41 protein-coding genes and 1 rRNA gene are annotated in these 44,694 nt (G+C 45.8%); 9 read left to right on the top strand and 33 right to left on the bottom strand.

Annotation, left to right across the window (positions count from 1 at the left end):
- Positions 1–134: 134 nt before the first annotated feature.
- On the bottom strand, positions 135–1,478 hold the full coding sequence (locus tag ACTQ50_RS14060; RefSeq protein ID WP_441484709.1) for an MATE family efflux transporter: 1,344 nt from the start codon (positions 1,476–1,478) through the stop codon (positions 135–137).
- Positions 1,479–1,629: 151 nt separating this feature from the next.
- Here ACTQ50_RS14060 and ACTQ50_RS14055 point away from each other — a divergent pair, with 151 nt between their 5' ends.
- Positions 1,630–2,592: an RluA family pseudouridine synthase gene (locus ACTQ50_RS14055; RefSeq protein ID WP_441484708.1), complete on the top strand. Its 963-nt coding sequence runs from the start codon at positions 1,630–1,632 to the stop codon at positions 2,590–2,592.
- Positions 2,593–2,806: 214 nt separating this feature from the next.
- On the opposite strand, the gene ACTQ50_RS14050 is transcribed toward ACTQ50_RS14055, so the two are convergent.
- The 3 genes from ACTQ50_RS14050 to coaBC form a co-directional block, all read right to left on the bottom strand.
- Positions 2,807–3,580, bottom strand: a complete 774-nt coding sequence (locus tag ACTQ50_RS14050) for a type III pantothenate kinase (RefSeq protein WP_295305560.1) — start codon at positions 3,578–3,580, stop codon at positions 2,807–2,809.
- Positions 3,581–3,714: 134 nt separating this feature from the next.
- Entirely contained in the window at positions 3,715–4,365 is a 651-nt protein-coding gene (locus ACTQ50_RS14045) for an ECF transporter S component (RefSeq protein WP_441484707.1), read from the bottom strand.
- Between the two features lie 195 nt (positions 4,366–4,560).
- Positions 4,561–5,760 (bottom strand): bifunctional phosphopantothenoylcysteine decarboxylase/phosphopantothenate--cysteine ligase CoaBC, encoded by a 1,200-nt coding sequence (gene coaBC / locus ACTQ50_RS14040; protein ID WP_441484706.1) that lies wholly within the window; start codon positions 5,758–5,760, stop codon positions 4,561–4,563.
- A 164-nt stretch (positions 5,761–5,924) separates the two neighbouring features.
- On the opposite strand from coaBC, the gene ACTQ50_RS14035 reads away from it, so the two are divergent.
- Positions 5,925–6,509 carry a class I SAM-dependent methyltransferase gene (locus ACTQ50_RS14035; protein WP_441484712.1) on the top strand — a complete coding sequence of 195 codons (585 nt, stop codon included), beginning with the start codon at positions 5,925–5,927 and terminating at the stop codon, positions 6,507–6,509.
- A 197-nt stretch (positions 6,510–6,706) separates the two neighbouring features.
- Here the strand turns inward: ACTQ50_RS14035 and ACTQ50_RS14030 are convergent, their stop codons facing one another.
- From ACTQ50_RS14030 to ACTQ50_RS14015, 4 genes are all read right to left on the bottom strand, one after another.
- Complete coding sequence (locus tag ACTQ50_RS14030) at positions 6,707–7,483, bottom strand: peptidylprolyl isomerase (RefSeq protein ID WP_441484705.1); 777 nt, start codon at positions 7,481–7,483, stop codon at positions 6,707–6,709.
- Between the two features lie 110 nt (positions 7,484–7,593).
- Positions 7,594–7,935 carry a nitrous oxide-stimulated promoter family protein gene (locus ACTQ50_RS14025; RefSeq protein ID WP_441484704.1) on the bottom strand — a complete coding sequence of 114 codons (342 nt, stop codon included), beginning with the start codon at positions 7,933–7,935 and terminating at the stop codon, positions 7,594–7,596.
- Positions 7,936–7,943: 8 nt separating this feature from the next.
- On the bottom strand, positions 7,944–9,191 hold the full coding sequence (gene codB / locus ACTQ50_RS14020) for a cytosine permease (protein WP_441484703.1): 1,248 nt from the start codon (positions 9,189–9,191) through the stop codon (positions 7,944–7,946).
- Between the two features lie 17 nt (positions 9,192–9,208).
- Positions 9,209–10,246, bottom strand: a complete 1,038-nt coding sequence (locus tag ACTQ50_RS14015; RefSeq protein ID WP_441484702.1) for a hypothetical protein — start codon at positions 10,244–10,246, stop codon at positions 9,209–9,211.
- A 123-nt stretch (positions 10,247–10,369) separates the two neighbouring features.
- On the opposite strand from ACTQ50_RS14015, the gene ACTQ50_RS14010 reads away from it, so the two are divergent.
- Positions 10,370–10,849, top strand: coding sequence for an S-ribosylhomocysteine lyase (locus tag ACTQ50_RS14010; protein ID WP_295305548.1), 480 nt, complete (start codon positions 10,370–10,372; stop codon positions 10,847–10,849).
- Between the two features lie 194 nt (positions 10,850–11,043).
- Here the strand turns inward: ACTQ50_RS14010 and ACTQ50_RS14005 are convergent, their stop codons facing one another.
- Both ACTQ50_RS14005 and ACTQ50_RS14000 read right to left on the bottom strand, forming a co-directional pair.
- Positions 11,044–11,565: an SH3 domain-containing protein gene (locus ACTQ50_RS14005; protein WP_441484701.1), complete on the bottom strand. Its 522-nt coding sequence runs from the start codon at positions 11,563–11,565 to the stop codon at positions 11,044–11,046.
- Positions 11,566–11,807: 242 nt separating this feature from the next.
- Positions 11,808–12,857: an XdhC family protein gene (locus ACTQ50_RS14000; protein ID WP_441484700.1), complete on the bottom strand. Its 1,050-nt coding sequence runs from the start codon at positions 12,855–12,857 to the stop codon at positions 11,808–11,810.
- 88 nt (positions 12,858–12,945) lie between these two features.
- Here ACTQ50_RS14000 and ACTQ50_RS13995 point away from each other — a divergent pair, with 88 nt between their 5' ends.
- A complete protein-coding gene (locus ACTQ50_RS13995; protein ID WP_441484699.1) occupies positions 12,946–14,151 on the top strand; it encodes a cation:dicarboxylate symporter family transporter in 1,206 nt (401 codons plus the stop codon).
- 220 nt (positions 14,152–14,371) lie between these two features.
- Here ACTQ50_RS13995 and hydA read toward each other — a convergent pair whose 3' ends face one another.
- The gene (hydA, locus tag ACTQ50_RS13990; RefSeq protein ID WP_441484711.1) at positions 14,372–15,751 is read right to left on the bottom strand and encodes a dihydropyrimidinase; all 1,380 of its coding nucleotides are present in this window, start codon (positions 15,749–15,751) and stop codon (positions 14,372–14,374) included.
- A gap of 532 nt (positions 15,752–16,283) precedes the next feature.
- Here hydA and ACTQ50_RS13985 point away from each other — a divergent pair.
- A complete protein-coding gene (locus ACTQ50_RS13985) occupies positions 16,284–16,922 on the top strand; it encodes a helix-turn-helix transcriptional regulator (RefSeq protein WP_441484698.1) in 639 nt (212 codons plus the stop codon).
- A gap of 201 nt (positions 16,923–17,123) precedes the next feature.
- On the opposite strand, the gene ACTQ50_RS13980 is transcribed toward ACTQ50_RS13985, so the two are convergent.
- Both ACTQ50_RS13980 and ACTQ50_RS13975 read right to left on the bottom strand, forming a co-directional pair.
- Positions 17,124–17,315, bottom strand: a complete 192-nt coding sequence (locus ACTQ50_RS13980; RefSeq protein ID WP_295277218.1) for a hypothetical protein — start codon at positions 17,313–17,315, stop codon at positions 17,124–17,126.
- A 12-nt stretch (positions 17,316–17,327) separates the two neighbouring features.
- Positions 17,328–18,572: a DUF1015 domain-containing protein gene (locus tag ACTQ50_RS13975; RefSeq protein WP_441484697.1), complete on the bottom strand. Its 1,245-nt coding sequence runs from the start codon at positions 18,570–18,572 to the stop codon at positions 17,328–17,330.
- Between the two features lie 263 nt (positions 18,573–18,835).
- Here ACTQ50_RS13975 and dpaL point away from each other — a divergent pair, with 263 nt between their 5' ends.
- From dpaL to arcC, 4 genes are all read left to right on the top strand, one after another.
- Positions 18,836–20,065, top strand: a complete 1,230-nt coding sequence (dpaL, locus tag ACTQ50_RS13970; RefSeq protein ID WP_441484696.1) for a diaminopropionate ammonia-lyase — start codon at positions 18,836–18,838, stop codon at positions 20,063–20,065.
- 47 nt (positions 20,066–20,112) lie between these two features.
- The gene (locus ACTQ50_RS13965; protein ID WP_441484695.1) at positions 20,113–21,423 is read left to right on the top strand and encodes a YgeY family selenium metabolism-linked hydrolase; all 1,311 of its coding nucleotides are present in this window, start codon (positions 20,113–20,115) and stop codon (positions 21,421–21,423) included.
- A 143-nt stretch (positions 21,424–21,566) separates the two neighbouring features.
- Entirely contained in the window at positions 21,567–22,760 is a 1,194-nt protein-coding gene (gene ygeW / locus ACTQ50_RS13960) for a knotted carbamoyltransferase YgeW (RefSeq protein WP_441484694.1), read from the top strand.
- Positions 22,761–22,995: 235 nt separating this feature from the next.
- Positions 22,996–23,940, top strand: a complete 945-nt coding sequence (gene arcC, locus ACTQ50_RS13955) for a carbamate kinase (RefSeq protein WP_295310185.1) — start codon at positions 22,996–22,998, stop codon at positions 23,938–23,940.
- Between the two features lie 170 nt (positions 23,941–24,110).
- Here arcC and ACTQ50_RS13950 read toward each other — a convergent pair whose 3' ends face one another.
- From ACTQ50_RS13950 to ACTQ50_RS13855, 20 genes are all read right to left on the bottom strand, one after another.
- Positions 24,111–24,398 (bottom strand): BMC domain-containing protein, encoded by a 288-nt coding sequence (locus ACTQ50_RS13950; RefSeq protein ID WP_148463361.1) that lies wholly within the window; start codon positions 24,396–24,398, stop codon positions 24,111–24,113.
- Positions 24,399–24,421: 23 nt separating this feature from the next.
- Positions 24,422–24,721 carry a BMC domain-containing protein gene (locus tag ACTQ50_RS13945; RefSeq protein ID WP_295310173.1) on the bottom strand — a complete coding sequence of 100 codons (300 nt, stop codon included), beginning with the start codon at positions 24,719–24,721 and terminating at the stop codon, positions 24,422–24,424.
- Between the two features lie 255 nt (positions 24,722–24,976).
- Complete coding sequence (locus ACTQ50_RS13940) at positions 24,977–25,645, bottom strand: nucleotidyltransferase family protein (RefSeq protein WP_441484693.1); 669 nt, start codon at positions 25,643–25,645, stop codon at positions 24,977–24,979.
- A complete protein-coding gene (gene yqeC / locus ACTQ50_RS13935; protein WP_441484692.1) occupies positions 25,642–26,367 on the bottom strand; it encodes a selenium cofactor biosynthesis protein YqeC in 726 nt (241 codons plus the stop codon). Before yqeC ends, ACTQ50_RS13940 begins: the two co-directional genes overlap by 4 nt.
- Before the next feature lie 149 nt (positions 26,368–26,516).
- Positions 26,517–27,335 (bottom strand): selenium-dependent molybdenum cofactor biosynthesis protein YqeB, encoded by an 819-nt coding sequence (yqeB, locus tag ACTQ50_RS13930; RefSeq protein ID WP_441484691.1) that lies wholly within the window; start codon positions 27,333–27,335, stop codon positions 26,517–26,519.
- Positions 27,336–27,721: 386 nt separating this feature from the next.
- Positions 27,722–28,213: a xanthine dehydrogenase subunit XdhC gene (gene xdhC / locus ACTQ50_RS13925; protein ID WP_441484690.1), complete on the bottom strand. Its 492-nt coding sequence runs from the start codon at positions 28,211–28,213 to the stop codon at positions 27,722–27,724.
- Positions 28,210–29,241, bottom strand: coding sequence for a xanthine dehydrogenase subunit XdhB (xdhB, locus tag ACTQ50_RS13920; protein ID WP_441484689.1), 1,032 nt, complete (start codon positions 29,239–29,241; stop codon positions 28,210–28,212). The genes xdhC and xdhB overlap by 4 nt, the downstream gene beginning before the upstream one ends.
- Before the next feature lie 17 nt (positions 29,242–29,258).
- Positions 29,259–31,532, bottom strand: coding sequence for a xanthine dehydrogenase subunit XdhA (gene xdhA / locus ACTQ50_RS13915; protein ID WP_441484688.1), 2,274 nt, complete (start codon positions 31,530–31,532; stop codon positions 29,259–29,261).
- 163 nt (positions 31,533–31,695) lie between these two features.
- Positions 31,696–32,187, bottom strand: a complete 492-nt coding sequence (locus tag ACTQ50_RS13910; protein WP_441484687.1) for a 4Fe-4S binding protein — start codon at positions 32,185–32,187, stop codon at positions 31,696–31,698.
- 3 nt (positions 32,188–32,190) lie between these two features.
- Positions 32,191–34,773 carry a selenium-dependent xanthine dehydrogenase gene (gene xdh, locus ACTQ50_RS13905; protein ID WP_441484686.1) on the bottom strand — a complete coding sequence of 861 codons (2,583 nt, stop codon included), beginning with the start codon at positions 34,771–34,773 and terminating at the stop codon, positions 32,191–32,193.
- A gap of 126 nt (positions 34,774–34,899) precedes the next feature.
- The gene (gene ygfK, locus ACTQ50_RS13900) at positions 34,900–37,899 is read right to left on the bottom strand and encodes a putative selenate reductase subunit YgfK (RefSeq protein WP_441484685.1); all 3,000 of its coding nucleotides are present in this window, start codon (positions 37,897–37,899) and stop codon (positions 34,900–34,902) included.
- A gap of 2 nt (positions 37,900–37,901) precedes the next feature.
- Complete coding sequence (gene ssnA / locus ACTQ50_RS13895; RefSeq protein WP_441484684.1) at positions 37,902–39,239, bottom strand: putative aminohydrolase SsnA; 1,338 nt, start codon at positions 39,237–39,239, stop codon at positions 37,902–37,904.
- A gap of 293 nt (positions 39,240–39,532) precedes the next feature.
- Positions 39,533–40,126 carry a histidine phosphatase family protein gene (locus ACTQ50_RS13890; RefSeq protein ID WP_441484683.1) on the bottom strand — a complete coding sequence of 198 codons (594 nt, stop codon included), beginning with the start codon at positions 40,124–40,126 and terminating at the stop codon, positions 39,533–39,535.
- Positions 40,119–40,499, bottom strand: coding sequence for a bifunctional adenosylcobinamide kinase/adenosylcobinamide-phosphate guanylyltransferase (locus tag ACTQ50_RS13885; protein ID WP_441484682.1), 381 nt, complete (start codon positions 40,497–40,499; stop codon positions 40,119–40,121). Before ACTQ50_RS13885 ends, ACTQ50_RS13890 begins: the two co-directional genes overlap by 8 nt.
- A 31-nt stretch (positions 40,500–40,530) precedes the next feature.
- Positions 40,531–41,295 (bottom strand): adenosylcobinamide-GDP ribazoletransferase, encoded by a 765-nt coding sequence (gene cobS / locus ACTQ50_RS13880; protein ID WP_441484710.1) that lies wholly within the window; start codon positions 41,293–41,295, stop codon positions 40,531–40,533.
- On the bottom strand, positions 41,276–41,824 hold the full coding sequence (locus tag ACTQ50_RS13875; protein WP_441484681.1) for a bifunctional adenosylcobinamide kinase/adenosylcobinamide-phosphate guanylyltransferase: 549 nt from the start codon (positions 41,822–41,824) through the stop codon (positions 41,276–41,278). Before ACTQ50_RS13875 ends, cobS begins: the two co-directional genes overlap by 20 nt.
- Position 41,825: 1 nt before the next feature.
- Positions 41,826–42,878, bottom strand: a complete 1,053-nt coding sequence (cobT, locus tag ACTQ50_RS13870) for a nicotinate-nucleotide--dimethylbenzimidazole phosphoribosyltransferase (RefSeq protein WP_441484680.1) — start codon at positions 42,876–42,878, stop codon at positions 41,826–41,828.
- A complete protein-coding gene (locus ACTQ50_RS13865) occupies positions 42,875–43,291 on the bottom strand; it encodes a GtrA family protein (protein ID WP_441484679.1) in 417 nt (138 codons plus the stop codon). The genes cobT and ACTQ50_RS13865 overlap by 4 nt, the downstream gene beginning before the upstream one ends.
- Positions 43,275–44,237 carry a glycosyltransferase family 2 protein gene (locus tag ACTQ50_RS13860; RefSeq protein ID WP_441484678.1) on the bottom strand — a complete coding sequence of 321 codons (963 nt, stop codon included), beginning with the start codon at positions 44,235–44,237 and terminating at the stop codon, positions 43,275–43,277. Before ACTQ50_RS13860 ends, ACTQ50_RS13865 begins: the two co-directional genes overlap by 17 nt.
- Positions 44,238–44,523: 286 nt before the next feature.
- Positions 44,524–44,694: ribosomal RNA gene (locus ACTQ50_RS13855) — 23S ribosomal RNA — on the bottom strand; the annotation flags it as partial.

Raw genomic sequence — 44,694 nt, 5'->3', positions numbered from 1 at the left:
TGGAACACAGCCAGATTTTTGTTGATTTTGAAAAAAATAAAAAGAAAAGAAGTTTTAAAAGAAAAATGGTGCTGGGCATAACACCCAACACCAAGTTTGTCTACAGTCTGAGGTGACCTCCACAGGTCACCTTTTTATACCACTTTATGCTCCATCCATTTCCCACTCTTAAGCCGCAGACTGAACACAATGGCACGGACTGTCCAGTCGGTGAACATTCCGATCCAGACGGCCATGGGACCCATGCCGCAGACGCGGATTAGGTAGACGCACAGACAGAAACGGAACACCCACATGGTGGTGCAGGAAGTGATCATGGAAAATTTTACATCTCCGGCGGCGCGCATGCCGTAGGCTGGAATAAAGGCGAACATCCAGACAATAGGCTTCACAATGGTGATCCAGAACATCATATCCAGACACATGCTGGCACTTTCAGCTTCCATCCCGCCGATCATGGTGATCGGTCTTGCAAGGGCATACACCACTGCACAGCAGGCGATCAAAAAGACCTCGGAAAAGATCATCAGCTTCTTCATATAATAAACGGCCTCGTCTTTTCTTCCCGCTCCAAGGCTCTGTCCAACTACCGTCATAAGTCCGATTCCTACACCGATGACAGCTGTTCCATTTAACATTTCCAGCATATTGGTCATAGCCTGGGCTGCAATCGCAGTAGTGCCCAGTGTGGAAACCGTAGACTGGATTGCCAGCTTTCCAAGCTGGAACATGCTGTTCTCCACTCCCGAAGGAATCCCAAGTGCCAGGATCCGTTTTATCATTTTTCCATCCGGACGGATTTTCAGATAATCTCGCACTACGATCGGCTGTCTGTCCTTACGCAGCTGATACAGCACCACAACTGCACAGAAAATTCTGGACACCAGTGTAGAAATTGCAGCTCCGGCAACTCCCATATGAAATACCCAGATCAAAATTCCATTTCCCACAATATTCATCACATTAGAGATAATGGAAATCACCATTGGTCCCCTGGTATTCTCCTGAGCCCGGAAAATGGAGGCGCCGGCGTCATAAAGAGCGATAAACGGGTAAGACAATACGGTGTAAAAGAAATACACCATGGAATTATCCATAACATCTGCGTCCACTTTTCCGAAAATAAAGCTAAGCAGTGGTGCCCGGAAAACAAGCCCGATAGCCACAATACAGACAGAAATGGCAGTTATGATAAAAAGGGCCTGTCTGGCGGATTTATTTGCCATTTCGTGGTTCTTCTGCCCCAGATACTGGGTACAGATAATGGTGCCTCCTGCCGCCAGTGCAGAAAAGGCCTGAATGATCAGCACATTGATGGAGTCCACAAGAGAGACTGCGGAAATGGCGGCAGAGCCTACATTGCTGACCATCATGGTATCCACCGTACCCATCAGTGCATTTAAAAGCTGCTCCATAATGATCGGCACCAGAAGAGCCCGGAGCATTTTGTTTGTAAAAAGGTGTTGCTGTTGTTCCATATGTTTCCTCTTTTTCCCTAAGTATAAAATATGTATCCCTCATAAAAACAGAGTAACTACTTCCATGGGGATATCTTCTGTGCTATTATACACCTTAAGCGAAAAAAATGCAGTATTTAATTATGCACAATTATTATTCAGGAGGATCACTTTGGATAGAATTCTTACTTACACCGTACAGCCAGAACAGGAAGGAATGCAGCTTCTTGATTTTCTTAGAAGCAAAGGCTTTTCCAGGGGGATTCTGTCTTCTATGAAGCCGGATAAAAGTGCCATCCAGCTAAATGGAGCGCGAGGCTTCGGAAAATCAGTTCTTCGGGCCGGGGATTTTCTTTGCATTCATATTCCTGAAACAGACAGCAGCGAAAATATTCTTCCTGTAAAAATGGACCTTTCCATTCTTTATGAGGATGAAGACATTCTGGTGATCAATAAAAAGGCGGACATGCCAGTTCATCCATCCATTGGAAATTATGATAATACCCTGGCAAATGGCATTGCCTGGTATTTTAAAGAAAAAGGACAAGCTTTTGTCTACCGATGCATCAACCGCCTGGACAGAGACACCACAGGAGCCCTGATCCTGGCGAAAAATCCCTACAGTGCAGCAGTTCTCTCCGCACAGATGAAACAGCGCCAGATCCGGCGGACTTACCTGGCCATCGTACAGGGGATCACGCCAGAACTGGGAACGATTACTGCACCTATTGGCAGAGTGGAAGATTCTACTATTGAAAGACAGGTTGATTTCATAAATGGGGAACGTGCGGTCACCCATTATGAGCGGTTAGCAGCTTATTGTTCCCTGGATGGGCAGACATTTTCCCAGATATCTATGACAGACAGCCAGGAAACTTCCGTTTCTCAGGCGGTGACCTACTCTCTCATCGCACTTCATCTGGAAACCGGACGCACCCATCAGATCCGTGTGCACATGAAGCACATCGGGCATCCGCTGCCTGGAGACTTTCTATACAATCCGGATTACCGGATCATCCATAGACAGCCTTTGCATTCCTTCCAGCTGGAATTTGCCCACCCGGTCACAGGAGAAAATATGTGCATTACCGCCCCTGTTCCCAGGGATTTTGCAAACGCGTTTCATCATCTCTAACATAAGAAACAAGCTTTGCAAGTTTTCAGTGTTTTCCCAGCAGCCGTCAGAATCTCATGCAGACACGTGCTTTCGCTCGTTATCGCGGCAGTCACCAAGTTCCCGTGCAAGCACGGACTTTAGCTTGTTGCTCGCGTAAACGACACAAAACAGGCCAGAATCTTGCACCTGCAAAGTTCTGACCTGCATTTTTATCCCCTATATAAAATAAAACTTAAGCATCCTTTCGGTTCTTCTCATAAATAACCAGCAGACCCTTTAACAGAAGATCCTCATCCAGAATGATCTCTCTTTTACAATGAGGAACCACCTTTCGTGCCAGACCGCCAGTAGCAACCACCGTGATCTTCTGTCCAAGTTCCTCCTCGATCCGGTCGATGCTGCCATCAAGAGCTGCCGCGTTGCTGTAGATCACACCGCTCTTCATACACTCGATGGTGTTTTTCCCAATGATGCGCTTTGGTGCATCGATGCTGATACCGCTAAGCTGGGATGCGTGAGCTGTGAGGGCATCCAGGGACACTCCCATTCCGGGAAAAATCATGCCTCCCACATAATGCTTTTTCTCATCCACAACGCTTATGGTAGTGGCAGTTCCCATGTCGATCAGGGCCAAAGGCACCGGATACTCTGCGATTCCCGCCACTGCATTTGCCACCTGGTCAGCACCTAACTGTCCAGGATTGTCCATCATAATGTTCAGACCGGTCTTTACACCAGGTCCCAGAACCATAGGCTCTTTTTTCAGGACCTTCTCTGCTGCAAGCTTCACTGCATTGGTGATCTGGGGTACTACGGAAGAAATGATACAGCCATCGATCTCTGTTCGCTTCACATGGTAAATGTCCACAACTGTTTTCAAGTCAACTGCATATTCCAGTTCTGTTTTGGTACGGACAGTGGAAAGTCTCTCGATGAAATAGGTTTTTTCCCGGTCGATACATCCCACTACAATGTTAGTATTTCCAATATCAATTGCTAAAATCATATTTTTCCTCCATAGCTTTCTATCATCTGTCAAACAAACTCCAGCCCCGTAAGCATTGCCGTTCACCGTAACATTCTTCCCAGAATGTTATCTGTAAACAGAGACTTACAAAACCGGTTTATATTCAAATTCTCTTAAACCTCTGCTGCCTTAACCGCTTTGTCTGCGTTCTTCTCTGCTCCCGGAAGCAGTCTTGCCTTATAAAGTGCTGCGCCTACTGCACCTGTGATCACAGTAGCAGAAAGCATTTCACACACTGCGTTGATTCCTACAAATGTACAGATAAACAGGATCACATTTTTTCCGCCCATCAGTCCCTGTACATACTCGGTGTTTCCAAAAAGACCAACTAACAGAGTCATGAAGAACAGAGTATTTAAAAATGCGGAGCAGAAACCTGTTACAGCACAGGAAAGGTAAATATTTTTAGATTTCTTGCGGACACCCTGGAAAATATAGCCAAGCAGAAGTCCGTCAACCAGTCTTGGGATAAATCTCTGAATAAATGCAAAAAATGGATTGATTCCGAATAAAGTAGCCCCCATAATGCTGGTACCGCCGATACCGATACACTGTCCAAAGCTGGTAAGTCCGAATACGGCTCCGGCAATGGCTCCGCCTACAGGTCCCATTGTAATTGCACTGATGGCAACCGGAATAATGTTAAAGGTGATGGCAAGAGGCCCGATATTCAGGTAGCCAAGAGGTGTGTAAGCCATAAGAAGCAAAATTGCGATCATAAGGCCAAGTAACGTGATTTGAGATGTTGTAAATTTTTTGTTCATATTGTCCTCCTTGTTATCGTTCCCTATATTAGAGCGTTTATATGCTCAGGGATACAATACGGTATGGAACAGCGGGCATGATCATTTTTATTTACCCGCCACTCTGAAAATAGCGTGTTACTATCTACATTTTATAAAATATAGCCTGCAGACCATAACACAAGTATCACTGCCGATTGCTTCGCACAATAAAAATTATATGCGATTTCGCTCCAGCAGTACTTTATCCAGGATCTTAGCGGCTGCGTCCTCCTTACTCATAAGCGGGAGTGATACTTCCTCATCCTGTGTAATCAGAGTCAGAACATTGGTGTCCCCCTGGAATCCGGCGCCTGCCATCTTTACATTGTTGGCCGCTACCATGTCCAGATTTTTCTTCGTAAATTTGACTCTGGAATTACCGATCATATTCTGTGTTTCCATGGAAAAACCACACAGAAACTGTCCATCTGGTTTGTGCTCCCCAAGATATTTCAGAATATCATCTGTTCTCTCAAGGGCAATGGACATGTCATCGTCTTTCTTTTTGATCTTCTCAGCGCTCACATTGGCAGGACGATAATCTGCCACTGCTGCTGCTTTGATAATAATATCCTGTTCCTGGCTGGCAGAGGTTACGGCTTCATACATATCTCTGGCAGTCACTACAGGAACCACCTTCACAAATGGCGGCGGTGTAAGCGCAGTACGTCCACTTACCAGTGTGACATCTGCTCCACGGAGCATGGCCATCTTTGCAATGGCATAGCCCATTTTGCCGGAAGAATGGTTTGTAATATAACGGACAGGATCGATTGCTTCCTGGGTAGGACCTGCGGTAACCAGCACCTTCAAGCCCTTCATATCCTTCTCACAGGCGCACTCTCTTAAAATGTAATTTAAAAGAGTTTCCGGCTCCGGCATTTTGCCAGCTCCGGTGTCGCCGCATGCAAGGTAACCCACAGCGGGATCGATCACTTCATACCCATAATGTTCCAGGGTCTTCAGATTATCCTGGACAATTGGGTTCTCAAACATATTGGTATTCATAGCCGGAGAGATAAACTTCTTGCATTTACATGCCATAATGGTGGTGGTAAGCATATCATCTGCAATTCCGTGAGCCAGCTTACCGATCACATTGGCACTGGCCGGTGCGATCATCACCACATCTGCTTTCTTTGCAATGGACACGTGCTCCACCTGGAACTGAAAATTCCGGTCAAAGGTATCCACAAGGCATTTATTCCCGGTCAGGGTTTCAAAAGTAATGGGATTAATAAAATTAGTAGCGTTTCTGGTCATCAGCACATGAACATCTGCGTGCTGTTTCTTCAGCGCACTTGCAAGATATGCGATCTTATATGCAGCAATACTTCCTGTGACTCCCAGAAGAACGGTCTTTCCCTCTAACATTATTTTCCCTCATCTCTCTTTGAAATCTTTCGGATAAAATCTGCCATTGGTTTCGCAGCGCTTATCCGTACCGCTTATTATAAAGCAAAAAGATACTGGAATGCAATGTCTTTTTTATATGTTTAACTTTTCATACAAAGTTTGCTATAATAGCGTTAGATTTTATTTACGAAAAAGAAAGGAAAATTATGAACTATCAGATCACACAGTGGTGCGCCCACTTTATCACAGAACATGTAAAAGAAGGGGATCTTTGCATTGACGCTACCATGGGAAACGGAAATGATACCCTGCTTCTCACCCGCCTTTGCGGGGAAAAAGGGCATGTCCTTGCTTTTGACATTCAGGAAATGGCACTTGCCCACACGAAAGAACGCCTGGAAAAAGAACATGCACCCCACAACTATGAGCTGTTTCTGGATTCCCATGTAAATATGGGAAATTACGCAGAGCCCATGAGTGTAAGCTGCATTGTATTTAACTTTGGTTATCTGCCTGGTGGGGATCACAAGCTTGCCACCAGGTCTGAATCCAGCATTCAGGCACTTACCGCATCTCTTTCCCTTTTGAAAAAAGGCGGGATCCTGATGCTGTGCATTTACAGCGGAGGGGATTCCGGGTTCCAGGAGCGGGATGCCTTACTTGCGTGGCTGAAGGAACTGGACCCTAAAAAATATCTGGTTATCAGAACCGAATACTATAACCGCCCGAATAACCCGCCTATGCCGGTACTTGTAGTCAAACTGTAATTATATACAAATTTTTCTCTTGCTTATTTTCTCGTTATTGTTTGCTCCGTCCACACATAATAGCTGACAAATTATTATCAACAACCTACAGTTTCCTATCTATGTACTTACACAAAAATACCCCTAAGACAGACCATAATTATTTTTATCTGTCCAAGGGGTATTAAATTTCTTCCGTATTCTTAAACGATACTTTATCAGTCAATGATCGTAACGCTTGTCATCACTGGCTGCTGGTCTGCAGAAATGGTTCCATTGTTGTCAGTAGGCTTCGCATCCTTGCAGATCTGGTCTACAATATCCATGCCCTCGGTCACATGTCCGAAAGCTGCGTACTGTCCATCCAGATAGGTGCTGTCAGACTGTACGATGAAGAACTGGGAGCTTGCGCTGTCCGGATCTGAGGATCTCGCCATGGAGATAACGCCTCTCTCATGGGAAATGTTATTCTCCACACCATTCTCAGAGAACTCACCCTTAATAGTCTCATCAGAGCCGCCTCTTCCAGTCCCTTCCGGATCTCCGCCCTGGATCATAAAGCCATCAATGATCCGGTGGAAGGTAAGTCCATCATAGAAATGCTCCTGTGCCAGTTTTACAAAATTGGTCACACTGATGGGAGCGGTATCAGCGTCCAGCTCTACCTTAATGGTACCGTAATCCTGCACCTCGATCTCAGCATGGTGAAGTCCGGTAAGAGGCTGTGAAGTATCCAAAACTGCGTCTGCGTATACACTTTCACTGTCCCCGGAGCCGTCTGTAAATCCGGAAACCTCCTCGTCTGTTCCATCTGTCTCATCTGTACTTTCGTCTTTTGTATCTTCTGTCCCTGTATTCTCTTCTGCGTCCGTCTTGGTATCTCCAGTCTCTGTGCTGGTGCTTTCCTCTTTCGTATCATCTGAGCCACAGCCTGCAAGCATTCCCACAGAAAGGGTTGCCACCATCAGCATTGCCAGAATTTTTCTTTTCTTCATAATGTCATGCCTCCAATTTAAAAAGCTTTTATAATATGAAAATAGCGCCAGGCAATTCCTGACGCCATCTTTTTCCATTATAACGAAATTCACACAAAAAACAATTGTTTTCACAGATTGTTCAATTTCTTTTTCTCTTTCTTTGTCTCCGCCACATGCCGGATTGCTGCCACCGGATGGTGAAACAGCATTCTGGGACCGGAAAAACGCATAACTTCCCGGATCTTTTCCCGCATTTCCGGCTTATAGCAGTGCACTTTACAGTTGGAGCAAAAGGTTTTCGTCTCCATGAAAGGGCATTTCTCGCTGCGCATTCTGGCATATGCATCAAGGGCTGCACATTCCTTACAAAGCCCAGATCTGCTGTGATGCTGTTTTTTACAATACAGGGCGATCATCTGGGAAACCATCTGTTTTTCCCGTTCCCGCTTCTTCTCAATCTTACTGCTCATAGTCCACCTTAAGCTTTTTTCTTAAACATCATCTGTCCAATAGCGTAGCACACAGCAGCCACAACCATACCATTAATAGAGGCCACGCCCCATTTCAGTACATTTGCCACAACAGCGCCAAGTACAACACCTGCAACAGAGAACCAGTTTACAGTTTTTAACTGAGGCTTCTCTATTTCGTACTCTTTCTTGTTCATAAAGTAATCAATTACTACGATAATGCCAACTGGCGGAAGGGTACAGTTAAGAATGTTCAGCCAGTCACAGAAGTTATAATAAAGCCATACAGACGCCACGGTTCCGATCACACCGGAGATCAGTACCATCGGTTTCTTTTTCTGATGGAAAATATTGGCAAGACCAAGTCCAGCTGTATACAGGGCGTTGTCGTTGGTTGTCCAGATATTCAGTCCAAGCACCAGAACAGCCAGGTAAAACAGGTTCAGACGGATCATAACTTCGAAAATATCGTTTCCGCCTACGAAAATGGAGGATACCGCACCGAAGAAGAACATCAGGGAGTTTCCAATAAAGAAGGCAACTACAGTTGTAATGGCACCTACTTTCCCATTCTTTGCAAAACGTGCAAAGTTTGGTGTGGCAGTTCCGCCGGATACGAAGGAACCTACTACCAGTCCTGCGCCTCCGATAATGGTCAGGCTTCCACTGGATTTGGCAAACTGGTCGATGATGGTTCCATCTCCCTGATTGACAGCCATGATCATGGCAACGGTTCCAAGAACTGCTACCAGAGGTACTGCAATATAGCTGAAAATGGTCAGGGAATCAATTCCAAAATATGCGGAAGCAGTCATGCACACGCCAGCCAAAATTACCAGTCCCCACATTGCTGCAGCGCTTCCGCCAAGAAGCTCTTTGGATACCGGAATCGCAAACATGGCAAGACCTACCCCAAACCATCCGATCTGGGTAAAACTGATCATAGCAGATGGAAGATAAGATCCCTTTTCACCGAACGCTCTTTTGGCCAGAAGATCCAGGGATAAACCGGTCTTCGCACCTACATAACCCAGAAGGCCTGTGTATGCACCAAGGATCACGCCTCCAAGGATCAGGGATTCCACAAAGCCCCAGAAGTCAAGTCCTTCTGCAAGCTGCTGTCCTACCCACATACTTGCTGAGAAAAATGTAAATCCCAGCATGATCATAAACATAGTAACCAGTCCTTTGCGGCTCTCTGCCGGTACGGCTTTGCCCGCAAAGTCTACGTCTTTTGCCTTTTTCTCTTTTGCCATTTTTTCATCCCCCAATTTTACAGAATATATTTACGCAGTGCAGTTGTGAACTCTTCAATCCTCTGTTCTGCAATTTCCTTCAAGGTTACATTCTCCAGGCAGTCTGCAAAACGCATTTCCATTTCGTAAAGCCATTTCGTCTCCGGGGATTCAATCTCCTGGAAATGGTTGCAGGCCAGCCACTCCTGGTAACTGATCGGAAGACTGTAGCCCAGTTTTTCCTGGATCAGCTGATGCATATCGATCACATCACAGCGCTCTAACATGCCTTTCCAGAAATCCAGAACCTCCTCCACATGCTCATGGATCTCATATCTTCTGGCACCGCCATCGTAAATGATACATTTCTCAAGCAGCGGATTACGCATGGAAAGAGTCTCTCTTCTGAATTCCGGCGCAATAATACCGTCCTTCCAGTAGAAATCCACATCTGGAAGATTGATTCCTGATATGCCCTTATCCTGATAAGTGCTGAAGATTCCCTCGTAATAAACTGTGATAAAGCCTTCAAAATCAGGCCAGTATTCCCGGATCTCTCCGGTCAGCTTCTCCAGAATGTCGATTCCTTTGGTTCCGCCAATGGTGAAGATAATAATATTGCGAAGCTGTGCGTTGTGTGCGCGGTAAAAATCTGTCACATAACAAAGACAATGGATCAGCGTCTCACCGGAAGCGATAATATCCCCGATCATCAGAGTGCTTCCCGGTACCATGGTCAGCTTGCTGTATTTGATCTCAAGTCCTGCGATCTCATCTTCCTTAAAGACACGCTCACTGGATAAAAAGCTGATGTCATGGACACGGATATGCTCTCTGTAGCAGCTCTCCTCCAGAGGATAATTTAATGCGCCTCGAAGAATGGATAAAATATTGGCAGTTGTCACCTTCTTCTGCTCCTTAAAATAGTAGAGCATCTGTGAAGTAGCAGGGATCAGGCAATGATATACCTCATATCCAACCACCTCCGGCGTGTTCATCAGTTTTCTTGTCTCCGCCTCTGATACCACGTAGTATTCGTTCACATAATCTCCGCCTGCCAGCTTGTAACAGTCCACACCCTGCTCAGAAAATTCCCTGACCAGTCTTACATTTTCTTTTTCTTTATCTTGTCACATTGCGCATTGTCTGTTAAAATCAAGAAAGTTAGAAATTATTTTATAGAAAGCGAGGCCTTTTTTATGGAAAAAATCACCAGTTTTACAATAGATCACATCAAGCTGCAGCCAGGTGTTTACGTATCCCGCAAGGATCCGGTTGGGGACAGTGTGATCACCACTTTCGATATCCGTATGACTTCCCCCAACGAGGAACCGGTAATGAATACCGCGGAGCTTCACACTATTGAGCACCTTGCTGCTACCTTTCTTCGCAACCACAAGGAATTCGGTCCGAAAATGATCTACTGGGGACCAATGGGCTGCCGTACCGGCAATTATCTGCTGCTGAATGGGGATTATGAGTCCAAGGACATTGTGCCGCTTATGATCGAGACCTTTGAATTTATCCGTGATTTTGAAGGGGAGGTTCCTGGAGCTTCTCCGAAAGATTGTGGAAACTATCTGGATATGAATCTTGGAATGGCCAAATATCTGGCTAAGAAATTCCTGGATGAAGTGCTGTACGATATCAAACCGGACAGACTGGTTTATCCGGAGTAAGATTAAAAAAATCACCCTCTTGCCATATGGCAGGAGGGATTTTTATTAGCACAAAACTTACATTCCAATAGAGCTTTATAGAGGATCCTAACGAAATTTTCAATTACAAAAAACGCTATGTAAATGTCAAATAATCTCCTTCATTTACACAGCGTTTTCTAATTTTTTATTTCGTTTTCTCAGATTCTGCCCTATCAGCCTGCAACAGACTCATCCGCTGCAGCATCTGTGCTGCCATCTGTGAAGGACTGGTCAGCAGTTCCATCTGTGGCAGTATCTGCTGCCGCACCATCAGCTGCTGTATCCGCAGCTACTGCACTTACATAATCACCAGATACATAAGCGGTCTGGCCTTCATAAGAAACCTCGATCCAGCCATTGTCACAAACACCTGTACTGGTAAGCTGTGTGCCGCTTGCCACGCCAGCAATCCAGGTAGCATCTGCACTTGCATCTGCACGAAGGTTAATATCCGCATTTGCAACATAAGTACCATCCTGCTTGGTAACATTTACGCCGCTTGCAGTCTGTACTACGACAGGCTCCGGTGTAGGAGTTACCTCTGGTGTAGGAGTTACTTCCGGTGTAGGGGTTGGAATCGGTGTAGGGGTTGCCTGTATAACAGTAACGGTTGCTCCTGCGCCTTCCTCAAATCCACATCCTGGAATACAAAGTGCTGCGCCAAGAAGCAAAACGGCTAATGCTGCTTTTTTCATAATATAATTCCTCCTTTACAAAGCACTGGTGCTTTGAATTGATTCATCTTCTCTTAATAAATATTACAAAAACAGACTCATTTCGCGAATCGTTACAATTAATATACAGTATTATTACAAATTATGCAACCCCTAAGTGTGGCTTTGCCTGTGCATTTCCCTACATCTTTGACTGGCGGCAGTCCATACCATCCGTTTTCTCAAGTCTGCTCAGCTTCTGAACAGCAATCTCATATCATATCTTACACCTGCTCAAACACCACCGTCACCTGTCCGCCGCAGATCATGCCAAGGCTGTCCTTGCCGTCTGCAGTTAAGGCATAGTGCTTTACTTCTTTTTCTTTTACTTCTTTGCAGTGATGGATGGCTTCAAACTCTACTTTTCCGCCTCCAATGCTGCCTGTGATATGGCCGGAGGGTTCTACGAACATTTTGCTTCCCACACCTCTTGGCGAGGAACCGGATTTCTCAGCGATGGTGACCATCACACCAGGACGGCCCTCCAGCACTGCTGCCTCTACTTTTTCATCACAATATGCGGAATAATGCTGGTTCTTCACCTTAACGATCTCTGCCATAATACTCACTGCAATCTCCTCTGGGAGCTGACCGCCAAGAGGGATTCCAATGGGGGCATGAACCTCATCCAGCTGTGCCTCTGTGTAGCCCTCCTTCAGAAGATTTTCCCGGGTGACCCGCACTTTGTTTTTGCTGCCGATCATGCCCAGATATTCGTATGGACGGTGAAGAAGCCGGCGAAGGCAGTCTGCATCACCAAGGTGTCCTCTGGTGAGAATTACATAATAGGCATTGTCATAGGGAGCAATGTATTGATCCAAATCCTTAAAATCGCCGTACACCAGCCGGTCTGCTTCCGGGAAACGCTCCTTTGTCACAAAGTCCTCTCTGTCATCCATGATGGTCACATGAAAACCAAGCATTTTCCCAAGATGGGCGGTGGGCTGTGAGACGTGACCGCCGCCAAAGATCACAAGCCGCGGGTTCTTGCGGTAATCTTCTGCAAAAAGGCGGTGGCCGTCCGCCTGGACCACCTTTGTTTCTCTGGTTTCCTTCAAAATATTGAAATATTTATCCCAGACATCCTGGTCTTCCGGATTTCCGGGAATCAGCTGCACATCTGACGCCTGATCAGCGGTTGCACTGCTGTTTTCTTCCCGGATCACGGTCTCTGGTTTCAGGATACACTTTTTCCCCATATATGGACCATCCAGAAAAATTCCGGTTTTCACTCTGCCTTTTTCGTCCAGGATCTGGTAAATTTTATTGTACATGGTACTTCACCTCATTTATAATTGTTTGCATTATTTCATTGCACCTTTTATTCCTATATATTATAATACATTCGGAGGAATTTTCACAATGAAGAAAAAAAGAATTATGGCCAGTTTTCCCATTCGGATTCTGGCAGTCAGTATACCTGGCCTCCTTGCAGGCCTGTTTTTTAATGCCACGAGAACTATGGGGCTGACCTCCGGGGCATTGAATCTGGTTGTCACAGCCCGCTATGTGCTAAGCCAGCTGATCACCTTCCTGGCACCTGTAATCATCATCGGTCTTATGGCATCCTCGATCATTTCCGTAAAAAAGGATCCCACCCCAGTCACGGCACCGGCCATTCGGATCACCTATTTTTCCATGCTTGGAGCCGCCGCTTTCGCGTCAGTCCTTGGCTACCTGATCATTCCAAGGCTTCCGGTATCCACAGACAGCCTGTCTTTCCGGTTTCTGCCAGATACCTTGTTTGAGCTGCCTTTTCCAGCACCGGTTTCTGCCTTAAGTGCATTGGTACTTGCTATTTTACTTGGTTTTGGTGCCTGCTGGACCAATGCCACACGGACAAAGGAACTTTTACAGGAGCTTCGGGGCATCACCCTTTCCCTGATGTCCAGAATCCTTCTTCCCGTATTGCCGGCTTATATCGGGCTTTCCCTTTGTACGCTGGCTTATCAGGGATATTTTATTAAGTATCTGCCACTTTTGCTTCTGGCTCTCATCATTGTAATCCCGTCTTACGTGATCTGGGTACTTGCTCTGTATCATATTGCAGGCTCTTACGCAGGAGAAAAACCATGGGGAATTATGAAAAATTATATGCCTGTCTGTAAAATGGCTCTGAAAACCCATTCTTCCACAGCGGTAGAAAAATATTCCAGAGAAGCGGCGGACAAATGCAGCCAGCTGGATCCAAAGCTTACGAAAGAAACGGTTCCACTGTTTACCCAGATCCACCACTGTGGTTCCGTCCTTGCGGAAGTATTTTTCGCCATGATGATTTCCCGGATCCTTTACGGTTCTGTTCCTGCACCTGGAACCATGGTGGTCTTTTTCATTCTCCTTGCCACCTGTTCCATTGGTACACCTGGGCTTCCCTGGGGAACGGTCATGGTGTCCCTGGGAACCCTGACCGGGATCCTGAAGTTTGGAGATTCCGGTGTGGCGCTGATGTTCGCTGTTTTTGCACTCCATGATGCCTTTGCAGCAGCCTGCAACATGACCTGCGACGGAGCCGCCGCCCTGTTTCTCACAGGGTATGTGAAGAGACATGATATGAAAATAAAGGACTGAATCCCCTACAACGGCTGCTTTTCAAACATGCACTAACCCTGAAATCTGGTCCATTGGCTGCAAACTTAAAATACCGTGATAACAAAGCGAAATATACTTTCCATTTCGCCGGTTATCACGGCATTTTTGTCTTAAATTTCTTCAACTCATAAACTTACAAATTGATTTTCCCACTACTACACAATGCGCATTATAATTATTTCCCGCAAATAACAGCAGATTAGTCCAACGGCTGTCTGAGCCCTCTTTTTATATAAATTCCCAGTTTGTCCTGAACCAGTTTTCCATCCTCCACAGCAAGATTTCCACGAAGAAATACTTTCTCAATGTCTCCATGGATTTTAAAACCTTCATAAGGATTATTATCTGTGTTATAGGCGTGGGTTTTCGCAGAAAGCACATTCTCTTTTTCCGGATCAAACACTACAATATCCGCGTCACTGCCTTCGGCGATCACTCCCTTGTCTGGATATACCCCATATAACTTCGCCGGATTTTCACACAGCAGCTGGCACATTTTCTCTACTGTAATTTTTCCAGTGCACACGCCGTAGGTATAGAGAAGAGTTCCCCTTGTCTGAACGCCCGGCAGACCGCCTGGGATTTTGGTGAAATCTTCTTTTCCCATTGCTTTCTGGGCGAGAGTAAAGCTGCACTGGTCTGTAGCTACTGTCTGAATCTCTCCGTTTGCCAGAGCTTTCCACAGGCAGTCCTGGTCCTCTTTCTTGCGGATTGGCGGGGCGCACACATACCTGGCTCCTTCAAAATCCGGTTTGGAATAAACACTGTCGTCCAGAAGCAGATACTGCGGGCAGGTCTCTGCAAATACCGTCTGTCCATTTTCCCGGGCGCGGATGATCTCTTCGTAGGCCTTGCGGTTGGTAAGGTGAACTACCATAACCGGAGCCCCAGCTTCCTTCGCGATCACCAGGAGACGGTGTACCGCTTCTGCTTCCATGGTGTCAGGACGAACAAGCGGGTGATTTTCCGGACCAAGTCTGCTCTGGGATTTCGCCTCCTGGATCAAGGCATCAATCACACCTGCATTTTCACAATGGACACCTGCGAAACAGCCTTTTTCATTCAGCGCCTTTATGATCTTGTAAAGATCCTCGTCGTCCACGATCATAGCCGGATAGGTCATGTACAGCTTAAAGCTGGTGATTCCCTCGTCGATCATGTCCTGGATCTCTTTCTTGGTCTCTTCGTTCCACTCTACAATGGACATATGGAAGGAATAATCACAGGAGCATTTTCCGTCAGCTTTCTTGTGCCATTTCTGAAGGCCCTCTTTCAATGTATGTCCACCCTTGTCCTGTGAGGCAAAATCAATGACCAAAGTGGTTCCTCCCAGGATCGCAGCTCTGGTTCCTGTCTCGAAATCGTCTGCTGTCACAGTACCTGCAACTTCCAGGTCAAAATGGGTGTGCCCGTCAATAAATCCCGGGAAAAGAAGCTTGCCGGATACGTCCAGCACCTTGGCATCTGGCTGGGAAAGGTTCTCTCCCACTTTCACGATCTTCTCTCCTTCCACCAGCACATCTAGCTTCTTCGCAGCAGTACCGGAGACAACGGTTCCATTTTTCAAAAGATATTTCATCATGTATATCCCCCTTTCACATTTCTGTGGCGCTTCCCTTTGCATCAGCCATCAATAGCTTTTTCTGGAATCACCTGTGCAAAATAACTAATTTTGTTCACTCCAACCTTTATTTTAATGTAAATATAACACATGTATTTCCCTTCTTCAATAAAAGAAGTACGAATTTTTTTCAGCATTCAATAATTTTTTTGTAAATTTGTCTTTTTATTTTTTTTCGGACATGTTATTATAAAAGAAACAAGTCATTCGTTAGTATCTGCAATATACGAATACAGGTTACTGTTCACTACGTTCACAGCAACCCGCTTCGCGATGCACAGAAATCATGCCTTGCATGATTTCGCGCCTACATTCTCGGGTTTTCTGTGAACTCTGTTCACAAAAAACACCTCGCGGAATGCTCCCAGTGAACAGTAACAAACACAGACAGGATGCCCGAAGTACCTGCGGAGATTTCAGGCATCGACCCATAGCAGGATTTTCCTGCTCACAAAATCAAAAATCAAATCCAAAACAGGAGGGAACATATATGGGAAGATTAACTGTCTTAGAGCAGATTGCACAGGATATCGCAGCAGAATTTGGAACAGACTGCGAAGTCGTAATCCATGATCTGAAAACAAAAGAACCAGAGCATTCCATTATTTATATTGTAAATGGCCATGTAACCGGACGAAATGTGGGGGATGGTCCATCTGACGCAGTTTTCGATGGAATCCGCCAGAAGGGACGGGGAAATGACTGTGCTCCAGCTGACCACAATGGTTATCTGATGAAAACCGCTGACGGCAAGATTCTGAAATGCAGCACTTCATATATAAAGGACGATGACGGCAGCCTTCACTATGTATTTGGAATCAACTATGACATCACCAAGCTGACTTTGATCAACAGTGCCCTTGATGATCTGATCACACCGAAGAATAAAGAGGAGAAACCGAAGCAGATCACCCACAGTGTCAATGACCTTCTGGATCGTCTGATCGAGGAATCTGTGAAGCTTGTAGGTAAGCCAGTAGCCCTTATGAATAAAGAGGATAAGGTAACTGCTATCCAGTTCCTTAATGATTCCGGAGCTTTTCTTATTACAAAATCCGGAGATAAAGTCGCAAATTATTTTGGAATTTCCAAATATACGCTTTATAGTTATATTGATGTGAATAAATAATATTTTACTTATTTTCTTTTGTTTTTATAACAATATTAGCACATTTTCCATGTGGCATAAAAAGCCATATAATACCCGCTCCTTATTACAGGAATTGGATATTATATGGCTTATTTTGTATAATCTGTCAGAACATCCGCTGTCAGCTTTACCGGTTGTTCGTTAGTCAATAATCAACATCCTGCCCCCTGCAAGCAGCGGCTACTCTTCTTCGCTTCCCAGTCGGTGGGCTTCTTTATAGATTTCACAGGCGCCCTGGTTTACACATCTTTTATAGGCGCAGTCCATAAAGGTAAGTATCCTTTTCCCATCTTTTTCTTCGTACTCACAGCACACTGTCTGACTGCCGTTACAGGTTCTGCAAAAACCTGAGATAAATTCTTCTGTTTCCATTTTATCATCCTATCAGCTTAATTTATGTACAAAAATCCCGCTGCGCAGCTTCGGCTCGAACCAGGTGGACTTGGGCGGCATCAGCTTGCTCTCATCTGCAATCTGCATCAGATCTTCCATGGGAGTGGGATACAGTGCAAATGCGATTCCCCTGGTCTCATCCGCCATGGCCTGGAGCTCTCTTAACTTATGGCTTCCGCCTACAAAGCTGATGCGCTTATCTGTTCTCGGATCTCCAATGCCAAGAACCGGTCCTAATACCACATCCTGAAGGATCTGGGAATCCAGCTGTCCTACCACATCTTTTCCCTCGTAGAGCGCGCTCTTCGCCTTCAAAAGATACCAGAATCCATCCAGATACATTCCGAAGCAATGCTTCTCCACTGGCTTTGCAGGAAAACCTGGCACGATCGTCATGTCGAAGTTCTCCTTGATCTTCTCAAGGACTTCCTCCACGCTCTGCCCATTCAGATCCTTCACCACACGATTATAGGCCAGAATGGTAAGCTGGTCATATGGGAAAACCACGGAAAGGAAATAGTTAAACTCTTCTTCCCCTGTATAATCCGGATTCTCCTGGCGGCGCTTCAGTCCTACCTTCACAGCAGAAGCTGCTCTGTGATGGCCATCTGCAATATAAAGTGCAGGGATTCCCTCCAGCTCGCTCTGGATCTGGCTGATGGCCTGATCCTGGTCGATCACCCACACACGGTGTGTGATCTCATCCTCTTCTGTAAAATCACAGGCTACCTTGTGGTCCTTTTTCCACTGCTCAAGGAGGGCAGTCAGACTATCTGTGTAGCGGCAGGCAAGATAAATAGGGCCGGTATTCGCATCACATACATCCACATGATGGATACGGTCCAACTCCTTGTCCGATCTGGTAAGCTCATGCTTCTTCACCACATTGTCCAGATAATCATCAATGGAAGCACAGCCGGCAATTCCAGTCTGCACCTTGTCCTTGCGTACCAGTTCATATATGTAATAGCAGGGCTTATCGTCCTGAACCAGAATGCCATTCTCTTCCATCTTAGAAAGATTCTCCTTCGCCTTCTGGTAAACCTTCTCATCATAAAGATCTGTCTCGGCCGGCAGATCCATCTCCGCTCTGTCTACATGGAGAAAAGAATCCGGGTTCTCTTTTCCGATCACAGCTGCCTCTTCTCTATTCACCACATCATATGGAAGGGCTGCTACTGCTGCTGCCTTCTCTTCTGTAGGTCTAAGTGCTTTAAATGCACGAAATACTGCCATAAAAATCTCGCTCCTTCCTACGGTCCGTATGTTCCGTGTTACTGTTCTACATGGTTTTGCCCGCTTTTCCTAAGTGTCGTAACTTACATTTTACCACAATTATCTGCCATCTGCAATCAAACTAAATATTTTTTGAGAAAGCTAAATTTTTTTGTATTTTTCTATTGCAAATTGATTTATTTATGTTATTATACTTATTAGGAAAACAAAAATGTAAGTAAGACGTAACCAAATAAATCATATCTACGAAGGAGGTTTTCCCCATGACAGACGGACTGAAATGGACGGTCAATCATGTACCGGGATCTGATGACAAGTTCCTGGATCTGATGTCCGAAGAAAACGTAACCAAAGCAAATGAATTTCACAAAAGCTTTCCACAATATTCCGTAACACCGCTGCAGAAGCTTTCCGCTCTTGCTTCCTATCTTGGAGTAAAGGGCATCTACTGCAAGGATGAATCTTACCGTTTCGGATTAAATGCATTTAAGGTTCTTGGCGGCTCTTACGCAATGGGACGTTACATAGCAAAGGAGCTTGGACGTGATATCAGTGAGCTTCCTTACAATGTTCTCTCCTCTGACAAATTAAGAGAGGAATTTGGACAGGCTACTTTCTTCACCGCCACAGACGGAAACCACGGCCGCGGCGTTGCCTGGGCAGCTAACCGTCTTGGACAGAAGGCCGTAGTCAGAATGCCAAAGGGAACCACTAAGACACGTTTTGACAACATCGCCAAGGAAGGCGCTGAGGTTACCATCGAGGAAGTAAACTACGACGACTGCGTAAGAATGGCAGCCGCTGAGGCCGCTAAAACAGAGCATGGCATCATCGTTCAGGATACTGCATGGGACGGATATGAGGAAATTCCATCCTGGATCATGCAGGGATACGGAACTCTGGTTCTGGAGGCAGATAAGCAGCTGAAGGAGAACGGTGTTGACCGTCCTACCCACGTATTCGTACAGGCTGGTGTTGGTTCTCTGGCTGGTGCAGTTGTTGGATATTTTGCTCACAAGTATAAAGAGAATCCCCCAGTAATGGTTGTCTGCGAAGCAAGCGCAGCTGACTGCCTCTACCGCTCCGCTGTAGCAGCAGATGGCAATCTGGTAAATGTTACCGGTGATCTGCAGACCATCATGGCAGGTCTCGCATGCGGCGAGGGAAATACCATTGGATGGGACATCCTGAAGAATCATGTAACTGTCTTCGCATCCTGTCCGGACTGGATGAGTGCGAAAGCAACCCGTATTTATGCAAATCCTCTTGAGAACGATCCGCACATCGTATCCGGTGAATCCGGTTCTGTTCCTCTTGGTCTTGCATATACCGCTCTTCATGATGAGGATGCCAAGGATCTGAAGGAAGCCCTGAAGCTGGATGAAAATTCCAATATTCTGGTGATCTCCACAGAGGGTGATACCGATCCGATCCGTTACCGTGAGATCGTATGGGATGGTTTATACGGAACAACCGAATCATTAAGTAAATAATTATAACAATATTATTCTTTTTTATGAAAATACGGAGGTAAAGAGTTATGGATTATAACAAAATCAAAGAAGCTGCACAGAATTACGAAGCAGATATGACCAAATTTCTTCGTGACCTGGTTCACTTCCCAGGAGAGAGCTGCGGTGAGAAAGACCACGTAATGCGAATCAAAGAAGAGATGGAGAAGCTTGGCTTCGATAAAGTTCAGGTTGACCCAATGGGAAATATCCTTGGCTACATGGGAACTGGAAGCACTCTCATCGGTTTCGACGGACACATTGATACTGTAGGTATCGGAAACAGGGACAACTGGGAATTTGATCCATATGAGGGATTTGAGACTGAGACCGAGATTGGCGGACGTGGAACTTCTGACCAGATGGGCGGTATCGTATCTGCAGTTTACGGTGCAAAGATCATGAAAGACCTTGGTCTTCTCAATGACAAATATCAGGTTGTGGTTACCGGAACTGTTCAGGAAGAGGACTGCGACGGTCTTTGCTGGCAGTACATCATCAACGAAGACAAGGTTCGCCCGGAATTCGTAGTTTCCACAGAGCCTACAGACGGCGGTATCTACCGTGGACAGCGTGGACGTATGGAAATCCGCATCGATGTAAAAGGTGTTTCCTGCCATGGTTCCGCTCCAGAGCGTGGTGACAACGCCATCTATAAAATGGCCGACATCCTTCAGGACGTTCGTGCATTAAATGAAAATGATGCAGCAGATGAGACCGAGATCAAAGGTCTTGTAAAAATGCTGGACAAGAAATACAATCCGGAATGGGAAGAGGCAAACTTCCTTGGAAGAGGTACTGTTACTACTTCCGAGATCTTCTTCACATCCCCAAGCCGCTGCGCAGTTGCTGACTCCTGTGCTGTTTCCCTTGACCGCCGTATGACAGCAGGTGAGACCTGGGAGAGCTGCCTGGATGAGATCCGCGCCCTTCCATCCGTTAAGAAATATGGTGACGATGTGAAAGTTTCCATGTATGAGTACTCCCGTCCATCCTGGACAGAGCTTGTATATCCGATTGAGTGCTATTTCCCAACATGGGTAATCCCGAAGGATCACAAAGTTACTGATGCTCTTGAAGAAGCTTATCACAATCTGTATGGCACAGAGCGTATGGGCAATGCTGAGACAGAGGCTATGAGAAAAGCCCGTCCTCTTACTGACAAGTGGACCTTCTCTACCAACGGCGTTTCCATTATGGGACGTAACGGAATCCCATGTATCGGATTTGGACCTGGCGCAGAGGCACAGGCTCATGCTCCAAATGAGAAAACATGGAAAGACGATCTGGTAAGATGCGCAGCTGTTTACGCAGCACTGCCAACAGCTTACTGCAAATAATCACTGACGCGAGGTCTGGCGTGTGCAGGAAAGCCTTCCGCAATCTGTACATTTCGGAAGCAGGCAGCTCCTATAATGTGTCTGCTTCATACCTCCACTTTGCACATAACATTTTACACAATATCATATAAGGAGAAAACTTCATGAAAACATTACAGGATTACATTGACAAACTTAACAGCCTTAACTTCAAAGAAATGTACAACAACGATTTCTTCTGGACCTGGGATAAAACAGACGAGGAACTGGAGGCTGTTTTCACAGTTGCTGACGCTCTTCGTTTCATGAGAGAGCACAACATCTCCACAAAAGTATTCGAGAGCGGCCTTGGAATCTCTATTTTCCGTGACAACTCCACACGTACCCGTTTCTCCTTCGCTTCTGCCTGCAACCTTCTTGGACTTGAGGTACAGGATCTGGACGAAAAGAAGTCCCAGATTGCACATGGTGAGACTGTCCGTGAAACTGCAAACATGGTTTCCTTCATGGCTGATGTAATCGGTATCCGTGACGACATGTACATTGGCAAAGGCCACGCTTATCAGCAGGAATTCATGAACGCTGTAACAGAGGGAAATAAAGATGGTATCCTTGAGCAGAGACCTACTCTTGTAAACCTTCAGTGCGACGTTGACCATCCTACACAGTGTATGGCAGATATGCTTCACATCATCCATGAGTTCGGCGGCGTTGAGAACCTGAAAGGCAAAAAGCTTGCTATGACATGGGCTTACTCTCCTTCCTATGGTAAACCGCTCTCCGTTCCACAGGGTGTGATCGGACTTATGACACGTTTCGGTATGGACGTTGTTCTGGCTCATCCGGAAGGATATGACGTAATGCCAGAGGTTGAGGAAATCGCTAAGAAAAACGCTGAGAAATCCGGTGGTTCCTTCACAAAGACCAACAGCATGGAAGAAGCATTCAAAGATGCTGATATCGTTTATCCAAAGAGCTGGGCTCCATTTGCTGCAATGGAAAAACGTACCAACCTTTATGGAGAGGGCGACTTCGATGGAATCGATAAACTGGAGAAAGAGCTTCTTGCTCAGAACGCTGAGCACAAAGACTGGGCTTGCACAGAAGAGCTTATGAAGACCACCAAGGACGGAAAAGCCCTTTACCTGCACTGTCTGCCAGCTGATATCACAGGCGTAAGCTGTGAGACCGGTGAGGTTGATGCAAGCGTATTTGACCGTTATCGTATCCCGCTTTACAAAGAAGCAAGTTTCAAACCATATGTAATTGCAGCAATGATCATGCTCTCCAAATTTGAAAATCCACAGGATATCCTGAAAAAACTGGAAGTAAAAGCTGCTCCAAGAATTATGGAATAATGCTTTTCAGGGGGCTGTAGGAATACAGCCCTTTTTTGTTCTCATTTTTGATTGTATTTCTAATATTTTATATACTTTTAATATAATAAATTGTTATTTTGTATATTTTTATAATCATATTTATGAAAGTGAAGCGTTCTAAATTAACATCATTCGCCAAAATTTTGCTTTGTTTTCTTATATTTTTCGTCGCTTCTATTGCTTTCATAAACATTTTTCCAGGGAGGTTTTTATGATATATAAAAGAAAACGTATCGTAGTTGCCCTCGGTGGCAACGCACTTGGAAATACACTTCCAGAACAGATGATAGCAGTAAAGTCTACTGCAAAGGCGCTCTGCGACCTTATTGAGGAAGGTCACCAGGTAGTTGTGGTTCACGGAAACGGACCGCAGGTGGGTATGATCAACAATGCCATGACTGCACTTACCCACGAAGACCAGACACAGCCAAACACTCCGCTCTCCGTCTGTGTAGCCATGAGCCAGGCTTACATTGGCTACGACCTTCAGAACGCACTCCGCGAAGAGCTCCGCAAACGTGGCTTCATGCGCACCCCGGTTGTCACCGTTGTAACCCAGGTTCGTGTGGATCCGGAGGATCCTGCATTTGAAAATCCAAGCAAGCCAATCGGTAAATTCCTTACCAAAGAAGAGGCCGATTTCCAGGCAAAGGCTTACGGACATGTTATGAAAGAAGACGCAGGCCGTGGCTACCGCCGTGTGGTTGCTTCTCCCAAGCCAGTGGAAATTGTAGAACAGGATGCCATCAACAGCCTTGTAGACGCCAACAAGATCGTCATCTGCTGTGGTGGTGGCGGAATTCCGGTAACCTTAGAAGGCCATCACTTAAAAGGTGCTTCCGCTGTCATTGACAAAGACTTCGCCAGCTGCCTGCTGGCAAAGCAGCTGGATGCAGATATGCTGATCATTCTGACTGCTGTAGAAAAGGTTGCAGTTAACTTTGGTAAAGAAAACGAGAAATGGCTGGACGACCTTACCGTTTCCCAGGCTAAGAAATACATCGAAGAGGGCCAGTTCGCCGCTGGATCCATGCTTCCGAAGGTCCAGGCCTGCGTAGACTTTGCCAGCTCCGGCACCGGCCGGACAGCTATGATCACCCTACTGGAAAAGGCGAAAGATGGTATTATGGGAAAAACGGGAACACAGATTCATCTGTAAGAAGTAATTTTGACATAAAAATCCCCTCTTAAGCAGACTTTATTTACCTTGTCTATCTAAGGGAGATCATATCACAGTTCGCGCCATACCTTTTTTATATTTCAATGTATTAGACAAAAAGAACTTTCTGCACTCATTATCCTCTAGCCTGCAGAAAGTTCTTTTCATTATCATTTGTGATGTTTCTCTTCCTCTTCTTCCACCAGTCTGGAAGTCTCTTCTGACGGTGCTGAAATCACTGCTGCTGCCACGATTTCGCACGGTGGATTCTCCTTTACAGCATCTACTGCTGCCTTCACTGCGGCTACATCACCGCTTAAGAATACCGTTGCATGACCCCCGCACTTGGTATGCCAGGTACGGAATTCCACATCTGATGTTTTCAGCATCTGGTCAAGGACAACCACTGCATTGCAGCTTCCCAGAACCTCTACTAATCCTAATGCTCCATAAGACATCTTTTATTTCCTCCTGACATATTCTATTTATTAATGGTCATCTTAAGTGCCACTTCTGTGTCTGCTGTTGGGGATGCGATCACCGTATGGGAAACGATCTTGCCAAGGGGTTTCGCTGTCTCTAATGCCACCTCCATGGCTGCATTTACATCAGAAACACTTCCGCGCATCTTTACACATGCTCCACTTTTCAGTCGGTTTCTTTCTACGCTCTGGATCTTTACATTTGCAGCCTTAGACGCTGCATCAAGAGCAACAAAGCAGGCTACCAGGTTATCCAGTTCAAACACCCCAACTGCCATGCCATCATAGTTTTCTGCCATTTTATCCTCCTTATAAGACGGGAAAATGGTGTATCGCTCACTTTGTTTCTGTAACATACACCACAGAACTTTTCCTGCGAGCAGAAATGAAAATACTTCTCCCGACTGCTTTCTTTTTAACTAGTATACCTTGTTTTTATCATAATTACAAGTAATTTCTGGTTGAAACCTCACATAAATTCACATAATCCAACAGAATCCCACATTTTTCTTTAAAGGCTCTTGTATGTCAAAAATAAAGCATTTTATGTTCTGCTATTTTTGTGCTTTAACATCCATATCGATAAGCTCCCTTACATCCTTTACCTTCAAAACAGCCGTATCATCCCTATGTGCAGTTATTACAGATTTCCCCCCTTTATCTCCGGTAATAGAAAGCAGGTCACAATAATATTTCTTTGTAAAAATACATGGATTTCCAAGTTTTCCCTCCCAGGAAACGCAGGCGATTCCTTTGCCGGAGGTTTTTAGGAGGTTGATAAGCTGGTGGATTGTTTCGGTGGTGAGCCAGGGCTGGTCGGAGACGGTGAAGAGGCAGGCGTCAGCGTCCAGGTTGGCTTTTAGGCCAATTTTCAGGGAGGAGGAGATTCCTTCGTCTGGATGGGGATTGATGTATACGTTTGCACCCAGGGATCTTGCGGTCTGCTCTATTTCTTCGTATTGTGTGACTACTGTTATTTTTTTATAGCAATTGTCCCGTTTTACAGTTTCATCCGAGGACGCAATTATTCTGTTGCTTTCTTCATTCTGTTTTTCACATCGTTCCAAACTTTCATACTCATTTTTCTCAAGCAGTTCTGCTACCACCATCAGTTTCTCCAGAATATGCCGATACATCGGCTTTCCGTCGATCTCATATAAAAGTTTATTGCTTCCAAACCGGCGGCTGTTTCCAGCTGCCAGCATGATCAGTGCAATCTTCATAATTTTTCTGCCTCTTTCAGGCTGCCGTAAGCAGCTACTGTGCCTTGTTTTGCCAGATCTTCTACTATGTGTTCTGCGGGAGAACTGTCTTGCAATACATCTGCTTTATTTAAGTACACCCGGTAAATTTTGTGGTCTACATTTTTATATAAGCCGTGAACAGAGGTTGCTATTTTTTCTATGTCTTCTGGGGTAACAGGTGCATCCAGATTTTTTTCCAGGAAAGAACTGGTATATTCGGCGCGGTGGGCGGTCTCACGGATGGGCTTACCAAGACAGTCCAGACCGATCACACTTACTACCACGTCTGCAAAATCGGGGATTACTGGTTCCCAATCAGCTGGAACTTTCAAGGGTTTTCTTTTCGCTCCGTCCGCTTCGATCAGCATGACATCACAAAGGGGAACCAGTTTCTTCAATGCTGTTTCCTCTATGGCGCACATTTTCCCAGAGGTTTCTTCCATATCGGCAACTGCAGCAAAGCCGTGTTCTTTCAACATTTCCGGGACCACTTCAAGATCTGCACTCTTTACGAAAGGCAGCATGGGATCATAGGCCATGTGAGTGGTTGTGGAAATAATCACTTTTTTACCCAAAGCCTGTAATTCTTCATTCAGGCGGTAAATCAGGCTGGTCTTTCCCCCACCGCCTACCACAGCGATTACCTTGTATTGGTCTATATCAAGTTTCAATAAATCCAGAAAATACCCACTCTTTCTCATCCTGACCTCCTATGCACTCATTCTTCAAATCCAGGTTAATTTCATAACATTTCCAAACAAAAATATGCTAATAACACAACGAGACAGTTGTCAAGGTCTCATGCAAGCATAGGCTCTAGAGCGTTGCTCTCGAAACTTTGACTGGCTGCTTATTTTTCTGGCAGCACACCTTCGCTTAACAAAATCTCCACCACACTTCCGGCAATGCATCTGGCTTTGTCCGAAATGGTAAAGCAGTTCTTTTTCTCCTCTTTTCTGGGGTCGATATCGGCAATTTTCATTCCCAGGGGAACATTGTAGCCTTCCTTTATAATCCCCCTTAATACGCCTGTTATAGAGGCTTCTACAGGGGTTTCTCCCACATAGGCAAGGATCTGTCCCTTCTCTACAAGATCGGCGATATGGGCGATATTATGGATCCTGCCAGCACCTGGAGAGTGGATCACACGTTCTTTGCTGACGCCGCCTACCATTCCAGGGACACCGGTGTTCGGTATGGCCGGTCCTTTGGTAATAATTCTGGCAAGATCGTGGCCTCGCATAGTTTCTACAACGTAATCCACATCTTCACCAGCAGAGAAACCAGGTCCCAAACCAATGGTAAGAGGAGCCATATCTCTTGACGTCCCCAGGTTTCGTTTCGCAAGGATTGCATCCACAAGTGCAGATACCCTTCCCTTGACAGAAAGTTCAGCAATACATTTGCCTGTCGGATCAACCATAAGTGGAAGTTCTCCTGCCTGCCAGATTTTCTCACTTTCTTCCAAAGAATCCGCTCTTCGACAAAGAACACCTTCTACAACTGCTGTTCCATCATATACAGCTTCGCAAAAAGCAACCTTTCTTCGGATTGCGCTTGGTTTCTCACATTCTAAGATCAATACACGATAACCGCAGCGATGCAGTCTGTGGATCACGCCACTCGCCAGGTCTCCGCCTCCGCGGACTATTACACATTTGTCACTCATACTTTTTTCCTGTCCATTTTCAATATTTTAGAAAAGGCGGGGAAGTCCCCGCCTTCTGGCATTTCATTTCATAACAATATTATCACAAATCAAGTAATTCATTATTTAGAATAGCAAAGTTCATAACAATATCGTTTTACAATTAATATTATAACACGTTTTTCACTTACAGCATAGCATAAAACAGCAAGATTTTGAGAATTGCAGTAACTTACGTTAATGTTCACAGGTAATGTTCCGCGAGGTGTTTTTTGTGAGCAAAACTCACAGAAAACCCGAGAATTAAGTTTGCGTAGCAAACGCTACTTCTTGTGCTTGTCACAAGAAGGTTCGTGTTTCTGTGCAGCGCGAAGCGGTTACTGGTCACGGAGTAAACAGTAACCAACTCACTCATCCCCAGCCGCCATATTCTCCTTATTCACCTTCTCCACCGCATTCACAATATTCTCATACCCTGTACAGCGGCAAAGGTTTCCTGCCATATGCTTGCGGATCGCGTCTCTTGTAAGCTTCTCGCCCCGCTCCAGAAGCACTGTAGCAGACATGACAAAGCCTGGTGTGCAGAAGCCGCACTGGATGGCGCCCTCTTCAATAAAAGCTTCCTGGATCCTGGTAAGCTCTCCATTTTTCTCAAGCCCTTCCAGGGTGCGGATATTTTTGCCCTCCGCCCACACTGCCAGATAAATACAGGAATCGATGGTCTCGCCGTCAATAATCACGGTGCAGGCTCCACATTCGCCTACTTCGCAGCCTTTTTTCACAGAGGTAAGCCCAAGGCGGTTGCGCAGCATGTCAAGAAGGGATTCTCTCACGTCCACGTACTCGGCTACCTCTTTTCCATTTACGGTACACTGTACCAGCCGCATATCTTTTTTCATGACTGCTCACCTCCTGTTACATTCTCAGTGCCAGATGGCGGCTGAATTTCTCCATTTTCTCCGGTTAAATTCAAATCTCCATCTGAACTGAAATTTCCACTTGCACTTGTATTTTCGCCTGAAGTTGCCCGAATATCGGACACTACTACTCCCGTCACCATTCCCCTTCGGACACTCTCCTTCAGCGCCCTCTTCGCAATCTCTCCGCCGATCTGCAAACGGAACGCCTTGGAAGCACGCCAGGAATCTCTAGGATTAATCTCTTCCCTTACCAGTTCTTCCACCTTCTGGTACAGCACATCGCCAATCTCCATACCTTTCAGTGCCTCTTCCGTCTTCACACACCGATAAGGTACAGGAGCCGCCACGCCAAAGGTAATCCTTACATCTTCCAGAACTTTCTTCAAGGGATCAATTTTGCTCACAACACTGCAGCTCAAAGTGGCAATATCCATAGCATTTCGCATGGAATACTTAATATAAAATCCATGATACCCCTGATACTCTTTTCCCGGGATCACAATATGCGTAAGTACGTCCCCCTGATGCAGATCTACCTTGCCAGGTCCCAGGTAAAAGTCCTTAATGGGAACCATCCGTCCGCCAGTTCCATCTGCGATCCGAAACATGGCATTCAGGGAAAACAATGTCGGCGCACTGTCTGCGCTGACTGCACCATTGCATACGTTTCCGCCAATGGTACCAATATTGCGCACCTGCGGTCCACCAACCTGGTCTACCGCTTCCCCCAGAACCGGGATCAGCTTCTGGATCACCGGATCACCAGTCACATGGGAAAAGGTAGTTCCAGCGCCAATATAAATATCACCGGACTCCATCAGCTGGACTCCCTTAATCTCCTTAATATCACGGATACTCACCAAAGATGTGCCTGCCATTTTGCCCTCACGGATCTTGATCAGCACATCACTGCCACCGGAGATCACCCTTGCATCCGGATGCTCCTTCAAAAGAGTCACCGCTTCCTTAATGGTCCCTGCATTGTAATAATTTTCAATATCGTACATTCCTCATGCCCCCTTTCTCAGATCAGTCCGGCTTTTGTAAACCCGTCTATCAGTCTTTGTGGTGTCAGAGGAATCTCGGAAAAACCGATGCCAGTTGCATGAAGCACCGCATTTCGGATAGCCGGTGCCCCAGGAATTGCCGGAGGCTCGCCAAGAGCTTTGTTTCCATATGGACCCATAGGATCGTTCAATTCCACAAACTCAGCGGTCAGATTCGGTGTATCCATCATTGTCATCATTTTATAATCCAGCAAAGTCCCATTTAATGGTCTTCCAGTTTTCTCATCAATAAGAAGCTGCTCAGAAAGTCCATATCCCATTCCCATGAACATACCGCCATGAACCTGCATCGCTGCAAGCTGTGGATTCAAAAGAGTTCCACTGTCATGAACATTCACAATATCCAGAACCTTGATCTTGCCAAGCTTCAGATCCACTTCCACTTCCGCAAAACAGCAGCCGCTGGCAACCGTATTCTTCTTCACCTGTCTGGAAACCTCTGCTGTGAGAACAGAAGAATTGCTCAGACTGTAATAGCTCTCCATAGCCAGATCCTCAAGGGAAATCGCAGGCTTGCCATCAGCCAGAACATAACCATCCTCCAGTTCCAGCCTGTCCACATTGCCCGGGACCAGAGTTCTGGCATATTCCAGGATCTTCTGCTTCAGCTGCTGCGCACACTCCTTCACAGCTGTACCAGTGACAAAGGACTGTCTGGAAGCATACGCACCTGTATCAAAAGGCGTCACATCAGTATCCTGCTGGGTTACGATATGTACCCTGGAAATATCCATATGCAGGGTCTCTGCTGCCATCTGGGAAAATACAGTATCAGCGCCCTGTCCAATCTCTGTAGCACCAACCTGCAGCTGTACACTGCCATCCTGGTTCAGGGAAAGTCTGGCACCTGCGATTTCCAGGGAAATCGGCCACACACCAGTCTTATAGGAAAACAGCGCCATTCCCACACCGCGCCGGATATCACCAGTCTGGTTCTGATATGCTTTACGTTTCTCTTCCCAGTGAATATACTCTGCTCCCTTTTCCAGACACTCAAAAATGCCGTTGGTATTGGCTGCGATCGGCTTCAGATAGGCATCCTCATAATAACCATGGATCAGATTTTTCCTACGGAATTCCAGAGGATCCATGCCGATCTCATAAGCAATATCATCCATAAAACTCTCTGTGGCAAAGCAAACCTGAGGAATGCCATAACCTCTCATGGCACCTGCTGTAGGACAGTTGGTATAAACGGTATAGGCTTCTCCACGGATATTCGGACAGGCATACTGAAGCCTGCTGGCTGTCAGACCATTGGCTGCAATGGCATGTCCGTGGGAGGCATAAGCGCCCTGATTGGAATAGGTAGTCATTTCCTTTGCAAGAAGATGTCCCTCTTCGTCCACTCCCGCTTCCATATCGTATTCAATGGAATGACGGGTTCTGGTATTGGTAAAAGTCTCCTCACGTGTAAGCTCGATCTTTACCGGACGGCCTCCCACCTGCATGGTAAGGAATGCATTCAGGGGCTCATAAAGCACCTCCTGCTTATTTCCAAAACCGCCGCCTACATATGGCTTGATCACACGTACCTGGCCCCATGGGATTCCCAGTGCCTGGCCAACAACACGACGTACAATATGGGGGATCTGTGTGGAAGAAACCACCACGATCCTGCCTTTTTCCATATAAGCATAAGAAATATTATTCTCAATGTGACAGTGCTGGACAATCGGAGTCTTATAGCTTCTTTTCAGCTTTACGGCAGCCTTCTCCATTGCATTGTCCACATCCCCGATCGCAAAGCTGGACCTGGCCAGAATATTATCCTTCTTGTCCAGATGAATAGGATGCTCCGTTCCCCGCATGGAAATCTTCGGACTTACCACCACCGGATACTCCTCGTATTCTACTTTGATCAGCTTCAATGCACGGGAAGCTGTCACTTCATCTTCTGCAACAACAGCTGCAATATCATCGCCATAATAACGTACTCGTCCAGTGAGCAGATTGCGGTCTGCCACATCCTGATGAGCAAGTTCCACAGACCAGGGATGTCCTGGTGTGGGATAACAATGATTCGGTACGTCTTTAAAGGTAACTACCTTTACTACGCCGTCCAGAGCCTCTGCTTCGCTGGTATCAATGGATTTTACCACACCGTTTCCGATCTTTGCATGATAAACCCTGGCTACCAGACACTTATTCAGGATCAGGTCATCTGTAAATTTCGCACGTCCTGTCACTTTCTCATAAGCGTCTACTCTTGGAACACTCTTTCCAATCATATGCTTCACCTTCTTTATATTTTTGCATGTATTCTATAAACAATTTAGCTGTTTTACTATATAATACCGAACTTTCTGAAAATTTACAATCTCATTTTGCAAAATAATATTCAAATTCGGGCAAATAATTTGCAAAAGAAGTCAAACTGATTTCTAAAATGCTTTAAGCTTTCGCTGTATAAATCCCCCGCAGATCATAAATCGCATGTCTCGGGCATTTCACCGCGCACATACCGCAGCTCAGGCAGACAGACTCTTCGATCACTGCACAATTCTCCATAACCCGGATTGCCCCTGCCGTACAGGTTTTCTCACAGATTCCACAGCCGATACAGCTGACCTCACACTGTTTCTTCGCCTCTGCACCTTTGCTCTTGTTGGAGCATTTTACCACGATCCAGTTGGCACACTCGTGAACATGAATGATCTTCTGGGGACATACCTTCCCACAGGCCCCACAGCCCATACATTTCTCTTCGTCCACTTCTGCCACTCCATACTGATTCAGGGAAATAGCGCCGAATTTACATTTCTCTACACAGGCTCCGCAGCCAATACATCCGTCTTTGCATCCATCGTCACCCGCTGTGGCCCTGCACCCCCCATTACATGCCACAACAGCTGACCGGTACGGAAATTTCTTCTTTACTGCCATCTCTCATCCCTTCCTTTCATATGGTGTTCCAGTAAGAGGAAGGCTGTAACGCCTTACACCATCTCTTCGGAAATAGGCATCTGCTATTGCTGGTGCAGTAGGAATAGAGGTAATCTCTCCAATACCAATAGCACCACAGGCAACCTTAAGACCAGGCTTGTCAATGACAATGGCATCAATCTTCGGAATCTCGTGAGCGCGGAAAAGGCCTAAAGAACCGTATTTGGAAATCGGTTTACAGTTCTCATCAATTGGGTATTTTTCCCGCAGTGCAAATCCCATGGACATTACCACACCACCCTCGATCTGACCTTCACAGGACAAAGGATTTACTGCTTTTCCCACATCATGGGCAGCCACCATCTCCTCGATCCTTCCAGTTTTGGAATCCAGGATACAAACCTGGGTAGCATAACCATAAGCTACATGGGAAACCGGATTTGGTACATTGGCACCAAGAGGATCTGTCTTGGCAAGATACTCTGCATAGTAAACCTTACCGATCATATCTTCTACCGTTAATCCTGCTTTTTTATCCTCCATCAGTTTCTCACAGGCTCTTCTGCAGGCTTCTCCTGTAATAAGTGTCTGTCTGGAACCAGATGTGGTTCCGGAATCCGGAGAAATCCAGGTATTGCTGCGTTCGTAAACGATGTCCTCTCTTTTTACATCTGTATTGCTCACGATCATCTGCGTCAGCACAGTGCCAAGTCCCTGTCCAATGCAGGAAGCCCCTGAATAAATATGAAGCTTCCTATCCTCTTCATAAATCAGTTTCACACGGCCAGTATCCGGAATTCCAACACCCACGCCTGCATTCTTCATAGCACAGCCAATTCCTACCGCTTTTCCCTCTGCCAAAGCAGCATCATATTTTGGCTTTACTGCCTCTAAGGTCTCCACAAGACCGGTGGAATCGTCTACGATCTGACCATTTGGAAGTGTCTCCCAGGGACGAATAGCGTTGCGGTAACGGATCTCCCAGGGCGTGATCCCCACCTTATCTGCCATCATATTCAGAAGTGTCTCCGTGGCGAAACAGGTCTGGGTAACTCCAAATCCGCGGAATGCTCCTGCCGGTGGATTATTGGTATAATAAGCAGTTCCCTCAATCTCAAAATTTTCGTAATGATAGGGACCTGCTGCGTGCGTACATGCACGCTCCAGAACCGGACCCCCAAGAGATGCAAATGCACCTGTATCCGAGGCAACCTTTGCCTTTACGCCCATGATATTTCCATTCTCATCACAGCCCATGGTCATGTCCATATAAAATGGATGCCGCTTAGGATGGACAAGCAGGGACTCTGCTCTTGTAAGCTTCATCTTAACCGGTTTCTTCGTCACATAAGTAAGAAGTGCGCTTAAATGCTGCACCGTCATATCTTCCTTGCCGCCGAATCCACCGCCTACCAGGGCATTCTGCACCTTTACTTTGTCTGTACCAAGGACTAAGCTGCATTCGTGCAGCGTCTGGTGTGCTGACTGGTCTGTGGAATATACAAAAACATCTCCGTCCTCATCATAGAAAGACACCGCACATTCCGGTTCCAGGAACGCATGCTCGGTCCACGGTGTCTCAAAATGATGGGAGATCACATATTTTGACTTCTCGATAGCCTCTGTGGCATTTCCCCGGCTGATATGTTTGTATGCGCAGATATTATTCTCTTCTTCATCAAATACCTTTGGCGCATCTTGTGCTGCTGCCTCTTCAATGGTATGAACGTGAGGAAGCACTTCATACTCAACCTTGATCAGCTTTACTGCCTTATCCGCGGTCTCTTTGTCCTTAGCCGCTACAAGTGCAATGGCATCTCCCAGATAATGGGTAAGGCCGCCTACCGGGATCAGGGTATACTGATCATGTTTCAGATGCCCGATCTTATTCTCCCCAGGAATGTCCTCAGCGGTAACAACCGCTTCAACCCCGGGAAGTGCCAGAGCCTTGGACTTATCAATGGAAAGCACTCTGGCCCTTGGATATTTGCTTCGTAAAGCGGAGCCATACAGCATGCCCTCCAGGTAAAAATCGTCTGGATATTTGCCAGTGCCAAGAACCTTTTCCCCCACATCGATTCTTGCCACACGGGATCCAATATGCCAGTCGTTATTCATTTCTTCCGGAAGTGCACCCTCCTGCATGACTTTGGCCGCAATCCGTACTGCATCTATAATTTTTACATACCCGGTGCAGCGGCAATAATTGTTGCGCAGGGCATATTTGATTTCCTCGTCAGTAGGCTCTTTATTCACGTCCAGAAGAGCCTTGGTGCACATTACCATGCCGGGAATGCAGAAGCCGCACTGTACGGCACCGGCTTTTCCGTAGGCATAGGTATATACCTTTTCTTCCCAATCGGTCAGTCCCTCTACTGTAATGATATTTCTGCCATCCAGCAGATCTGTATCTGGCACACAGGCCTTACAGGTTCTGCCATCGATGATCACGGTACAGGCTCCGCAGGCACCCTCACTACAGCCATCTTTTACAGAAGTCAGATGTAACTCATCACGGAGAAATCTGAGCAGCTTCTGATTTTTTTTCGCCTCTACCTGCTGGCCATTGACTGTAAATACTGCCATGTTGGACTCTCCTTTCTACTACACCTATGAAAGTCTGTTCTAGTTTACAATACATCCATGACTTTCACTATAATAGATACTGTCCACAGCCCCTTCTAAAAGCTGTGGACAGCACTTTCTATCATCTTATTTTATTATTAAATATCCATAATTATCGATGACTGCGCAGATCAGCTTCTTCAAACCGTCATACAGTTTATCTGCAGGATCATCTGCCTTGCAGTCTGTGATCTGGCCTACAAATCGAACCTTACAGGTCTTGTTCTCTTTATCCAGAACCACAAATCCATCATTTTTACTGTCTGCCATGTCTTTCTCATTCGCAAACAGAGTGAATTTATCCTTGTATGGTGCGCTTGCATATGGGCAGAAGCTCTTGCAGTTTCCACACTCGTTGCACATGTAATCTACATGGATCACCTGGTTCATAGCCATTCCAGGAACCTTGATAGAAATATTTGCGCGGTTCGGGCAGACATCCACACAGTTCTCACAGACCTTGTTACAGGTGAGACATCTCTCTTCCTCGGCCTTCGCTTCCTTGCTGTGTTTCAGAATACCTTTCTTTGCAAAGCAGTCTGCCTCTTCTCCTGCTACAGCAGCATCCTTTGTGATCTCTTTGCCAAGAATATCCTTTACTGCCAGCTGTGCGTCGCGGATTCCCTCTACAATGGTAGCCGCACCTTTTGCGCCATCACCAGCGACATAGACACCGCTTACACTGGTTTCAAGAGTCTTATCATTGACTTTCGCTTTTCCTCTTTCGTCTACTGCGATCTGGTTTGCGGTATAGAAATCAGTATCGATCTTCTCTCCAACGGCTACGATCACGGTGTCAGCCGGAACCTCTGTTACATCGGCTGTCTCAGTCACGCTTGCACGTCCGGAAGCGTCCATCTGGCCAAGCTCCATCTTCTTACAGATCAGTCGGCCGCCCTCAAGGCTTACCGGGGAAAGAAGTTCTTTGAACTCAACGCCTTCCTCCAGAACTTCCAGAAGCTCATCCTCTGCTGCCGGCATGTAACGTTTGGTTCTTCTGTATACAAGATAAACTTGCTCTACACCTTCTGTGCGCTTTGCAGCTCTTGCAGTATCCATAGCAGTATTTCCGCCGCCAATTACCACTACATTTTTACCGATATCCAGCTTACCATCCTTTGCCTTGAAATCACGAAGGAATTTCAGGGCGTTAACGGTCTCACCTTTTTCCAGTTTCAAGGTACCAGGCTTGCCAGCTCCGATCGCCAGGATCACAGCATCATAGCCCTGTGCTTTCAGTTCTGCTACAGAAGTGATTTCTGTGTTGGTACGGATCTCTACACCCATCTTCTGGATGAAGGAGATGTCTTTGTCAATGGCATCATTTCCAATACGGAAGCCTGGGATCACGTAACGGATCACACCGCCGGCTTTCTCTTCTTTTTCAAAAATAGTAACTGCTGTGCCTTCTCTTGCAAGGAAATAAGCAGCTGCAATACCAGCAGGACCACCGCCTACTACTGCAACCTTCTTGCCGTTTGGCTCACCAGCCTTAATCTCACCGATCAGCTGCTCATAGCCATGTTCTGCTGCTGTCAGCTTGGTACCACGGATATTTACAGATTCCTCGTAGAAATTACGGGTACATTTTGTCATACAGTTGTGTGCACATAAGGTACCTGTAATAAATGGCAGGGCATTCTTCTCCAGGATCACTTCAAGTGCTTCTTTATACCTGCCCTCACCAGTCAACGCTACATACTGTGGAATATCCTGGTGGATTGGACATCCTTCGGAACATGGTGCATAGAAGCAGTCCAGAAGAGGAACTTCCTTCGTGCTCTTTCTATTGGGGATCGGCTTGATATTCTTCACATGATGGGCATCTGTGATGGCATCTGCTGCCAGCTTCTTCAGCGCATCCACATCAATTCCGTCCCATTTCTTCGGACAGATTCCTTCCACTTTATCTGCCACCTGGGTGAATCTCTGGTAGCCGCCTGTCTTCAAAAGGGTGGTCGCCATGGTTACTGGCCAGATACCACATCCCACGATTTTGTCAATATTGTAATAATCTGCTCCGCCAGAATAGGAAATCCGGAGCTTTCCTGCAAATTCTGCAGAAAGTTTGGCTGCAAGGGAAATGGACAGCGGGAATAAAGCTTTGCCGGACATGTACATTTCTTCACTTGGAAGCTCATTTCTGGTAACGTCAACCGGGAAAGTATTGGTAATTTTCACACCAAACTCCAGGCCCAGCTCTTCGGATAATTTCATCAGACGGGTCAGCATAGGAACTGCATCCTCATACTGCAGATCGTCTCTGAAATGGAAATCACCGAATACCATATAGTCATATCCCATCTCATCCATGGTCTTTCTTGCGAAATCATAGCCAAGAAGAGTAGGGTTGCATTTTACAAAGGTGTTCAGATGCTTCTCTGTAAGAAGGTAATTTGCAATGCTCTCAATCTCCTGCGGAGGACATCCATGCAGTGTGGAGATCGTAGCAGAATTACAGACATTGGACGGGATTGCTTCAATGTCTTCTCTGGTGAAGTTCTGAAACTTGTCGGCATGATCCAGAAGCCATTTCTTACATTCCTGGAAAACAGCGGTGTCCTTCGCTTCCATCATTCCATCAATAAATGTATTGACCTTATCACCCTTAATTCCTGCAAGGTCATATCCTACAGAAATATTAAACTGGAAGCCATCCTGTGCGCCCAGGCCAAACTCCTTAGCCATTACGTGAAGGATAAACCATGCCTTAATGTACTCTCCCATTGCATCCGGAACCGTCAGCTCTGTAGACCACTCACAGTTATATCCCTCATCATCTGCAAGAATACAGGGTTTATTTACACATGCAGAAAGCTCTGCCCCGTCCATCTTCTGAACTGTCTTCAGTTCGAAGAAACGCGCTCCTGCATAGTAGGATGCAATGATATTCTGAGCCAGCTGGGTATGGGGACCGGCTGCCGGTCCCACTGGTGTCTCCAGATTTCTGGTGAAAATGGTCATATCATTCTTCGCATCCGCTGTATATGGACGATGTACCCCAAATACCGTATCCTGCCCCTTTTTCTCCTGAAGGACCCAGTCCATCAGCTGCCCAAAAGGCATACATGTCATAATATCGCTCATACTTATTTTCCTCCGTTAATATCATCTGCCAGTTCCTGTGCAGACTGACGGCAGTCAGCCATAACCTTGTCCACGTCACAAACCAGCACTTCTCTGTCTTTCATAAGGACCTTGCCATTACATACCGTGGTCACTACATCGTGTCCTGTAGTTCCGAACAGAAGATGTCCGTTTACATTGTCTGCTCTCATAGGAGTCAGCGGGTTGTAATCCATTACGATCACATCTGCTGCTGCACCTTCCTTCAGAACGCCCAGCGGTTTCTTAAAGTAGCGGTTGGCAATGATGGCATTGTTCTCAAAGAGCATCTTGGGAACCTCACCCCATGCAGCGTTCGGGTCACAGAGATGATGCTTATGAAGGATATTTGCAACCTTCCAGGATTCCAGCATATCATGGGTATATCCGTCTGTTCCAAGTCCGGTAACGATTCCCTTATGTACCAGCTCCATGGTAGGAGGGCATCCGCAGGCATTTCCCATATTGGATTCCGGATTGTGGACAACCATGGTATCGGTCTCTTTGAGTAGATCCATCTCATGCTCGTTAATATAAATACAGTGTCCAAGAAGTGTCTTTGGTCCAAGGATATTCCAGTCGTAAAGTCTGTCTACAATTCGTTTGCTGTGCTCCTTCAGGCACTGGTGAAGGTCATAAATGCCTTCTGCAACATGGATATGGTAGCCAACACCTTCTGGCTTCAGCTCATTACACAGCTCCATGGTCTCATCGGAAATTGTGAAGGAAGCGTGCATACCCATCATGGCAGCGATCATGTCACTGTCATCCGCCAGTGCGTGTTTGATAAAGTTCACATTCTCCATCACAGATTCTCTGGATTTGTCCATGCCGTCACGGTCGGAAATCTCATAGCAAAGACAAGTACGTACCCCAAGCTCTTTAGCTGCTGATTCAATGGCGTTAAGAGAACCTGTAATATGTCCAAAACTTGCGTGATGGTCGAATACTGTAGTTACACCATTACGGATGCTGTCGATATAGGTAGCCATTGCAGAAAGTCTGGTCTGCTCCAATGTAAGATGACGGTCAATGGTCCACCACTGTCCATCCAGAATATCCAGAAATCCCTTAGGATTGTACCCTTTAATACTCAGTCCTCTGGCAAAAGAGCTGTAGATATGCTCGTGGGTATTGATAAATGCAGGCATGATGACTCCGCCTCTGGCATCTACAAATTCTCCGTCCGGATATGCTTTCTTTACCTCATCTGTAGTCCCCACCATAACTATGGTGTTACCATCCATTGCAACTGCGCCGTTCTCTATAAATGCATTAGATGCGTCCCGTGTGATCATTCTTCCATTACCAATAATAAGCATATGGTATCCTCCTTTACTTAGTGAAATTGTCGAATCAAAAAGCACATTTCAACATTTTTTAGGATATTTTATACAGTTAATGTAACATATTCCCTTACAAATTTCAATAGCAATTCTAAAAATATTTTTGGCTTTCTCAAAATTTTTGTTCAGTTAAACTAACCTATTATACGAATTTTCCCGTTATATGCAAACAAGGCAGCCCGCTGTTGAAGCGAACTGCCTTGCTCTATCTTCTATAAAAAATATTCACCTTTCAATTCCATTGCAATATACACATAAGATGCTGTTTTCTACAATTCCCGGATCATATGTAAAAACTGCCTGCCTTTTTTCCATAATTCAGGATCAATTTCCACTTCATATCCCTTGCCATTCTTCACATGCCAGTCATAAAAGGAACGTTCTTCATCTGCATATTCTTCCATAATGTTCATGATGGTACCGCCATGCACCACCAGAGCCGCAGTAGAAAGCTTTCCCCGGATACAGCCGTTCACGGCTTTCTGAAAGCCCACTACATTTCGTTTCTTAAATTCCTCCCGGCTCTCTCCTTCTGGAAATGGCAGCAGCCCGCCAGAATCGATCCAGGCCTGATAGTGCTCGTTTCCATCCAGTTCCAGATAATTTTTATTTTCGAACTCTCCGAAATCACATTCTGCAAGCTCATCTATAATGTTCAGCTTTTTCCCTGGAAAAAGAATTCTGGCAGTCTGGGTGCAGCGAAGCATTGGACTTGCATATACGGCCTGTACAGCCGGATAATCCAGCTGCTCCAGCCGGCTTTCTTCTTCAGGGCAAAGGGGCTCGTCCGTTCTTTTTCCTATGTATCTTTTTAACTTATTGCCTTCGGTTTCCCCATGGCGGACCAGCAAAAGCTTAAGCATTCTTGATCACCGTCCCAATTCCGCAAACTACACGCGTTACTTTACTGCATTTTGCCGCCAGGCCTGTACAGACTCTTCCCACAGCCTCCCGGTATTTCCGGTCAAAAGCATCCATCGGGACAACACCATATCCCACTTCCTGGCTCACCAGAATAATATCTGGATTTTTCTCAGACAATTCTTCTGCCAGGCCAGCCACATTCCGATCTGCTTTTAATTCCTTTTTGATGTATTCCTGAAAATCCAGAACACCATCTGCTGTCATTAAATCCTCTTTTTCCAGATCAGCTCCATTTTTCCAAGCAACTTCAGGGTGCGTTTTCCTCGCGTAAGCACCTTTTCCCTGAAACGCCCCTCCAATGATCATTTCCATCTGTATCTTTCCCCTTTCTTTTCCCTGCTCTTTAGAACCACACAGATGCTACCGCAAGCACAATCGCCATTGTCACCTCGCAGAGGCAAAGAAAATAGCCTGCCAGGTCGCCTGTGATCCCTCCAAAGTATTTCATGGCTTTGTGATGATAGTAGAGAAAACTAAAGGCAGCTGCAGCAAATGCCAGAACACCAAGTATGGGCTGGATCCACACCATCACCGCCAGGAGGATTCCAAGATAAAGGATCAGCACATTTCTCACGGTCATTTCTTCCGCTTTTCTGGAAAATTCTGCCACAGTTCCATCTTTCCGTGCTTTCGGAAATGTCATAACACTAATTCCGGAAAAGCATCTGGAAACCATAAATCCCAGAGCCATGATCAAAAGTGCCGGTTGATTGGTCCAAAGCTGACTGTAAGCACCATACCAGGCAAGAAAATACACACATGCTGTAATAACCGCAAATGCACCGGCATGGGAATCTTTCAGGATTTCAAGACGCCGTTCCCGCTCCTGCCAGGAGCTTAAAGCATCGGAAGTATCCAGAAGGCCATCCACATGAATGCCTCCTGTCACCAGTACCGGAACCAGCACAAGAACCGCTGATACAAAGGTGGAATGAAATCCGAATTTTTCACCAGCCCAGCCAACCAGATAAGAAAGAGCTCCGATCACCAGACCAATAAATGGAAAAAAACAAAAGGTATATTTCATATTTTCTTTGTTCCAGTCGGCCCTTGGCATGGGAATCTTTGAATACATGGCAAAGGCCACTTTAAAGTTGTTCCACAGCATTTTCAACACCTTTTCCTCCTTTGTGCCAGATGGGGATTCCATATACAACTTCCACCACCTCATCTGCCATTTTTCCAATACTCTGGTTGATTTTCCCCAGATATTCCTGATAACGGACTGTATCCCCTTCATAGGCAGCTGCTTCCGAAAAAATCTCATTGGTAACGATCACCAGATGGCGCACCTGGCTCTTTAGCTTCTTTACGCCTTCCATAATTTCTTCCACAGTATTTTCACCGGCTCCATCTTCTTCGAACATTTCATTGGCTGCAAGATTGGACATACATTCTAAAAGAACTGCCTCATCTTCTGAAAAATCCAGTTTTTTTAATCCTGTATAGCACTCCACTGTCTCAAAACCTTTTCCAGCACGCATGTTTCGATGGCGGGCTACACGTTTATGGCTTTCCTCATCATAAGGGTGCATGGTAGCAATATAAATTCTTTTTCCTGGCCCAAAGGATAAGATCTTATCCTCAGCAAAAGCAGATTTCCCGCTTCCGCTTCCACCGGTCACAACTGTCATCATCTTATTTCAGCTCCTCGTACTGATCTACGTGTATGTCATCAAAGGTACTCAACGTATTGTATAGGGTAGCTCCCATATCAAGGAACGGACAAAGTGCAATGGCTCCAGTTCCTTCTCCCAGGCACATATCTGCATGGAGAACCGCTTCTTTTCCCAATTCATCCAAAACAAGATGGGCTGCTGGTTCTTTAGACACATGACTGGCAATCATATAATTTACAGCTTCTGGGCACAATCTGGCAGCAACAAGTGCTGCAACTCCTGAAATAAATCCATCGATCAGAACCGGGATCTGCAAAGCCGCACCACCCAGATAAACACCTGCCATTCCCGCAATATCAAGGCCGCCAACTTTAGAAAGAACATCCACCGGATCCTCTGGATCTGGCTTATTCAATGCAATGGCCTTTTTGATCGCATCAATCTTACGGGTAAGTCCATCACTGGAAAGTCCGGCTCCCCGGCCTGTCATCGTTTCTACCGGCTGATCCAGAAGCACAGATGCAACAGCACTGCTGGTGGTCGTATTTCCAATTCCCATTTCTCCAGTGGCCAGAAGACGATAGCCCTCTGCTTTTAGCTCCTTCGCCATAGCAATTCCAGCTTCAATGCCCTTCACGGCCTCTTCTCTTGTCATAGCCGGACCTTTTGTCATATTGCGGGTTCCGTACATTACCTTCAGGTCTGTACGGGCTGTGGTATCTCTTACCATTCCTACATCTACTGGCTTTACAGCCACACCGCACTGGTGGCACATTACACATGCAGTGGTAGTTTCTTTCACAAAGTTATCCGCCACAATAGCCGTAACTTCCTGTCCAGTCTGGGTAACCCCTTCTTCTACCACTCCATTGTCGGCACACATGGCAACCAACGCCTTTTTGCTGATGTCTACTTTTACCTCACCTGTGATTCCCACAACCTGTGTGATCAGATCTTCCATTTTTCCAAGGGAATGAAGAGGTTTGGCAATACTATCCCAGCGCTTTCTGGCTGTTTCCATCTTCTCCTCATCCAGAGGCTTTATGCTTTTTCGTGTCTCTTCTAACGTCATGATTTCCTCCCACTGGTAAATACCAGGAATTTGCTAAATATGTAGTTCAGAGCAAGAACAACAAACTGGGTAACGAATTTTCCCACCATATCATTCATATGCATGATTTCTGCAAAGAACCATACTCCGCCAACTTCAATCACCATAGTCACCAGTCTGGCGCCTATAAATTTACAAAAAGGCTGAATATGATCTTTGAGGGTTTCACATTTATCCTGAAAAACAAATTTGGAATTTACCACATATGCAAAAAGGATTGCTAAAATAATAGAAATTACATTTGCAATGTCTCTTTGCACTCCAATCTGACGCAAAATAAAAAAGCTTACCAGATTCACAAGTGTCGTGCATCCGCCAAAAAAAACATACCGGACAACATCACTGGCATACAATTTTTTAATGAGCGCTGTCATGATTTACCTCCTGATACACATCCTTCTTTCCGCGCACAATCTGGGAAATAATGTAACGTGGACGCCGCTTTACTTCTTCGTATATTTTCGCAATGTAGTAACCAATAATTCCAAGACTGAGCATAATTGCACTTCCAATCAGAAGAAGCACGATCAATGTAGTAGTGTAACCTTCCACTGCCTGTCCTGCAAAAAACTGAACCAACGAATAAATAATCAAAATCAGGGAACATCCAAAACAGCATCCGCCTACAATTGTGACAAACTGTAATGGCACAGTGGTAAATGCCACAATATTGGTAAATGCATACTTCACCAGAGACCAGGTTGACCATTTGGACTGTCCCGCTTCTCTGTCATGTACTTCGAATTCTACATAAGTCGTTTTATAACCTACCCAGGATGAGGTTGCCCGGAAAAACATATTTCTCTCCGGCATAGAAAGTATACTGTTTACAGCTTTTCGATCCATCATCTTAAAATCAGAGGCATTCTGCATATTTACACCGGTTGCCTTTGACATGATACCGTAGAAAAAGCCTGCACTTTCCTTATGGAGTAAGCTTTCTGTTCCTCTTGATTTCTTAACCCCTTCGATCACTTCCCATCCCTGTTCCCAGAGACGATACATTGGAATCAGGGTTTCCGGTGGGTGCTGTAAATCACAATCCATGACGGCAACTACATCCCCGGTTGCCTGTGCAAGTCCTGCATATACGGCTGCTTCTTTTCCAAAATTTCTGGAAAAATGAACGCCAAGGACGTTCACATCCTTTTCGCCAGCTTTGGTAATTTCATCCCAGGTTTTATCCTTTGAACCATCGTCGACAACCACCAATTCATAGGAAATACCTGCTTCTGATAAAACCTCATGAAGTACCCGACAGGTTTTCCCTACCATCAATTCTTCATTATAGGCTGGCAGAACTACTGATAATCTGCTCATTTTTCATCCTCTTCCCTGCTATCATGCAACATTTTTGTATTACTGCTGCATAGGCAGTTTCTTATTATTTCTCATTTTCAATGTTCCCATTATATTACAAATCTATTTTCCAGGCAACCTAAATTGCTATTCTTCAAACATTCTTAAGAGCTTTTTAAGATTTTCAGGTTTATATAATTTAGGCAATAAAAAAACGATAACCAAATGGCTACCGTCTCATTTATTGTACCTTCAAAACTACATACATGTTACATCCTAATGGAATCATTCTTCAACCTTGCGATTGTTGGTCAAGCCCTCACCCTATTAGTAACAGTCAGCTCCATGTGTTACCACACTTCCACCCCTGCCCTATCTACCTCGTCGTCTTCAAGGGGGTTTACTTCTTTCGAATGGGACATCTCATCTTGAGGGGGGCTTCACGCTTAGATGCCTTCAGCGTTTATCCCTTCCGGAC

The organism is Blautia sp. Sow4_E7 (assembly GCF_052116245.1).
Classification (GTDB): Bacteria; Bacillota; Clostridia; order Lachnospirales; family Lachnospiraceae; genus Blautia_A.
The sequence above is the reverse complement of the archived record's forward strand: the minus strand, read 5'-3'. Positions and strand labels throughout refer to the sequence as shown.

Coding starts and splice junctions, on each gene's coding strand:
- ACTQ50_RS14060 (WP_441484709.1), bottom strand. CDS start 1,478: ATGGAACAACAGCAACACCTTTTTACAAACAAAATGCTCCGGGCTCTT.
- ACTQ50_RS14050 (WP_295305560.1), bottom strand. CDS start 3,580: ATGATTTTAGCAATTGATATTGGAAATACTAACATTGTAGTGGGATGT.
- ACTQ50_RS14045 (WP_441484707.1), bottom strand. CDS start 4,365: ATGAACAAAAAATTTACAACATCTCAAATCACGTTACTTGGCCTTATG.
- coaBC (WP_441484706.1), bottom strand. CDS start 5,760: ATGTTAGAGGGAAAGACCGTTCTTCTGGGAGTCACAGGAAGTATTGCT.
- ACTQ50_RS14030 (WP_441484705.1), bottom strand. CDS start 7,483: ATGAAGAAAAGAAAAATTCTGGCAATGCTGATGGTGGCAACCCTTTCT.
- ACTQ50_RS14025 (WP_441484704.1), bottom strand. CDS start 7,935: ATGAGCAGTAAGATTGAGAAGAAGCGGGAACGGGAAAAACAGATGGTT.
- codB (WP_441484703.1), bottom strand. CDS start 9,191: ATGGCAAAAGAGAAAAAGGCAAAAGACGTAGACTTTGCGGGCAAAGCC.
- ACTQ50_RS14010 (WP_295305548.1), top strand. CDS start 10,370: ATGGAAAAAATCACCAGTTTTACAATAGATCACATCAAGCTGCAGCCA.
- ACTQ50_RS14005 (WP_441484701.1), bottom strand. CDS start 11,565: ATGAAAAAAGCAGCATTAGCCGTTTTGCTTCTTGGCGCAGCACTTTGT.
- ACTQ50_RS14000 (WP_441484700.1), bottom strand. CDS start 12,857: ATGTACAATAAAATTTACCAGATCCTGGACGAAAAAGGCAGAGTGAAA.
- ACTQ50_RS13995 (WP_441484699.1), top strand. CDS start 12,946: ATGAAGAAAAAAAGAATTATGGCCAGTTTTCCCATTCGGATTCTGGCA.
- hydA (WP_441484711.1), bottom strand. CDS start 15,751: ATGAAATATCTTTTGAAAAATGGAACCGTTGTCTCCGGTACTGCTGCG.
- ACTQ50_RS13985 (WP_441484698.1), top strand. CDS start 16,284: ATGGGAAGATTAACTGTCTTAGAGCAGATTGCACAGGATATCGCAGCA.
- ACTQ50_RS13980 (WP_295277218.1), bottom strand. CDS start 17,315: ATGGAAACAGAAGAATTTATCTCAGGTTTTTGCAGAACCTGTAACGGC.
- ACTQ50_RS13975 (WP_441484697.1), bottom strand. CDS start 18,572: ATGGCAGTATTTCGTGCATTTAAAGCACTTAGACCTACAGAAGAGAAG.
- dpaL (WP_441484696.1), top strand. CDS start 18,836: ATGACAGACGGACTGAAATGGACGGTCAATCATGTACCGGGATCTGAT.
- ACTQ50_RS13965 (WP_441484695.1), top strand. CDS start 20,113: ATGGATTATAACAAAATCAAAGAAGCTGCACAGAATTACGAAGCAGAT.
- ygeW (WP_441484694.1), top strand. CDS start 21,567: ATGAAAACATTACAGGATTACATTGACAAACTTAACAGCCTTAACTTC.
- ACTQ50_RS13950 (WP_148463361.1), bottom strand. CDS start 24,398: ATGTCTTATGGAGCATTAGGATTAGTAGAGGTTCTGGGAAGCTGCAAT.
- ACTQ50_RS13945 (WP_295310173.1), bottom strand. CDS start 24,721: ATGGCAGAAAACTATGATGGCATGGCAGTTGGGGTGTTTGAACTGGAT.
- ACTQ50_RS13940 (WP_441484693.1), bottom strand. CDS start 25,645: ATGAAGATTGCACTGATCATGCTGGCAGCTGGAAACAGCCGCCGGTTT.
- yqeC (WP_441484692.1), bottom strand. CDS start 26,367: ATGAGAAAGAGTGGGTATTTTCTGGATTTATTGAAACTTGATATAGAC.
- yqeB (WP_441484691.1), bottom strand. CDS start 27,335: ATGAGTGACAAATGTGTAATAGTCCGCGGAGGCGGAGACCTGGCGAGT.
- xdhC (WP_441484690.1), bottom strand. CDS start 28,213: ATGAAAAAAGATATGCGGCTGGTACAGTGTACCGTAAATGGAAAAGAG.
- xdhB (WP_441484689.1), bottom strand. CDS start 29,241: ATGTACGATATTGAAAATTATTACAATGCAGGGACCATTAAGGAAGCG.
- xdhA (WP_441484688.1), bottom strand. CDS start 31,532: ATGATTGGAAAGAGTGTTCCAAGAGTAGACGCTTATGAGAAAGTGACA.
- ACTQ50_RS13910 (WP_441484687.1), bottom strand. CDS start 32,187: ATGGCAGTAAAGAAGAAATTTCCGTACCGGTCAGCTGTTGTGGCATGT.
- xdh (WP_441484686.1), bottom strand. CDS start 34,773: ATGGCAGTATTTACAGTCAATGGCCAGCAGGTAGAGGCGAAAAAAAAT.
- ygfK (WP_441484685.1), bottom strand. CDS start 37,899: ATGAGCGATATTATGACATGTATGCCTTTTGGGCAGCTGATGGACTGG.
- ssnA (WP_441484684.1), bottom strand. CDS start 39,239: ATGCTTATTATTGGTAATGGAAGAATGATCACACGGGACGCATCTAAT.
- ACTQ50_RS13890 (WP_441484683.1), bottom strand. CDS start 40,126: ATGCTTAAGCTTTTGCTGGTCCGCCATGGGGAAACCGAAGGCAATAAG.
- ACTQ50_RS13885 (WP_441484682.1), bottom strand. CDS start 40,499: ATGGAAATGATCATTGGAGGGGCGTTTCAGGGAAAAGGTGCTTACGCG.
- cobS (WP_441484710.1), bottom strand. CDS start 41,295: ATGCTGTGGAACAACTTTAAAGTGGCCTTTGCCATGTATTCAAAGATT.
- ACTQ50_RS13875 (WP_441484681.1), bottom strand. CDS start 41,824: ATGATGACAGTTGTGACCGGTGGAAGCGGAAGCGGGAAATCTGCTTTT.
- cobT (WP_441484680.1), bottom strand. CDS start 42,878: ATGACGTTAGAAGAGACACGAAAAAGCATAAAGCCTCTGGATGAGGAG.
- ACTQ50_RS13865 (WP_441484679.1), bottom strand. CDS start 43,291: ATGACAGCGCTCATTAAAAAATTGTATGCCAGTGATGTTGTCCGGTAT.
- ACTQ50_RS13860 (WP_441484678.1), bottom strand. CDS start 44,237: ATGAGCAGATTATCAGTAGTTCTGCCAGCCTATAATGAAGAATTGATG.